Source organism: Phenylobacterium sp. (assembly GCF_036502675.1).
Classification (GTDB): domain Bacteria; phylum Pseudomonadota; class Alphaproteobacteria; order Caulobacterales; family Caulobacteraceae; genus Phenylobacterium.
Genome location: NZ_DASXYF010000098.1, coordinates 1 through 57,267, shown reverse-complemented (window position 1 = coordinate 57,267; position 57,267 = coordinate 1). Strand labels below are relative to the sequence as shown.

The following is a 57,267-nucleotide window of genomic DNA, read 5'->3' as shown; positions in this document are numbered from 1 at the left end:
CCAACACCATCGTCGACCCCAAGGCTTACGCCGACGGCGGTCGCATCGACGAGGCGTTCACCTGGCTGCGCCGGGAGGCGCCCCTGGAGCAGGCGGAGCCCGAGGGATACGACCCGTTCTGGGTGGTGACCCGGCACGCGGACATCATGGAAGTGGAGCGTCAGAACGATCTGTTCAACAGCGGCGGCAGGCCTGTAACGCTGCAGACGCAGGCGGCGCGCGAAACCATGGAGCGGTCGCCGGAAACCGCTTCGATGATCCGCTCGATGGTGCAGATGGACGGCCCGGAGCACCTGGCCTACCGCCGCCTGACCCAGGGCTGGTTCGTGCCTCAGAACCTGCGCGGGCTGGAGCCCCGGATCCGGGAGATCGCGCGAACCTCCATCGACAGCATGTCCGCGTATGGCGGCCGTTGCGACTTCGCCCGCGATGTCGCGCTGCTCTATCCGTTGCGCGTCATCATGGAAATCCTGGGCGTGCCGCCGGTTGACGAGGCGCTCATGCTGAAGCTCACGCAGGAGGTGTTCGGCCCCAGCGATCCCGACATGAACGCCTCCGGCCAGGCCGTCCTCAGCGCCGAGGACGCTGCGAAAAACCTGCGCCAGGCGATGATGCAGTTCATCTCCTACTTCAACACCATGACGGAAGACCGGCGTCGAAAGCCCCTGGAGGACGTGGCTTCGGCCATCGCCAACGGCCAGATCGACGGCAAGCCGATCGGCCACGCCGAAGCCATGGGCTATTACATCATCACCGCGACCGCGGGGCATGACACCACCTCCAACACCACCGCTTCCGCGCTGTGGGCCTTGGCCGAGCGTCCGGAACTGCTGCAAAGGCTGAAGGCGGACCCGTCGCTGATTCCCGGCCATGTGGAGGAGTCGATCCGGTGGGCCACTTCTGTAAAGCACTTCATGCGCGGCGCGACGCGGGACGCCGAACTGGGCGGGCGCAAGATCGCCAAGGGCGAATGGCTGATGCTCTGCTATCCCTCGGCCAACCGGGACGAGGCGGTCTTCGACGACCCGTTCCGCTACGATGTCGAACGGACCCCCAACCGGCATCTTGCGTTCGGCCACGGCGCCCACGTTTGCCTGGGGCAGCATCTGGGCCGGATGGAGATGCGCATCTTCTGGGAAGAACTCCTGAAGCGGTTGGACGAGGTGGAGCTCGATGGATCTCCGACCTTGAGCGTGGCCAACTTCGTCTGCGGTCCCAAGACTGTGCCGATCAAATACAAGATGACGTAGTCCCGGATCCACCATCCGGGCCGCCTTGGCGGGGCCCGGCGGAATGGCGCCCAAGCTCGGCGCCGCCAACGGGTTGATCCCGTATCTGCATGTCAGGTGGTCAGCACCACCTTGACGCAATCGCCGCGGTGCTGGGCCGCGACGGCCTCGTTGATCGCAGCGAGGGGAAAGGTCCTGACCAGCTTTTCCAGGGGCAGGCGGCCCGCACGCCAATGCTCGATCAGCTGCGGCAGAAAGACCGCCGGCTCGCTGTCGCCCTCGATGACGCCCCGCACGGTTTGGCCCATCATCAGCAATGTCCGGAGATCGCCCGGCACGGGCGCGTCCGCGGGCGGCACGCCGACAATGGCGAGCGCACCTTTCGAGCCCAGGGACTGCATGGCGGCGGCCAGGATCTCCGGCCGTCCCGTGGTGTCGAGGGCGTAGTCGACGCCGTGGGGTTCAATCGCGCGGATCGCGGCGGAAAGCTCCACCTCGGCCGCAGGATCGATCGCGTGGGTGGCGCCCAGCTCCAACGCCAGGGCCCGGCGCGCGGCGTGCGGCTCTACGACGATGATCTGGCTGCAGGCCTGGATCGCCGCTCCCATCACCGCGGCGAGGCCGACGGTTCCGCCGCCCAGGATCAGGATCGACGAACCCGCCTTGGCCGCCAGCGCCAGCATCACCCCCCCGGCCCCGGTCTGCACGCCGCACCCGAGAGGCGCGGCGAGGTGGAAGGGCATGTCGTCCGGGAGCTTCAGCACATTGCGCTCGTAGGTGATCGCGTAGGTTGCGAACGACGACTGGCCGAAGAAGTTGGACGAGACGGGCGTTCCGTCCTGGCTCAACGCCTTTGACCCGTCGGGCCGCGCGCCGGCGAAGTTGAGGAGATGCATGGAATGACAATAGGCCGGATCGCCGCCCCGGCATCGATTGCAGTCGCCGCATGAGCGGAAGGTGACGGCCACCCGGTCGCCTGACGCGACGGCGGTGACCGCCGCGCCCACCGCATCGACCACCCCAGCGCCTTCGTGGCCCAGCACCGCCGGAAAGGAGAAGCCTATGCCGCCTTTGCGGGCGACAAGGTCGGTGTGGCAGATGCCGACCGCAGCGATCCGCACCCGGATCTCATCCGGTCTGAGATCCTCGAGGTCGACCGTTTCAAGGGTGAAATCCGCACCGGGCGCGCGGGCGAGAGCGGCGGTGATCTGCATGGGCGGTCCTGTTAGCGGTTGGGGGTGGGATTTCGGCCAGGCGGCGTGCTGTTCTTGAGCTCGTTCCGCAGACGTAAGATGAGCTTTCGCCAAGCGGGTCTGACCTGGCAGGATTAGCATGCGCTGGGCGCGTCGGCGCAACAAACGCGAGAATCTCCTGGTCGCGTCTGCACGAACGTTCCCAGGATGGCGGCCCGCCCGTGGCGACCCCGTCTGACGACTACGGTGGCGTGCGCCGTGGCCGCCTTCGTCAGGCCGTCCTGAAGTATCCCGAAGCAATCGCTTCCGACCGGGAACGGCGACGCCTTTCCGTACCCAGATGGGGATGGAAGACCGGCGGCTCGCCGTCTAAAATTCCTGACAGACAGCGGCCGATGCTGAATCATCAGCATCGGCCGGCCGCCTTTTTGGCGGAGATGTCCAAGATTCCTGGGGTTACCGCTGGTTTATGACTTTCCGGACGGCGTGAAGGCGGTCGAAGTTTCGAAGCGCATCGTCGCGCCTCGCCTCGGCAGCGGCGACAGGGAGCCGCGGCGCGAAGCCGGCGCCTCCGAGTGAGCGCGTTGCGGAGATCCCGTTCATGAAGCCCATGGGCCCGGTCAGCCGGTACACGGAGATCCTGCTGGAGACGGCGCGGGAGAACGGCCTGGATCTCGGTGCGATCTTTGGCGACGAGCCGGTGTTTTCGACACAGGGCCGGAAGCCAAAGTGGAGCGGCCGTCACCTCTTATCGGCGTCAGTCAGACTAAAGCAGGCGCTTGGGGACGAATTCTGGGGCCTGCTTGGCGACTCGCAGGCGCCGGTAGGCACGTTTCGATACATCTGCGACGTCTCGACCCTCTGTAATACGCTCGAAGACGCCCTGCATTTTGCGTACAGACTGTATTCCTTGATTACGCAGGACGTGGAATTTCATCTCGACGTCGAAGGCGACGTGGCCATCATCAGAATGGAATTGCCTGGCTGTCACGTGCGTCGGCGGGAATTCCTCTTTGAATGGTGGCTCTGGCTTTGGCATTTCATCGCGCAGTGGCTGGTCGGCTCGGAAATTGAACTATTACGCGCAGACTTCCCACATGCCGCGATTGCAGATCAAGAATACTATGCATCTTTTGGATCAAACTGTTGCTTCCAAAGCAACTCTGCGAAAATCACTTTCAATAAATCTGTCTTAAAAAGGCTGGTTGTCCGCACTTCTGCCGACGTCGCGGCTATGCATAGACGGAATGTCATCTCGCTCAGCACCCCGGATATTGTCAGAAGCTGTCGAACGCTGGTGACGGCCTCGCTGAAGGACCGCCTTGAAAAGACCGGCGCCCTGCCGACCCTCCAGGAGATCGCGCGTGAACATGGGGTATGCGATCAGACCCTGCGCCGTCGCCTGCAGGCTGAAAACACCAGCTACCGGGCGTTGAAGGCGCAAGTGCGCAGGGACCTGACGCGGCGTTATATGGGCAAGGACGGCGCGCCCCTGAGCGAGGTCGCGGCCAGGGCGGGATTTTCCGACCCGAATGGGCTCAGTCGAGCCATACGAAGCTGGTCTGGAATGGGTGTGAAAGAGTACCGTCGATCGCTCGTGGAAGCGTCGTCGGACTAATTTAGCTCACCGGCAAGGGGGCGCTCGCCGCCTATTTCGACGCCAAGGACACCTTCATCCGCACGCGGGCGGGCTGGAAGTTCCATACCCGCCGCGGGTACGGGCGCTTCCGCGCCTCGGACGTGGGCTCGACCACCCTGCTCAAGGGCGGGGCCGCGGCGGCGGGGAAGATGCGCGAAACCTTGGGCCGCTGGGCGCGGTGTCGCCAGCGCTCCAGGCAAGCCCCGTAGGTGGAGGCGCAAGCGGTCCGCTCGGCGCCGCCGCTCCTCCATGGGTCATAATTGGCAGCAAAAGATGTAACAATTTGGCGTGGACGCGCGCAGGCGCCATCTTATTTTACAGAGAACTTCGACGCATTCGCTGAGTATTTGACCTCGATAATAACGGGTAATACATTGTGACGTCATCACTATTTTATGCTGAGTTGCAAGTATGTGGATCGGAAAGTAAGTTGTCGTCCGACTCTCGACTTCGTGTTAAACGGGCGGGCATGCTGAGTCAAAGCCGAGCCGATAGTGGGGGACGAGCTGTTGGTCCAGAGGCGGGCGGCGTGACATGGGCAATCTGAACCGGACCGCCGTCGCCGGCATTGGCGAGACGGACTACTCCAAGGACTCCGGCCGCAGCGAGCTGCGCCTCGCCGCCGAGGCTAGCCTCGCGGCCATCCGCGACGCGGGCCTCAGCCCCTCGGACATCGACGGCATGGTGACCTTCGCCATGGATTCCAACGATGAGCTGGAGCTGATGCGTTCGCTGGGGGTGACCCACCTGGGCTGGGCGGCGCGGACGCCGTTCGGCGGGGCTGGGGCCAATGCGACGGTGCAGCTGGCTGCGTCGGCGGTGGCGTCCGGGGCGGCCAAAGCCGTGCTGGTCTACCGCGCCTTCAACGAGCGTTCGGGCCGCCGCTTCGGCCAGCCGAACCCGGCCGGCGGCTATGGCGGCAGTCCGGGGCGGGCGGATTTCCACGCCGCCTACGGGCTCGACACCCCGGCGAAGATCTACGCGCTCTGGTATCAGGTCTACATGCAGCGCTACGGGGTCACCAACGAGGACCTCGGCCGCTACGTGGTCCAGGCCCGCCAGTACGCGGCCACCAATCCCCGCGCCTGGTACTACCAGCAGCCGATCACCCTGGACGACCACCAGGCCTCGCGCTGGATCGTCGAGCCGATCCTGCGCAAGCTCGACTGCTGCCAGGAGAGCGACGGCGGCTGCGCCCTGGTGGTGACCTCCCTGGAACGCGCCCGCGACCTGAAGCAGCCCGTGGTCCGTGTCCTGGGCGCGACCCAGTCGCACGCGCGCGGCAGCTTCATCATGCACAACTACTACAAGAGCGATCTGGCCGAGCAGGACGAGATGAAGGCCCAGGGCCAGATGCTCTGGAACACCACCGGCCTCAAGCCTGCCGACATCGACGTGGCGATGATCTACGAGAACTTCTCGCCCGTGGTGCTGATGAGCCTGGAGAGCCACGGCTTCTGCAAGCCGGGCGAGGCCAAGGACTTCATCGCCGACGGCCAGATCGGCCCGGGCGGCGCGCTGCCGGTCAACACCAACGGCGGCTTGCTGGGCGAGGCCTACATCCATGGGGTGAACAACATCCTCGAGGGCGTGCGCCAGGTCCGCGGAACCGCCGCCAACCAGGTGCCCGGCGCCGAGACCGCCTTCGTCTCCGCCCGCCACAGCGCCATCATCTTCGGGCCCGACGGCTGACGCCGCTCACGCCTCAGTCTCCGGAACTCTCCAGAAAGGAAAGGGCCATGGGCGCCCCCCAGACAACCAGCGCCTTCCGCTGGGACGATCCGCTTGACCTGGCCTCCCGGCTCTCGGACGAGGAGCGGATGATCGGCGAGACGGCGCGCGCCTACGCCCGCGAGCGGCTGCTGCCCCGCGTCGTCTCGGCCTATGCGGAGGAGCGGTTCGACCGCGAGATCATGACCGAGATGGGCGCCCTGGGCTTCCTGGGGCCGACCCTGCCCGAGACCTACGGCGGGGCGGGGGTCAATCACGTGGCCTACGGCCTGATCACCCGCGAGATCGAGGCCGTCGACAGCGGTTACCGCTCTGCGATGAGCGTGCAGTCCTCGCTGGTGATGCATCCGATCTACGCCTTCGGCTCGGAGGCGCAGCGCCGCCGCTACCTGCCCGGCATGGCGCGGGGCGAGATCATCGGCTGCTTCGGTCTGACGGAACCCGACGGCGGCTCCGACCCCGGCGGCATGCGGACCACGGCGCGCAAGGCCGCCGGCGGCTATGTGCTCAACGGCGCGAAGATGTGGATCACCAACTCGCCCGTCGCCGACGTCGCCCTGGTCTGGGCCAAGCTGGAGGGCGTCATCCGCGGCTTCCTGGTCGACCGGGGCGTGGAGGGATTTGCGACCGCCAAGATCCCCAACAAGCTCTCCCTGCGGGCCTCTGTCACCGGCGATATCGCGCTGAACGACGTCTTCGTCTCCGAGGACGCCATCCTGCCGGACGTCTCGGGCCTGCGCGGGCCCTTCTCCTGCCTGAACAAGGCGCGCTACGGCATCGCCTGGGGCGCCATGGGCGCGGCCGAGTTCTGCCTCCACGCCAGCCGCGACTACGTGGCCGGCCGCAGCCTGTTCGGCCGGCCGCTGGCCGCCCGGCAGCTGATCCAGAAGAAGCTGGCCGACATGCAGACCGAGATCGCGCTCGGCTTCGAAGGCGCGCTGGCCCTGGGCCGCCAGCTGGACGCCGGCGTCTGGGCGCCGGAGGCCATCAGCCTGATGAAGCGCAACAACTGCGGCAAGGCGCTGGCCATCGCCCGGGAAGCCCGCGACATCCACGGCGGCAACGGCATCTCGGGCGAGTACCATGTGATGCGCCACGCCGCGAACCTGGAGACGGTCAACACCTACGAAGGCGCGCACGACGTGCACGCCTTGATCCTCGGCCGGGCCATCACGGGCGAGAACGCATTCTGAGGAGCTGCAGATGAGCGGGATTGCGAGGCGGCGCCTGGCCGTCACGGTCGCGCCGGTCGCCGGCGACACGGCGCCGCGCGCGGAGATCTCGGTCCTCGTCGTCACGCCGCCGCCCGAGCGGCTGGCGCCGGAGCCGGCGGTGCTGTTCTGTATGCCGGGCGGCGGGCTCGCCAAGGAATACTTCGACCTGGACGCCGAGGGCGACCGGTCGTTCAGCTTCGCGGAGGCCATGGCCGAGCGCGGCCATATCACCGTGGCGCTGGACCATCCCGGCATCGGCGACAGCAGCAAGCCGGAGGACGGCTTCCTGCTGCACCCGCAGGCCGTGGCCGCCGCGGACGCGGAGGCCGTCGCGCGGGTGAAGGACATGCTGCGCCGGGGGCTGGAGGATTTTCCGCCGCTGCCGTCGTTCCGGTCGATCGGCGTCGGGCACTCCATGGGCGGAATGCTGACCGGCTGGGCGCAGGGGCAGTTCGCGCCCTACGAGGCGGTGGCGATCCTGGGGTCGGGGCCGCACGGCCTCGTGCAGCATCTGCCGGAAACGCTGCAGTCGCTGGCGGGAGATCCCGAGGCCGCCAGCCGCGAGCTGGTCCCGCGCCTGCGGGCGCTAGGCGGGCCGCCCTACCGCAAGCTGGTGCGCACGCCGCTCACCGAGACGGTGTTCTTCCAGGGCGACCCGCGCGGCCTGCAGGCCATGCGGCGGGCCACCACGCCGCTGATCGTGGTCTGCGGCTCCTTCTCGATGACGCCCGCGTCCTGGACGCCGCAGGCGGCCAGGATCGGCACGCCGGTCCTGCTGGTCTACGGCGACGCGGACATCTGCACCGAGCCGCGCTCCGTGCCGGCGTCCTTCCCGGCGTCTCCCGAGATCACGGTGAGCGTCATCCCGCAGATGGGGCACTGCCACTTCGTCTATCCGACGAGGGACCAACTGTTCCGCCGCGTCGCGGCCTGGATCGCCGGCCTGCCGTCGGCGTCCGGCGAACCTGATTGAGTCGCCGACATAGCGCCGCCTTTCCGCGCCCGCCTGTCGCTCCGGAGCTTCAGTCCCGCTGGTAGGCGGGCGCCGTGTTGTGGCGGAGCTGGTTGAACGGCATCTCGCGGTCGAAGGTCGCGTCGCGCGGAAGGCCGAGCAGCCGCTCGGCGACGGCGTTGCTCTGCATTTCCGCCGTGCCGCCGCCGATGCTGTGGGTCATGACGCGGAGCAGGCCCGTCCGCGGGCCGCCCGCTGCCGCCGGGGCGGCCACCCCTTGCGGCCCGGCGAGTTCCGACACCAGGGCGGTGCGCCGGGCCGCGATCTTGCCGCCCATCAGCTTCAGCAGGGCCGCGGAGGCGCCGGGAATCGCGCCGCTGCGCAGGCCGGCGCCGATCCGCTTCGTTGTGAGCGTCTGCACCGCGTCCAGCACCCAGGCCTCGCCGACTAGCTGGCGCGCGTGGCTGTCGTTCGCCCGGCCGGCCTCGCGGACAAGCTCCATCAGTCCGGTGGCCAGTTCGAGATGCTGCGCGGTCGCCGCGCGTCCCAGGCCGATGTGCCAGCCGCGGCCGACGCCGGCGCGCTCGTTCACCATCAGCGTGGTGGCCACCAGCCAGCCGCCGTTCACCTCGCCGATCACATCGTCGTCGGAGATGGCGACGTCGTCGAGGAACTCCTGGCAGAAGTCGCCCCCGCCATCGAGGAGCTTCAACGGCGTCACCGTCAAGCCGGGCGCGTGCATGCTGACGGCGAACAAGGTCAGGCCGGCGTGTTTCGGCACGTCCGGGTCGGTGCGCGCCAGGCAGATCGCCATGTCCGCGACGTTGCCGCCGGTCGTCCATACTTTCGAGCCGTTGAGCGCCCACCCGTCGGCGGTCCGGGTCGCCCGCGTCAGAAGGCCCGCGAGATCGGATCCGCCCGAGGGCTCCGACAGCATCTGGCACCACACCTCGTCCCCGCGCAGGACCGCGGGGATGTATCGCCGCTGCACATATTCGCTGCCGTGCGCCAGCAGGGTGGGGACGACGACGTTGAAGGCGACGCCGAAGGCCCACGGCAGCCGATAGGGCTGGGCCTCTTCCAGGAAGATCCGCTCGTAACGGGCGTCGAGGCCCTGTCCGCCGTATTCCTTGGGAATGGTGATGCCCGCCAGGCCGCCGTCGAACAGCGCCCGCTGGATGCGCCGGTCCTTGGCCACCAGCTCCGGGTCGTCCCAGTCGAGAATCGGCTCCTCCGGCAGGCGGGGGGGCAGGCGCTCGGCCATCCACGCCCTCGCCCGCAGCCGGAATTCGTGCTGGTCCTCGCCGTCGAGGTGCTCGCTGTCGCGCTGCGCCATGTCGTTGCTCCTCACAGGCCCGCCAGAACGCACAGGCGTTCCTGATGCGCCGCGGGCGTTCCCCAAAGCGCCTCGTTCGAGACCGCCCGGCGGAGATAAAAGTGGAGGTCGTGGTCGTAGGTCATGCCGATGCCGCCATGGATTTGCAGGCAGTCGCGGATAGTCTCGGTGGCCGAGCGGCCGCCGTGGCTCTTCGCCACGCTGACGGCGATGGCGGCGTCGGCCGCCGCGTCCTGCGCCGCCCGGGCCGCATAGGCCGCCGCCGCCTTGGCGCCCTCCAGCCACGTGGCATGGTCGGCGAAGCGGTGCTTGAGCGCCTGGAACGATCCGATCGGACGGCCGAACGCCACCCGGTCCCTGGCGTAGTCCAGGGTGAACTCCAGCGTCCGGTCGACGACGCCGACCGTCTCCGCGCACTGCAGGGCGAGCGCGATCTGCAGCTGGCGCTCCACCTGCGCGGCCGCGCCGCCAGGCGCGCCGACCAGCGTATCGTCCGCCAGCCGCACGTCGTCGAAGCGCACTTCGGCCAGGCTGCGGCCGAGGTCGAGGGTCTCGAGCGGGATGATCGTCACCCCCGGCGTCGTCGCAGGAATGAGGAACTGGGACACGCCCTCATCCCCCACCGCCGTGACCAGGAGGTGGTCCGCCACCTGCGCGTCCTGCACATAGGACGCCGCGCCCTGGAGAACGAAGCTTCCCCCGGCGGACCGCGTGGCGCGGACCCCGCTGGGCTCGACGCCGGACGAAGCGCCCGGACCGGCGAAACACCAGGCGGCCACCAGCTCGCCGGCGGCCAGCCCGGGCAGGAGCGCCTGGCGCTGCGCCTCGGAGCCTGCCGCGGCGACGGCGGACGCGACCACGTTGACCGGCAGGAACGGGCCCGCGAACACCACCCTTCCCAGTTCTTCCGCGATGATGGCCGCATCGACGACACCCTGTCCCGACTCGGCCATGCCGCCATGATCCTCGGGAACGAACAGCGAGAGCCAGCCGAGTTCGGCGCCCTGGCGCCAAATGGCGCGGTCGAAGCCGGCGGCGTCGTCGACCAGCCGACGCAGCGCGCCGATGGGCGACCGCTTTTCGAGGAAGCGTCGGGTGGTCTCCTGCAGGAGCCTCTGGTCTTCGGTGGCGGCGATGTCCACGATCTTCCTCCCCGTCTGTCGCAGGACCGTAATGGACCGAGGATTTTCCCTCAACCGGCTCGGCGCCTGAAACCGAACATGCCTTGGTTCGATAACGCCGCAACCGACCCTGCACAATCGGTTGGCGCGCTCCAAAGCGGCCGGCGTGACAGAGTCGACCAGGGAGGCGTCGGCGTACATTGGGGTGGCGGGCGGCGATCGTTCGAGGAAGAGCCGGTGCAGGCCTGCCGCCGGGGCGGCCTCAGATGCTCACCTGGGTCCCCATCTCCACGACGCGGCCGGGCGGAATCTGGAAGAAGTCGATGGGGTCGGCCGCGTTCTTCGAAAGCCACATGTAGAGCCGGTCCATGCCGGGCGGCAGGGAGGAGTGGGCGCTGCGCACGAACGTGCGGCGGCCGACGAAGAACGACGTGCTCATGATCTCCATCCGGACGCCGCGCCTGCGCAGCGCCGCCAGGGCGCGGGGCACGTTCGGGGTCTCCATGTAGCCGTAGGTCAGGCGGACGCGGATGAAATCCGGCGACAGCTGTTCGATCTCGGCCCGCTCGTCCTCGGCGATGCGCGGCGTGGGGCCGGCCTCGACGCTGACGATCAGGTTGGACTGGTGCAGCACCTTGTTGTGCTTGAGGTTGTGCAGCAGCGAGCCCGGGGTCCGCGAGGCGTCGGACGTCAGGAACACCGCCGTGCCCGGCGCCCGGAAGACGGATCGGGAGGCGAGCAGGGGCAGCATGTCTTCGATCGGCGGCGTATCTTGCTCGACCTTCCTGCGGATGAGGTCCGAGCCCCGTGTCCAAGTCACCATCAGGAAGACCAGCGCCGCCCCGATCGCCAGCGGCACGAAGCCGCCGGAGAATAGCTTCAACGCATTGGCTCCAAGGAAGACGACGTCGATGGCCAGCAGCGGCGCGATCAGCGCCAGGGCGCCCCACATCGGCCAGCGCCACTGGCGCGTGACCACGATGAACGCCAGCGACGTCGTCACCACCATGGTTCCGGTCACCGCCAGGCCGTAGGCGTGGGCCAGGTTGCTCGACGACTTGAAGATCCCGATCAGCAGCACCACGCTGATGGCGAGCAGCAGCGCGATCTGCGGAATGTAGATCTCGCCGGCCTGGGTCTCGGACGTCCGCAGGATAGTCAGGCGGGGCAGGTATCCCAATTGAATCGCCTGGTTCGTCAGCGAGAATGCGCCGGTGATCACCGCCTGGCTGGCGATCACCGTCGCCATCGTGGCCAGCACCACCATCGGAACGCGCAGCGCGACGGGGATCATCTGAAAGAACCAGTCGGCGTTCTCCACCGCGCCGCCGTGGGCGAGAGCGATCTGCTGCAAGGCGAAGCCGCCTTGGCCCAGGTAGTTGAGGACCAGCATCGGCAGGACGAAAAACAGCCACGACGCCTGGATCGGCCAGCGCCCGAAATGGCCCATGTCCGCGAACAGCGCTTCCGCGCCTGTGACGGTCAGGAACACCGATCCGAGTACGAAGAAGCCGACGGCCTGGTGATGCAGCAGGAACAGGATCCCGTGGTGCGGGCTGATCGCCGTCAGCACCTGCGGCTGCGAGACGATGTGCGGCAGCCCGATCCCGGCGATGGCCACGAACCAGACGAGGCAGATCGGCCCGAACCAGCGGCCGACGCCGCCGGTCCCCCGCGACTGGACCAGGAACAGCCCGATCAGGATCGCGATGCTGGTCCCGATCACCACCCCTTCGGTGACGTGGTTCGCCAGGGCGGGCACGGATCGCAACCCCTCGACCGCCGAGAGCACCGAGATCGCCGGGGTGATCACGGCGTCGCCGTAGAACAGCGCCGCGCCGACCACGCCCAGGCCGAAGATCAGCGGCGTCCGGCGGCCGACCGCCGCCTCCGACAGGGCGGCGAGGGACAGGACGCCCCCCTCGCCGTTGTTGTCGGCGCGCATCAGGAACAGCACGTACTTGACGGTGACGACCAGGATCAGAGCCCAGAGCGCCAGCGACACCACGCCCATCACCGCCTCGGTCCGCACGCCGCCCGCCTGCCCGAGCGCCTCGCGAAAGGCGTAGAGCGGACTGGTGCCGATATCGCCGAAGACGACGCCGACGCTGCCGAGTGCGAGGGTCCAGAAGCGGCCACGCCCTCCACCACGCGTCAGGGCCGTTTCACCTTGAGCCTCAGCCATGGAGATATGCGCCCGACGACATTGCCGCCTTCTAGCTCGCGGCGCGCGGAACATGCATAAGGCGCCGCACCGGGTCCAGTATTTATTGTTTTCTATTTGAATAAATGCAGTTTATTGGCGTCTGTCGCGGTCTTCGTCTTTATATCTCCTTTACATCCGCCAACCATTACGAACGGAGCCTTTGCGCGCCGGCCTGCTAGTCCTCCGGGCCCCACCGGGGGACAAGCCATGCTTGACATCGTCTTCCTGCTGCTGGGCGCCGGGGCCTTGGCTCTGTTCGGCGCCTATGCCTACGCCCTGCTCCGCCCGGAGAAGTTCCGATGACCGCGCAAGGCTGGACGGAAATCGTCCTGACCATCGCCTCACGGTCGCGCTGGCGTGGCCGCAGGGCGTCTATCTCGCGTGCGTCTGGCAGGGCGAGCACCTGGCTCGACCCGGTGCTGCGCCCCGTGGGGCGGCTGATCTACGCCCGTTGCGGCGTCAAGGCCGACGAGGGCCAGAACCGGGTCGCCTACGCCATGAGCATGCTGGCGTTCTCCATCGCCAGCTTCGTCGTGCTCTACCTGATCCTGCGTTTCCAGAACCCGCCGCTGAACCCGCAGGGGGTCGCCGGCCTGTCGCCGCACGTGGCGTTCAACACGGCGGTGGGTTTCGTGACCGAGACCAACCTCGCACTGGACGCCGCCTTCCAACCGGCTCAGCCTTGATGCGATGACCCAGGACGAGCCCCGCAGGCCTGACCCCGACGCCATGCTGGCGGCGTCGCGGCACCGCCTCGGACGGCTGAAGGTCTTCCTGGGAATGTCGCCAGGGGTGGGCAAGACCTACGAAATGCTGCGCGCGGCGCGCCGCCGCAAGGCGGAGGGCGACGACGTCGCCATCGGGGTCGTCGAGACCCACGGCCGCAAGGAGACCCAGGCGCTGCTGCGCGGGCTGAAGGTCCTGCCGCGCAAGCCGATCGATTACCGCGGCCGCACCCTGATGGAGCTCGACCTGGACGGGGCGCTGGCCCGCAAGCCGCAACTGCTGCTGGTGGACGAATACGCCCACTCCAACGCCCCCGGTTCCCGTCATCCGAAGCGCTGGCAGGACATCGAGGAACTGCTCGACGCCGGAATCGACGTCTGGACGACCCTGAACGTCCAGCATCTGGAGAGCCTGCTGGAGGTGGTCTGGAAGATCACCGGCGTCCGGCAACGCGAGACCGTGCCGGACTCGGCCCTGTCCCGCGCCGACGAGATCGAGCTGATCGACATCACGCCCAGCGGGCTGCGCGAGCGGATGGCCGAAGGAAAGGTCTACCTGGGCGAGACCGCCCAGGTCGCGGCGGATCGGTTCTTCAAGGTCGAGAACCTCACCGCCTTGCGCGAGCTGGCCCTGCGGCGGGCGGCCCAGACCGTGGACGTCCAGTTGATCGGCGCCATGCGCCGCGCGGGCGTCGAGGGCCCCTGGGCGGCCGGCGAACGGATACTGGTCCTCGTCGGGCCGGACGCCATGGCGGGCGCCCTGGTGCGGGCCGGCAAGCGCCTGTCGGACATGATGATGGGCGCGCTCTGGACGGTGGCGCACGTGGAGCGCCCGAACGCCGCCCCGCCGACCGCCGCCGGGTCGCAGCGGCTGCGAGACGCGCTCAAGCTCGCAACCCAGCTCGGCGGCGCGGCGGTGACCCTCACCGGGGACGACCTCGTGGGCTGCGTCCTGGCCTATGCGGGCCGCAACAACGTGACCCAGATCGTGGTCGGCAAGACCTTGAGGCGCAGGCGCCTGTTGGGGCGCGACCTGATCCGGGCGCTGCTCGACGAAGCCCACGGCGCGGCGTTGCATGTGATCACCCAGTCGGCGGAGCCCCATGCGCCGGAGCCGAAGCCGCGCCTGATTTGGCGGGACGCGCCCTGGAGCGGCCATCTCGCCGCCCTGGCCGGCGTGGGCGTCGCCGGCGTCGTCGCCGACCTCGTCAACCAGCGGGTCGAGAGCGCCAACCTCGCCATGGTCTTCATGCTGAGCGTTCTGGCCTCGGGACTGATGTTCGGCCTCTGGCCGGCGGTGACGGCCGCGGCGGGCGCCGCCTTTGTGTACAACTTCTTTTTCCTGGCGCCGCGGCTGACCCTCTACATCGGGCACGCGGCCGACGTGTTCACCTTCACGGTGTTCTTCGCGGTGGCGCTGGCCACCGGCTGGCTGACCGGCCGCGTGCGCGACCAGCAGCGCAGCGCCTCGCGGCGCGCCTCGGCGATCGCCGCCGTCCTGTCCGCTACCCGCCGGCTTTCCGCCGCCGCCCAGGCGCAGGAGGCGGCGACCGCGCTCGCCGAACAGCTCGCCGCCGCCACCGGCGGCAAGGCCGTCGTCCTGGGGCCCTCGGGGGGCGATCTGAAGATCATGGCCGCGTCGCCCCCGCTCGAGGCTCTGTCCGCCGGCGACATGGCCGCTGCGCGCTGGTGCTGGGAGAAGGGGGAGGCGGCCGGCGCCCTGCCGACCGCCGCCTGGACCTTTCGGCCGTTGCAGGGCGTGAGGTCGGTCTCCGGCGTCGCCGGCGTCGAATCCCTGGCGGTCGCGACGGACGAGGGCGAGCGGTTCGTCGCCGCCCTGCTCGACCAGGGCGCGGTCGCGCTGGAGCGCGCGGAGCTCGCGGCTGCGGCCGCCGACGCCGAAGCCCTCCGGCGCACCGATCGCCTGCGCGCGGCCCTGCTCAACTCCGTCAGCCATGACCTGCGCACGCCGCTCTCCACCGTGCTGGGCTCGACGACGACTTTGATCGACTACGAGGACTCCCTGCCGAAGGAGGTGCGCAGCGACCTCCTCGTGTCCATCCGCGAGGAGGCCGAAAGGCTCAACCGCTATGTCGGCAACCTGCTGGACATGACCCGCCTGGAAGGCGGCGGGCTGAACATGCGCGCCGACTGGGTGGACGTCCGCGACGTCCTGGTCGCCGCCGCCGACCGCGTCTCGCGCCGGCTCGGGCGGCGGCATGTCGAGCGGGACTTTCCCGCCGAGCTGTCCTTGGCCCACCTCGACCCGCACCTGCTGGAACAGGCCGTGGTCAACATCCTGGAGAACGCCATCGCCTACAGCCCCGACGGCGCCGCCATCGAACTGGCGGCCTACGAGGACCGTTCCAACGTGCTGATCAGCATCGAGGACGAGGGCAAGGGCATCCCGACGGCCGAGCTGGCGCGGGTGTTCGAGAAATTCCACCGGATGGAGGAGCCCAGCGACCGCACCAAGGGCGTGGGCCTGGGGCTCTCCATCTCCAAGGGATTCGTCGAGGCCATGGGGGGGCGCATCGCCGCCGCCAGCCCGATCCACGGCGATCACGGGACGCGGGTGGTGATCAGCCTCCCGAAAGCGCCTCGAACGCCCGGGTTGAATCCATGAGCCGTCATCCCTGCGTGCTGGTCATCGACGACGAGCCGCAGATCCATCGCTTCCTCCGCGCGGCGCTGGTGGCCGCAGGCTTCGAACCCCTGCGGGCGGACAGCGGCGGGGAGGGGCTGCGGGAGATCGCCCGCGCCGCGCCGGCGGCGGTCGTGCTCGACCTCGGCCTGCCCGACATGGACGGCAAGCAGGTGCTGGCCCGGGCGCGGGAGTTCTACCAGGAGCCGGTCATCATCCTGTCGGCCCGCGACCGGGAGACCGAGAAGATCGAAGCCCTGGACCTGGGCGCCAACGACTACGTCGAGAAGCCCTTCGGGCTGGGCGAGCTGCTGGCGCGGCTGCGCGCGGCGCTGCGCGCCCGGTCCCATTCGGCGAAGCCGCCGCCCGTCATCCGCGCCGGCGGGCTGACGATCGATTTTCCCAGGCGTCTCGTGTGTCGCGACGGAGAGCCCGTCCACCTGTCTCCCAAGGAATACGACCTGCTCACCAGGCTGGCCCAGAACGCCGGCAAGGTGATGCGGCACCGGGAGCTGCTGCTCGCCATCTGGGGACCGGCGCACGTGGACGACACCCAGTACCTGCGGGTGTTCATCGGCCAGCTTCGGCAGAAGATCGAAGGCGACGCCTCCACGCCCCGGGCGGTCCTGACCGAACCGGGCGTCGGCTACCGGTTCATTGCGGACGAGCCGGAAGCGCCTTCCGGCTGACGCCGACCGGCGGATGCGACCGCGTGCGCCTATTGACGTTCCGACCCGACCGTTAGAAGATAAGGAAATTCTATTCGATATATGGAATACATAGTGTCGCAGGACGGTCGTATCCACGAGAACGGCGGGTCAACGAAGCCCTTCGGTCCGGCTGTCGGTCGATGATCTGATTCAGGGGCGCCCCGCGCCCCGAGCTATGACGAGCATACCGAGCGGATGCTGGTGGACCTGGACGCCATCAACCCCGCTCAGGAGGTCGTTCCAACAACCGGAGCCTGGAAAGCTCCCGACCCATGGGATGGAACCAATGAATATCCTCACCAAGCCGCCCGTGATGGCCGGCGTCACCGTCATCGACGCCGACACCCACATCGCGGAGGTCTACGATCTTTGGACCTCGCGCGCCCCGGCCGCCTACAAGGCCCGCGTGCCCCAGGTGAAGGAAGTCGACGGCGAACTCATCTGGGTGATCGACGGCGACAAGCGGATGGGCCCCGCCTTCGCGATCAGCACCATCCGCCGCGACGGGTCCAAGGGGCACGGGAACGCCCTCACCAAGTGGAAGTTCGAAGAGGTCTTCGAAGGCGCCTACGACGTCAAGGCGCGCCTGGCCTACATGGACGAATCCGGCATCGCCGCGCAGATCGCCTATCCGAACCTGCTGGGCTTCGGAAACCAGAAGTCGATGGGCGTCGACCCGGATCTGCGGTGGGTGACCACCCAGATCTACAACGACGCCATGATCGAGTACCAGAAGGCGTCGGGCGACCGGATCTTCCCGATGGCGCTGATGCCGTGGTGGGACATCAAGCAGAGCCTCGCCGAGGCGGAGCGTTGCCAGAAGGCGGGGCTGCGCGGCGTCAACACCAACAGCGTGCCGGAGGGCCAGGGCATGCCCGTTCTGGGCGACAAGCACTGGTTCCCGCTCTGGGAGTTGTGCTCGGATCTCGGCCTGCCGGTCAACTTCCACATCGGCTCCGGTTTCGAATCGACGGCCTGGTTCGGCTCCGGCGTCTGGCCGACGCACGAAACCGAGGGCAAGATGGCGTTCGGCGGCTCGATGATGTTCGTCAGCAACTATCAGATCCTGGCCAACATCATTCTCTCCCGATTCCTGGAGAAGTTCCCGAAGCTCAACATCGTCTCGGTGGAAAGCGGCGTCGGCTGGATCCCGTTCATGCTGGAATCTCTCGAGTACCACATGAAGGATTCCGGCATTAAGTGCGAGCTCACCCCGATCGAGCTGTTCCGCCGGCAGATCTATGCCTGCTCCTGGTTCGAGCGGCGGGGGCTGGCGCAGTCGGCGCGGGCGCTGGGCGTCGACAACGTCATGTTCGAGACGGACTTCCCGCACCCGGTCTGCCTCTATCCCGACCCGGTGAACTTCATGGCCGAGACCGCCGCGGAATTCACCCACGAGGAACGCCGCAAGATCTTCGGCGGCAACGCCGCCAGGGTCTACAACATTCCCGTGAGCTGACGCAGGCGATCGGCTCTCGATCCAGGCGGTTCGCCCGGCCACGATCGCCACGTCAGAGGGTGGCCCACAGTTGCTCGCGCAGGGACTGTGGGCCATTTCGCGCAGCGGACATGCCGCTCCGCACGCCGCCCGCGAACCTCTTGCGCCGCACGGGATCTTCGGTGGACGCCGGCGCCGGCCCGGTGGAACGGCGGCGCGACGGAAGCCCGGCGCGGCAGGTCCATGAGGGGGGTTCCGATGCACGACGCCAGTCGCGAAGCGGCGAAGGACGATCCGGTAAGCGGCGTCGCGCCGAAGCTTGATGCGGCCTCCGAGCTGAAGACCGCCTACAAGCTGTTCGTCCTGGCGGTGCTGGTCGCGGCCAATGTGCTGAACTACGCGGACCGCGCCGTCCTCGGGGCGCTCGCCGGACCGATCAAGCACGACCTCGGGATGACCGACGCCCAGCTTGGCTTCATGGCGGGCACCAGCTTCGTCCTGTTCAACGCGATCGTCGGCATCGCGATGGGCGGCGTCGGCGACCGATGGCGCAGGAACCGGTTGCTGATGTTCGGCGTCGGGCTGTGGTCGGGGATGACGATGCTGTCCGGGGCGGCCACAAGCTATGTCCAGCTGGTGCTGGCGCGCATCGGCGTGGGCGTCGGCGAAGCGACGATCGGCTCGGTGGGCTATTCGATGTTGGCCGACGTCTTCACGGCGCGCCGCCGGGGTTTGGTCTTTTCGATCTTCCTCTGCGGCCCGTTCATCGGAATCAGCCTGAGCCTGGCCCTTGGCGGCTGGCTGGTCCAGAACTGGCCCGGCCAGTGCGGCGTCGGCCTGTGCGCTCTCAAGGGGTGGCAGGCTGCGTTCATCGTCTTCGGCCTGCCCGGGCTGGTGGTCGCCGCGCTCGCGCTTCTCGTGGGCGAGCCCGTCCAGGAGAAAATCGCGCTCTCCGCCGGAAAGGCGAAGCCCTTCGCCGAAGGCGTCCATGAGCTTTCGCTCCTGGTCCCGCCGTTCGCGACGTTCCAGATCTGGAGGCTCGGGGGCGCGCGGGCCGGGACGATCAACTTGGCCGCCGGCGCGGCTGTCGCGATGGTCGCCGTGCTGCTGGTGTGGCTTACCGGCAGCGTCGCCCAGTGGCTGGCGGTGGGGGTGGCCGCCTACGGGCTGATCTCCTGGTGCCAGGCGCAGCCCTATCGCGACCCCGCGTTCTGCCGATTGACCGTCGGGTCGCCGATCTTCTGGGCGGTCATCTTCGGCGGGGCGATGGTGGCGGCCCTGCATGGAACCATGTCGTTCTGGTCGATCCCGTTCGCCACGCGCCAGTTCGGCATGAGCTATGCCGAAGCCGGGGGCTCTCTCGGCGCCGCGATCGGCGGCGGTTCCCTGCTCGGAACGCTCATAGGCGGCTTCGCGGCCGACCGGTGGCGGCGTGTCGATCGCGCCGCGCCCCTCTACATTGCCGCCATCTGCGCGGGGGCGGGAGCGATCCTCCTCACGGTCATCCTGACCGCCGGGAACAAGGTCGAGTTCGTCTTGGCCACCGCGGCGCTGATGGTGTTCCTCGGGGCGTGGCCCGCCGGCGTCACCGCTCTGATGCAGGACCTCGTGCTGCCTATGATGCGGGCGCGGGCCGCGGCGCTGTACGTCTGCTGTCTGACGCTGATCGCCGGCTCGACCGGACCCTACGCCGTGGGTCGCATCGCCGATCTTACCGGGTCGATTCGAACAGGGTTGTCCTGTCTCTATATCCTCGTTCCCGGCTCGATTCTGCTTCTGCTGTTTGCGGTGCGCCGGCTTCCCGCCGCCTATCTTGAGCGGGACCTGCTGCAGGCGCGACAGCGGACGACGTGAACCGGTCCTGCCGGCGGGTCCGCCGCGGCGTGTCCAGTTTCCTCAGGCCGAGATGATGCAGCGGCCGTTGTTGAGCGAGGTGACGCCGCGCGCCTCGACGCGGCAGCGGAAGGAGACCACCTCGCCGTCGACCCAGATGTCGGTGGCGATGGTCTCGCCGGGGAACACCGGCGAGGTGAAGCGCACGCCGAAGCTTTTGATCCGCGCCGCATCGTAGTCGCAGACGCTGGCCAGCACGGCCCGGCAGGCGATTCCGTAGCTGCAGAGGCCGTGCAGGATCGGGGCGGGGAAACCCGCCCGCGTGGCGAACTCGGCCTGGGCGTGCAGCGGGTTGCGGTCGCCGTTCAGGCGGTAGAGCAGGGCCTGGTCGGGCCGCGTCTCCGTGACGTGGGTCAGGTCCGGCGCCCGGTCCGGCATGACGTGGGGCGTAAATCTTGACTTGGACGGCCCGCCGAAGCCGCCGTCGCCCCGAAGGAACATCACGGCCTCCGAGGTGTAGAGCGGTTCGCCCGAGGCCAGCCGCACGTCGCTGGCCATGGCGATGATGGCGCCCTTGTCGGCGCCCTTGTCGGTGACCTCGGAGATGCGCGAGCTGCCGATCAGCTGCGCCGAGGGGGGGAGGGGACGGTGCAGGGTGATGCGCTGCTCGCCGTGCAGCAACTTGGTCCGGTCGATGTCGACGCCCGCCAGGATGTTGCCGCCGCCGCCCCCCAGGACGGTCACCGCCGTCGGCACCGCGCGCAGGGCCGGCAGTTCGAAGACGTAGGGCGCCTCCTTGGCGTCGAGCGGATCGCGGCCCATGCCCACGCTGAGGTTGTAGAGCATCACCTGCGTATCGACATAGCTGAACGCTCGTTCCTCGCCCCGGCGCGAGATCAGGTCGTCATAGTCGAGAGGCATGGCTTGTCCTTCAGTCAGGTCCGGGCGCCCGGTGGCGTGGTCTCGACGTCTGCGCTCCGATAACGGTCGTTCATCGCCGGCTTGCAGAGCTTACCGGCGATGCGCGTCTCTAGCGCATGATCGGCGCCCTTGCGATCATCGACTTTCCACGGTCGCCGGGAGGCCGTCAGGGCAAAAGCGCGGAGAGTTCTGACGCCGCAGCGGTCATCGCGGGGGCGATCCGCGACCGGAGTTCCCGCACCGTCGTCGCTGCGGCCAGCGTGTTTATGTTGATCCAGGCGACCACCTTGCCCGCGCGGTTATGCACGGGAACGGAGATGGATCTCAGTCCAAGTTCGATTTCCTGATCGACCAGGGCGTACCCGCGCGCGCGAACCTCCGCCAATGCCGGCAGAAGCCTGTCTCGTGTGGTGATGGTCCGCGCGGTGCGCGGGACCATGCTGGTGCGGGCGAGGTAATCCTCGAGGTCTTCGGCGGCCATATGCGCCAGAAGCACTCGCCCCATCGACGTGGAATACAGCGGGATTCGAGAACTGATCGGGACATTGATGTTGAAGGGGTTGTCGCCGGGGAAATTCGCAAGGAACAGGGGTTCCTGATCCTGAAAGGTCCCGAAGATGACGGTCTGCTTCGTGACGTCGCGCAAGCGCGTCAGGACGGGCTCGTGGCCTGACAGCAGCGGAGACGACGACAGGTAGCTGGAGGCGAGCGCCGCCAGGCGCGGCCCCGGCGCCCCGCCGTCGGTCGCCTTCTGAACGTAGCCGATGGCGTCGAGCGTATAGAGGCACCTTCGGGCGGTCGGCCGGGACAGCCCGGTCAGGTTCGCCAGTTGCGTGACCGAGACCGGGCGGCCGCGCGCTTTCGCGATCACGTCGAGCACAAGCAGCCCCCGCGCCAGGGAGAGCATGAACGACGGGTCCCCTGTCCAACGGTCGAGACCTTCCGCTTCGGACGGCGGGCGGGACGATGCGGCGGCCGTTGCGGGACGCTTCGACTGGAGGTTCTTGGACGACATGCCGGCCTAGGTATTCCGGCCGCGATCGCTAATCAAAACATTCCGTCGCCAGTTGTACGATTATCGTCCGACCAATCGTTAATCGCATGAACCGGTTGCAGCTCCACGGGTTTGGCCATAGCGTCCCGCAAAATGCCGAGGGCGCGCTGGCCGCTTGGCGAACATCCTTTGGGGAGGCGAACTTGGCTCACTCACATCGGCCTTCACGGCGGCTCATCATGCTGGCGACGACGGCGCTTCTGGCCGCCGGCGCGGCCCACGCCCAGGAGACGTCGCCCCCGTCCACGATCGAGGAGGTGGTCGTCACCGCCCAGAAGCGCGCCGAGCGCCTCGAGGACGTGCCGATCTCCATCACCGCGGCGTCCGGCGAGACCCTGGAGCGGGCGGGGATCACCCGGCTGGAGGACATCTCCAAGATCGCTCCCGGGGTCCAGCTCAGCCGTACGGGGGTCTACGTCCAGCCGGCGGTGCGCGGGGTCACCACCCAGCTGGTCGGCGCCGGGCAGGAGAACAACGTCGCCGTCTACGTCGACGGCTTCTACCTGCCGTTCCAGCGCGGCCTGAACCTCGACCTGGCCAACATCAGCCAGGTGTCGGTGCTGAAGGGCCCGCAGGGCACGCTGTTCGGGCGCAACGCCACCGGCGGCGCCCTGCTGATCGAGACGCTGCAGCCCTCGATGACCGAACGGTCCGGGCGGTTCAGCCTGGGCTACGGCCGCTTCGCCGACAAACGCGTACAGGCCTATTTCTCGACGCCGGTCTCCGAGGTCCTGGCCGTCAACGTCGCCGGCTACTACCGCAAGAGCGACGGCTACATCAAAGACATCTCCGGCTTCAACACCGCGCCGCTCAGCAACTATTCGCTGAACGCCAAGGCGCGGTTCCAACCCAACGACGACCTCACCCTCACCCTGACCGGCGAGACCCTCAAGGTCTCCGACGGCCGGGGCCTGGCGGTCACCTACGATGGGCGAGCGCTGGCCCAGGTCCTCTTCCCCGGCAGCTACGTGGAGAAGGGGCGCAACCTGACCTCGCTGAACCACCCGGTGATCAACCGGTCGTTCCAGAATTCAGCGTCGCTGAAGGGCGAGTACCGGCTGGGCTGGGCCACCCTCACCTCCTTCACCCGCATCGAGAAGGAGCGCGATTTCTCGAGCTACGAGATCGACGGCTCGGCCAGGCCCGTCTACGACCAGAACTTCCACGAGTACGGCCGCGCCTTCTCGCAGGAGGTGAACCTCACCTCCACGAAGACGGATCCGCTCAGCTATGTGCTGGGTTTGTTCTATTTCAACTCGCGGTCCCGGGCGGACGACAACTTCGTCCGCGCCGCCCCGTCGACGGTCTTCCTGCCCCAGAACGACAGCGTGATCGATGCGACCGCCTATGCGGCCTATGCCGACGCCACCTGGCACATGGCCGATCGCCTCTACCTGACCGGCGGTCTGCGCTACAGCCACGAGAAGAAGGGCGTCATCATCTGGTCGGGCGCCGGCGCCCTGCTGCTGCAGAAGTCGGCCACCTTCCATAGCGTCACCCCTCGAGCGGTGCTGCGCTATGAGCTGACGCCGGACAGCAACGTCTACGCCTCGTTCAGCAAGGGCTTCAAGAGCGGCCTCATCAGCACGACGGCGCCGTTCAACATCGTCCAACCTGAGAAGCTTACCGCCTACGAGGTCGGCTTCAAGACGGCGCAGGGCGCGTTCCGGTTCGACCTGGCGGGTTATTATTACGATTACAAGAACCTGCAGGTGAGCTCGATTTCCGTCATCAACGGCGTCAACAGCTCCATAATCGCCAATGCTGCGACGGCCAAGATCTATGGGGTCGAGGCCCAGCTCAGCGCGCGCCTGAGCCAACAGTTCAACGCCCGTGCCGCCGTGGCCTACAACCACGCGCGCTACAAGGACTTCCGCAACGCCCCGGTCAACCTGCCCAGCGCCACGACGGGCCTGAACTCGGCCAGCTGCCCCAACACCGCCCCGCCGCCCGCCACCGTGCCGTGCACGCAGGACCAGAGCGGACAGCAGATCGTGCGGGCCCCGGACTGGACCTTCAATGTCGGCGGCGACTACACGGTCCCCATCGGCTTCGGCGACGTGGTGCTGACCGCGAACGTGTCCTATTCCAGCCCCTATTCACCGACCAAGAGCGACCTTGGCCTGAACGGCAGCGGCTACCGCTACCGCCAGGGCGACATAACCCTCGTCAACCTGCAGGCCGCCTGGCGCGCGCCGGGCGACCACTGGACGCTTACCGCCTTCGGCAACAACGTCACGGACGAGCGCTACTATATCGTCCTCACCGGCACCGCCTTCGGCGACTATCACGTGGAGGCCGAGCCGGCGACGTGGGGCGTCCGCGCCGACTATCGCTTCTAGCGTCCCGCGGCCTGGAGCATGATAGCCGGAAGTGGAAGCCGGTTCCGGCGACCGTCACGCTCTATTTCAAAGACTTGCCGAGCATGTTTGGTTCGAGGAGAACCAGACATGTTCTAGCCCCAGACGATCGGCAGGTGGGGGGCGGCGATCAGGCCCGGGACCACCGTGCGGTCGGCTCCGGGTTTCATCCGGAACGGGGGGATGCGCTCGAGGAACTCGCTCAGGGCGATGCGCAGCTCCCGCCGCGCCAGGTGCGAGCCCAGGCAGCGGTGCGGCCCGCCCGCCAGGGTGAAGTGGCGGTTGGAGGGGCGGTCCAGGCGGAACGTGCGCGGTTCCTCGAACTCGGCCGGGTCGAAGTTGCCCGCCGCGTTCAGGCACATGATGTACTCGCCCTTCTTGATCTGGACGCCGGCAAGCTCATGGTCGTGCTTGGCCGACCGTCCGGAATTGACGATCGGCTGCATGCGCAGGAACTCTTCGATGGCTTCCGGGATCTGGTCCGGATTGTCGCGCAGGGTCTGCTGCAGCGCCGGGTCCAGCGCCAGCCGCCGAAACATCAGCGCCGTCGTCGCCGCCACGGTGTCCAGGCCGCCCACCCAGAGGAAGAACACCGTGCCGATGATCTCGTCCTCGGTCAGCCCGCGCCCCTCGACCGTCCCATGCACGATATGGCTAGTGAGGTTGTCGACGGGCGTCCTGCGGACCTCCTCGATATAGCCGCGCAGATAGGCCAGGGCGCTGGAGATGCCCCACTTCATCCGCTCCAGGTTGCCCATGTCGTGCAGGATCGCGTACTCCCAGGAGAGGAAGTCCTCGAACTTCTCCTCGGGAAAGCCCATCAGCCCCATGAACACGCGCACGGGGTAGATCCGGCCATAGTCGTAGGCCAGGTCGCATTCGCCCTTGTCGGCGAAGCTGTCGATCAGCTCGCCGATGGTGGCGCGGATCTTCGGCTCCATAAGAGTGATCGCCCTGGGCGAGAACCAGGGATTCAGCAGGATCCGGTACTTGCCGTGGTCCGGCGGATCGATCGCCAGCGGGATCATCTGGAAGGTCTCACCCACCATCGCCTGGAAATTCGCCGCGCCGGCGTTCGAGTATACGGCGTCATTCTGATAGACTTCGCGGACGTCTTCGTAGCGGGTCACTACCCACGAGCCATGACCCGTCATCGTGGCCTTGCCCAACGAGTAGAAGATAGGCGGAAGCCTGTCGTGGATGCCCTCCGTCTTGCTAAAGGGGTCGTCCAGCGTATTCGGCGCGAGAAGGTCCGAGATGTCCCTGACAAGGCTGGGGGGAATGTGAGGGGGCAGGCTCGGCTGATCGGCCGACCGGACTGCAACGGCGTCGGCGACGCTTGATTCACTCGCCACGAAGGCCTCCCAACTGTTTATCCGACCGGACACGCTTCTATGCCGCCAGCATAGCGCGTGTCCGGACATCGCGCGTTCACATTCGATCGACGGCGGCGGCGAAGCTATTTGGCTGGCTGGCGCAGGGGTCGGAAGAAGCTCCTGACATCCTCGACGAACAGCTCCGGTTGCTCCATCGCCGCGAAATGCCCGCCCTTGGGCATCTTGGTCCAGTGGACGATGTTGTACATCTGCTCGGCCCACGACCGCGGGGTGCGCCGGACTTCCGCGGGATAGCGCGCATGGCCGGTCGGCGTCTCGATCCGCCCCCCATAGCCGGGCGCCCGCCGCCCCGGGCCCATCGACTCGTAATACATCCGCATCGAGGCGTTGATCGTGCCGGTCACCCAGTAGAGCATGATGTTCTCGAGCAGCCGATCCTTACTGTACACTGTTTCGACGTCGCCGCCGCAATCGCTCCAGGCGTGGAATTTCTCGACGATCCAGGCGGCCAGTCCCGCGGGGGAGTCGGTGAGGCCGTAGGCCAGCGACTGCGGCTTGGTGCTCTGAATCGCCTGGTAGCCGGTCTCGTGGGCGTTGTAGTCGGCCTTCGTCGCCAGGTACTCGATCTCCTCGGCGCTCAGGCCCGCGTGGGGATTGCCGGGGTCCGCCGGGCGGCCGCCGATGAAGTTGAGATGCAGCCCGACCAGGCGTTCGGGATGGGCCGCGGCCATCTGCGAGGAGATCGCCGATCCCCAGTCGCCGCCCTGCGCGCCATATCTTGGATAGCCCAGGCGCTCCATCAGCACCGTGTTCACCTCGGCCGCACGCTTGGCGTTGAACCCGGGTTTCTTGGTCGGTCCCGAAAATCCGTATCCGGGAATGGAGGGGGCTATGACGTGGAACGCGTCGCGCGCATCGCCGCCATGCGCCGCCGGATCGCTCAGCGGACCCAGCACGTCCAGGAATTCCGCGACGGAGCCCGGCCAGCCGTGGGTGATGATCAACGGCAGGGCGTCCGCCTCGGGCGAGCGGGCGTGATAGAAATGCAGCCGCTCGCCGTCGATTTCGGTCACGAATTGCGGAAAGGCGTTGAAGCGCGCTTCGGCTGCGCGCCAGTCGAACCGGTCACGCCAGTAATCGCACAGCTCTTTCACATAATGCAGGTCCGCGCCGTAGTCCCAGCCGGCGTCATTCAGCTGGTCGGGAAAGCGGGTGCGGCCGAGGCGTTCCCTCAGGTCGCTCAACACCGCTTCGGGCGTTTCGATTCGGAACGGCGTGATGTCCGCGGCGTCCATTCCTGCTCCTTCCATTGGCCTGGCGCATCCGCGACCGTCCGTGGCGTCGCTGGGTGCGCCCAGGCTAGGACCCGCGCTGTACGGAGGCAATTGCGGAGGCATGGTCGGGGGCGGCCACGAGGTCCACGAAAGCCGTTAAGGTGCGCGACCGGTTCTCCATTTCGAATAACTATTTGAATTGCGGACCGTAGAATCTTAAGACAGAACGAAAGGGAAAATCGCGAAAACTGATGGCCGCGCCGGGCGCGCGGCCTCGGACGGGAGGGGAAATGGAAAGCGGCGGCAGACCGGCGGCCCGTCTCGGCGGGCCCGTCCGATAGATGGAACGGACGGAGCCGCCCCTTACCGAGCGCACCGGCGAATACTGGCGGTCCGGCGCCGACGGCCGGCTGCGCATCGCCCGATGCCAGGCCTGCGGCTGGTATCTGCACCCCCCGTTGCCCCTATGCCCGAAATGCCGCGGGCGCGACGTGCGGTTCGAGCCGGTCTCCGGGCGCGGTCATGTCTATTCCTGGACGATCAACCGCTACAGGTGGAACCCCGGCATGGAGCCGCCCTATGTGCTGGCCCAGGTCGAGCTTGTCGAGCAGCCCGGCCTTATGATCCTGACGAACATTGTCGGCTGCGAACCCGAGGCGGTGACCGTCGGCATGCCGGTGAGCGTCGCCTTCGAACGGGCGGGTGAAGCCTGGATTCCGGTGTTTTCGGCATGATCGAAGAAAAAGCGGTGATCACCGGTGTCGGCAATTCGCAGATCGGGCGCAGGCTGCAGCGCGATCCCTGGACGCTCACCGCGGACGCCGCCCTGGCGGCGATCGCGGACGCCGGATTGTCGGTCGAGGATATCGACGGGGTATCGACCTACCCCGGGGCCACCGGCTCGACGCCGGGGATCACCGGGGCCGGCGTCGACGACGTCCGCGCCCTGCTCGGATTGCGAACCCGCTGGCATACCGGCGGCGGCGAGGTGCCCGGGCAACTCGGGTCGATCATCAACGCCGTCATGGCCGTGGGGGCGGGCCTGGCCGAGCACGTGCTCTGCTTCCGCACGGTGTGGGAATCCAGCGCGCAGCAGCAGCTCGGCGGCCGGTCGGCGACCATGCGCAGCGGCGTGGTGCGCGAGAGGAACCAGTGGAGCGAGCCTTATGGCGCAGGCTATTCCACGTACGGGGCGCTCTGGATGCAGCGCTACATGCACCAGAGCGGCGCGACCCGGGAGCAGCTCGGCCAGATCGCCGTCGTGTCCCGCGCCTACGCCGCGCTCAACCCGCACGCCGCATACCGTGAACCGCTCAGCCTCGACGACTACCTCGCTTCGCGGATGATCTCCGACCCGTTGTGTCTCTACGACTGCGACGTGCCGGTCGACGGCTCCATCGCCGTGGTGGTTTCGCGGGCCGGCGGCGCGGCGGTCGACGGCGGCCGCGCCGTTACGGTCCAGGCGATCGGGTCGGCGCCCGGCTACGACGCCAGCGCCGACATGATGTGGTCGCGCACGGCGCTGAAACCGTCGGACGTCGACGTGGCGCTGCTGTACGACGGGTTCTCGATCCTGGCCGTTCGCTGGCTCGAGGCGCTGCGGCTCTGCCCGCGCAACGAAGCGGGCGCCTTCCTCCAGGGCGGCCATCGCATCTCCCCGGGCGGGGATCTGCCGCTCAACACCCACGGCGGACAGCTGTCGGCGGGGCGGCTTCACGGCTATGGCGGGCTTTACGAGGCCTGTCTGCAGCTGCGGGGCGCGGCGGCCGCCCGCCAGGTCGCCCCCCGGCCGGAGGTGGCGGTGGTCAGCAGCGGCGCCGAGGGCTTCACCTCCTGCCTGCTGCTGGCGCTCTAAGCTCGCGCCCGGCGGGCTTGCGGCCTGGACGTGGCGGGGCGGCGGCCGGCCCACGTCGCGGCTTGCCCTGCCGTACAGTATGACTGACACTGCCTCAGTTCCCTGATAAGCCGCAGGCGCACAAGGCGCGGTCTAGGGAAAAGTGAAGAGAGGAACCACGATGGCACAGGACAATCTCATGGCGGCCGACGGCGCCAGCCGGCTTGCGCCGCACATCCCCGAGCACCTCGTCATCGACGTTTCGCCCTATCGGGCCGCCAACGCGCTGGACGATCCGTTCAGCCCGACGGAGGCGGTCTACAAGGACCTGCCCCCGGTGTTCTTCTCGCCGGGCAGCGGCGCGATGGGCGACCGGGGATCCTGGATCGTGACGCACTACGACGACATCCGCGACGTCTACCAGAACGACGAACTCTACAGCTCGGCGGGCGTGGTCAATTTCCAGGCGCTGATCGGCGAGACGTTCCAGCTGATTCCGATCGCCATCGACCCTCCGGAGCACGGCAAGTACCGGATATTGCTCAACCCGTGGTTCTCCCCCAGGTCGGTCGACAAGCTGGAGGCCAATATCCGCGGCTCCATCGCCCGGCTGATCGACAGCTTTGCCGACAAGGGCGAGTGCGACCTGGCCTACGACTACGGCCGCATCTATCCGGTGCAGGTGTTCATGGGGCTGATGGGCTTCCCGGCCGAGAAGTTCGAGGACTTCCTCTCCTGGGAGTACGCGATCCTCCATGACATGGGCGATCGCGAGCGTATGGCCTGGGGGCTCTCCAGCGCCATCGCCTACCTGCGCAGCTACATCGAGGAAGTGCGGAAAACCCCGGCCGAGAACCTGACCAGCCACGTCGTGCATGGGACCGTCGAGGGTCGTCCGCTGACCGAGGAGGAGATCATCGGCACGGTGTTCTTCCTCTGGCTTGGCGGGCTGGACACGGTGGCGGCCACCACGTCGCTGATGTTCCGGCGGCTGGCGCTGGATCCGGCGCTGCAGCAGAAGCTGCGCGAAAATCTCGACCTGGTGCCCGACGCCATCGAAGAATTCCTACGCATGCAGCCGATCGTCAATTCGTCGCGCGTGGCGAAAAAGGACCACGAGATCCGCGGCGTTCAGGTCAAGGCGGGCGACAGGCTCACCTGCTTCAACCTGACCGGAAACTTCGATCCCGACGAGTTCGACGACCCGCGCACGTTCCGCCTCGACCGCGCCACCAACCGCCACCTCACCCTCGCCGCCGGGCCGCATCGTTGCCTGGGCTCTCACCTGGCGCGCCGCGAACTGCGCATCGCCCTGCACGAGATTCTGGTGCGGCTGCCGACATTCCGGCTGAAGCCCGGCTCCGAGCGGCAGGTGATTCCCGGCCTGATCGCCGCGCCGCGCCTGCCGGTCGTTTGGGACCGGACGGCTTGACAGGTCCGACCGCGGAAGAAGTGACGACCTATCATTTTTTCTGCTTGCATCCCATTGCCGCTCGGGCGGAGAATGGGTGTATAAATTCTGGAAGAAGCGCTGCGCCTCGGTGCGCGCAAACCTTTAGGAGGATGTAGTGGCCGCCGACGACGGGACGAAGGTCAACGCAGACGACGCACAAAACTACTGGATGAGCGAGGGCTATGCCCCCGGCGGGGTGATCCGCGACGTGGATTACGCCCGGTCATCGCAGGGACTGCACCCCAGCCTGCAGGGCATCAAGATCGTCGATTGCGACACCCACTTCACCGAGCCGCCGGATATGTTCACGTCCCGCGCGCCGGAGAAGTTCAAGGGCAGGCTGCCCTATTGCCGCAACGTCGACGGCGCCGACCGTTGGTTCGTCGGCGACCGCAACTTCGGCACCATGGGCGGCAACGTCATCGGCGCCGACAGCAACAAGCTGCTCGGCCGGCTGGCTTTCCCGACCCTCGACCAGGGCCACGCCGGCTCCTACCAGATCAAGCCGCGCCTCAAGGCGATGGATGAGATGGGCATCTACGCCCAGATCTGCTTCCAGAACTCCGGCGTCACCCAGGCGGGTTCGCTGATGGCGCTGGGGGACGACGAAGTCGCTGTGATGATCCTCAAGATCTACAACGACGCTGCGGCCGAGCGGCAGCAGGAGTCCGGGGACCGGCTGTTCACCCTCGGCCACCTGCCGATCTGGAACAAGGCGGCGATGGAAGCCGAGGCGCGCCGCTGCATCGACATGAAGATCAAGGGGTTCGTCCTGCCCGACAAGCCGGAGCGGCTGGGCCTGCCGAGCTTCACCAACGAATATTTCGCGCCGCTGTTCGAGATGTGCGAGGCGACCGGGACCCCGGTCAACTACCACCTGAACGCCGCGATCAATCCCAGTGGCATGACCTGGGAGGAACTGGGCTTCGAGCAGCGCCTGGCGGTCGCCTCGATGATGTACTCGCTCGGCAACGCCGCGACGCTTGGCAACTTCATGGTCTCGGGCCTGCTCGACACCTATCCGAACCTGAAGATCGGCATGATCGAGAGCGGCATGGGCTGGGTGCCCTTCGCCGTCGAGATGATGGAGCACCAGTTCGACGAGATGATGCCGAACGTCGCCCGCAGGCTGCAGAAGCGGCCGTGGGAATACTTCCGGCAGAATTTCTGGGTGACCTTCTGGTACGAGTCGATCGGTCCCAAGCAACTCCTGGAAACGCTGGGCGTCGACAAGGTGCTGTTCGAGACCGACTACCCGCACCCGACCTCGCTCTATCCGGGCGTGCAGGAACACCTGGTCGATACTCTGGGCGGCTACGACTACGAGGTGCGCAAGCAGGTGCTCGAGCGTAACGCGGTCAAGCTCTACAACCTGCCGTTCTGACCCCCGCTCCCGGCGTGACGGCCGGAGCGGAAGCCGGCTCCGCTGTCACGCCCACGGCTGATCCGCTATCCCGAAGGCGACCGCAAAGCAGATTGCGGTCGCCTTCACTTTTTCAGCATCCTCCCACATGAATCGGCGCGGGGGTGGGCGCGGCTTTCCCAGCTTGACGCCCGTCGGCCGCCGGCTTGGTGCGATAACGGCCGGCGCGTGGCGGCCGGAAGGGGGGAAGGCGGCTCCGATGACTGACCCGGGAGTTTCCGCCTGATGCCCCGCCGCAGCGACATCTGGCGCATCGGCTTGGTGGACGCGAAGGTCCAGGCGATCGCCGCCGCCGGGACGCTTGAGGGGCTGCCCGTGCGGTGGCTGCCGGCCGGGCCGCCCTTCACATTCCTCGCCGACCCGTTCGGCCTCTGGCGCGACGGGGCCCTGCACGTTTTCGCGGAAGCCTACGACTACCGCACGCGCCATGGGACGATCGACCTGCTGCACGTCGGGGCGGGCGGCGAATGGTTCGGGCGCACCACCGTGCTGCGCGAGCCGTGGCATCTGTCCTATCCGTGTGTCTTCGAGGCGGACGGGGCGGTGTTCATGGCGCCGGAGGCCCACCGGTCGGGCGGCTTCACCCTCTATCGCGCCGCGGAGTTTCCCCATCGCTGGGAACCGTTCGCGCGGCCGGAACTCGACACGCCGGCGATCGACCCGACGCCGTTCCGGCACGACGGCCTCTGGTGGCTGGCCTATTCGCCGGCCGGGCCCCAGGCGCACAAGCAGGGCCGGCTGCACTTGGCCTTCGCCGAGTCGCTCTCCGGGCCCTGGCGCGCCCATCCCGGCAACCCGGTGCGCATCGACCGCGCCAGCAGCCGCCCGGGAGGAGCGCCCTTCCTGCACCAGGGCGTGCTCACCCTGCCGGTGCAGGACTGCGTGCGCACCTACGGCGCAGCGATCCGGTTGCTGCGGATCCGCGAGCTTACGCCGGACGGCTTCGCCGCGGACGCGGCTGCGCCGATCGCGGCGCCGACCGCCGCCGCGCCTTACCGCGACGGCCTGCACACCCTGTCGGCCTGCGGCGACCTCACGCTCGTGGACGTCAAGCGGACAGACCGTTCGCTGGGCGGGCTGGCGATTGACGCGGGCCGCGTGCTGGGGCGTTGGCGATCATGAGCGGAAGGCGCGCGACCACCTCCGCGCCGGCGCGCTCGAACGCCGCCGCGCCGAACCGCTCCAGGACGCGCGCCCGGGCCGCGGCTCCCATCCCGGCCAGCCGCTCCGGGTGCGACAACAGCCAGATCAGCGCCTGGGTGAGGGCGTCGGCGTCGCCGGGAGGGATGACCAGGCCCGTCTCCCCGTCCCGCACGCTGTAGGGCATCTCGCCCGCCCGCGAGACGATGGTCGGCAAGCCGGCCTGCATCGCCTCGTGCGCGGCGATGCACAGGCCCTCCGACCGCGACGGTTGTACGTAGAGGTGCAGTTCGGCCAGGAAGTCGCGCGGGTGGTCACAGAAACCCGTCAGGCGCACGTTGTCGAGGCGGGCCGCGGCGACCGCCCTCTCCAGCGCCGCCCTTTGCCGCCCCTCTCCGGCGATACGCACCTCGAACGGGCCCAGCGGGTAAAGGCTCTGGCCCCGCGCCCGCGCCAGGGCCTCGATCAGCACGTCGTGGCCCTTTACCGGGTGCAGGCGGCCCAGCGCGCCGATCCGCACCGGCTCGCCCGCCCGCCAGGGCCGCGCCTGGGGCGCCGCGGCGTCGGCGGCGAACAGCGGCCATACCGCCAGCCGTCCGGCCGGCACGCCCAGCCGCTCGGCCGTCAGCGCCGCCACGCTGTGGGAATCGCCGATCCACAGCGCCGAGTGCGCCTGGCGGGCCCGCAGCAGGAGGAGGTTGGCGCGCTTCAGGAAGGCGGCGTGCTGCCAGCTCACCACCGGCGTGCCCCGGCGCCGGCCGACCACCTGCCCCAGCAGGGTGGCGCGGGACAGCGAGGTCCAGATCACGTCGGGCCGCCACTCGGCGAGCGTCCGGTCGAGCCAGGCGAGCGCGGCCAGGTGGTCCTTCTCCCCGCCGTCCCGCACCCGCACGGTCAGGCCCGCGTCTTCCATGGCCGGCAATGCGCGCCCGTCCCGCCGGGTGAGCGCAAACACCTGCACCGTCGCGCCATGCGCCCGCAGCAACCGCGCCACAGCCGGGACGGGCAGGGCGGCGCCGCCGCCCTCCACCGAGTTGATGACGTAGGCGATCCGCATCAGGCCGCCGCCCAGGCCCCGGGCACGGCCGACGACGACGAGGCCAGGCCCGCGAACTGCATCAGCGCGCGGGCGGCGCGTTCCGACGACGGCTCCTCGGTCAGGTCGAAGGTGTAGGCGAACAGCGCCTCCTGGACCGGGCGGTGGATCGAGGCGTGCTCGTCGCGCGCCCGCGACAGGGCCGCGCCCAGGTCGGCCACGTCCTCGATGACCGGGCCGCACGTCCAGTGGGTGTAGTTGGGATCCTCCCGCCACGGCGTGCGGTGGACGTCGAGGAACACGCAGGGCCGCGGCGTCAGCAGGAACTCGTAGACCTGGCTGCTCACGTCGCCCAGGTAGATGTCGGCCCGCTGGGTGTAGGCCATGTTGGTGGAGGCCCGGCTGCCGAGGTCGATGTGGATGTTGGGCGCCCGCAGGTAGCGCTCATCGATGCGGCCCGGCCGGTCGATGCGCAGGCGGTCGATGGTCAGCACGTAGCGCCGTTCGAACAGCATGACGTGCGGCGCGAAGATCAGGTGCAGGTCGTCGTGCTCCAGGAACCAGTCGAGCACGCGGCCGCCCGCGGCGTACCAGGACGACAGGTGCGGCGAGACGTGCGGATTGTAGAGCACCACCGGGCGGCCGTCGTCCTGTAGCGGGTGGGTCGCGCCGCGCGGCGGCGACAGGTCGAACTTGGGATAGCCCACGACGGAAATCTTCGCCGGGTCGACGGCGGCGTCGGCGATCAGCCGGTCGCGGATCTTCGGGCCGGACACCAGCACGTGGTCGAAGGCCGCGCTGGCGGCGTCGAAGCCGATCGCCCGGTCGCCGGCGCCGTGGCGGGTGTGGACGATGCGCAGGCGGTCGAGGCCGTAGCGGGTCTTGAGGATCAGCGAGGTCTTCTCCGCGACCACCAGCACGTCGAGGCTGCGGAAGAAATCCAGGTTGTCCCGGTAGATCAATAGCTTGGTCGCCGGCAGCAGCCCTTCGAGCGCGCCGGCCAGCATCCGGCCGGGCCCTGGGGCGAGGCGAAGCTCGACCAGCTGGACCCCATGGCCGATCAGGGCGCCGCCCAGGCGGGCGACCTCGGCGGTGAGGCGCGGGTTGGTGGTGGCGACGACGATCTCGGCCCCGGCCCCGCCGCGCGCCAGGGCGAGCGCGATGGGCAGGCTGTGGGCGACCTGATGCACCTGGTCGTGGTTGAAGAGGAATCCGATCCGCATGTTTCAAAGACGCCACAAACCGCGGACTTCCTCAAGTCACGGCCAAGTTCGTTTTGGAGTCGGCGCCGGCCTGTGACGAAGGCTCAGGCCCCGCCCGCCCCGGCGAAAGCCAGGCTGACGTTCAGGCCGCCGAAGGCGAAGGCGTTCTGCAGGAGGACGCGCGAGGCGATCCGCCGCGCCGCGCCCACCACCAGGTCGAGGTCGCAGGCGGGATCGGCCCGTGTCACGTTCAGCACCGCCGGAGCCCGGCCTTCCGCCAGCGCCTTCAGGCCGAGGACCGCCTGCAGGGCCGCGGAGCCGCCGATCACATGGCCATGGGCGCTCTTGGTGGCGATCACCGGCAGCCGCCGCCCACGCTCGCCGAACACCTCCAGCAGGGTCTCGCTCTCGGCCGCGTCGTTCAGCGGCGTGCCGGTGCCGTGGGCGGAGATCAGGATGTCGTCCCGCTCCAGGATGTCGGCCTGCCGGGCGGCCTGGCGCACCGCGCGGGCCTGCCCGGCGGCGCTGGGCTGGGTGATGTTGAAGGCGTCGGAAGACATCCCCGCCCCGATCAGCTCCCCCAGCACCGGCGCGCCGCGGGCCCGGGCGTGGTCCATATCCTCCAGGATCATCGCCGCGCCGCCCTCGCCGAGCACCATGCCGTCGCGGTCCTCGGCGAAGGGCCGGCAGCCGGTTTTCGACATCGCCCGGATGGCTTCCCAGGAGAACAGGCTTCCCGGAGTGGCGACCGCCTCGCTGCCGCCGACGATGGCGACCTTGGCCTGGCCGGTGGCGATCATGCCCGCGCCCTGCGCGATGGCGTGGGCCGAGGAAGCGCAGGCGCTGGAGACGGCGAACACCGCGCCGCGCACGCCGAAGGTCATGGCGATGGCGCTGACCGCAGCGCTCAGCATCACCCGGGGCACGGTGGCGGGGTGCACGCGCGACGAGCGCTCGCCGAACACCCGCTGGTAGCCGGCCTCCATGGTCTCGAGCCCGCCGAAGCCGTGGCCGAAGATGACCGCCGTGTCCTCCGCCAGCACCGGATCGTCGCGCAGGCCGGCCTGGTCGAGGGCTTCCAGCGCCGGGGCCAGCGCCATGCGCGCGAACGGGTCGAGGGTCCGCCGGATCGGTCGGCCCAGCCGTTCGTCGATCGTGGCGTCGTAGTCTTCGCAGACCCTGGCCAGCAGGAAGTCCTGCGCCGGCGGGCCGAACAGCGAGGCGTCGATGCTGTGGCGGGCGATGCCGCCCTTGCCGCCCATGGCCGCCTGCCAGGCCGCCTCCACCGACCCGCCCAGCGCCGAGACGGCGCCCAGGCCGGTCACCGCGATACGCTTGCCGCCGAAGGCCATGGCGTCACGCCGCCGCGACGACGCGCGACTTCAGGAGGTCCACGAAGGCGCCCAGGGTTCCGCACTGGGCGAAGTCGCTCTCCTCGACGTGGACGCCGTACCGGTCTTCCACCTCGAACAGGATGCTGATCAGGTCGAGGGAGGCGATGCCCACGTCCTTCAGGGGCAGTTCGCGCGTCAGGTTCCCGCGATCCAGGAGCGCCTCCGTGGCGATCAGGTCGAGGACCTCATCATCGGATATCTGCTGCGCCATGCGCCGAACGCTCCGTGTCACAACGGCGTCCGCCTGCGGGCGCCCATAGTCCTGGGACGCCGCCGAAGCCCGGACGCCTCAGCCCAGAAAAGTCCCGTCCTCCATCCGCACCACGCGGCTGGCGTAGGCCTCCATGCGCGGGTCGTGGCTGACGCAGATCACCGCGGCGCGGTCGTCCACCGCCGCGGTCTGCAGCAGGCGGGCGACCTGGCGTCCGTTCTCCCGGTCGAGGGCCGAGGTGGGCTCGTCGGCGAAGATCACCTGCGGCCGCTTGGCCAGCGCCCGGGCGATGGCCACCCGCTGGCGCTCGCCGCCGGACAGCGCCGCCGGCCGCTGCAGGGTCCGCTCGCCCAGGCCCACCGCCGCCAGCGCCGCCTCGGCCCGGGCCAGGGCGAGGCCCGGCTTCAGGCCCTGGCGCTCCAGAACGATGGACACCTGCTCCCGTGCCGACAGCGCCGGCAGCAGGTGGAAGCCCTGGAAGATGAAACCGAAGTGCTCCAGCCGGAACCGGTCGAAGCGGTCGCGGTCCAGGGCGCCGATGTCCTGGCCCAGCACTTCCACGCGCCCGGCGCTGGGAGACAGCAGGCCCGAGACGATGGCCAGCAGGGTGGACTTGCCCGAGCCCGAAGGGCCGGAGACGATGACGAACTCGCCGCGTTCGACGGCGAAGTCCACCGGCCGCAGGGCCTCGATCCGCGCCCGGCCCTCGCCATAGCTCTTGCAGACCCCTTCGGCCGCCACCACCCGCTCGATCATGCGCCGCCCCTCGCCAGCGCCAGGTCGACCTCGGCGAGGCGGGCGGCCCCGCGCGCAGCCTCCAGCCCAGCCGCGGCGCGTTCGAGCCGGTCCTGCAGGGCGACGATCTCCAGCCCGTCGGCGGCTCCGGCCGCATGGCGGGTCTCGCCCCGGGTCAGGGCGGCCTGGGCGGCGTCGGCCGCCGCCTGCGCCTGGGCCAGCGCGTCGTCGGCGGCGCGTCGGGCGTTCAGCGCCGCGACCATCTGCGACCAGCCCTGCAGCACGGCCTTGCGGTAGGCCGCCTCCGCGCCGTCGGCGTCCGCCTGGGCGGCGTGGACGCGGGCCCGGTTCGCGCCGCCGTCGAGCAGGCTCTGGCTCACCGCGCCGGCCACCGCCCAGGCGAGCGCCCGGCTGTCGAGCAGCAGGGCGACCGCGGCGTCCGGTGCGCCCAGGGCGGCGGTCAGGCTGAAGTGCGGCCGGCCGGCGGCGACCGCCTCGGCCCGGTGCTCGTCCGCCGCCGCCAGCCGGGCCAGCGCGGCGCGCACGTCGGGACGGAGGTCCACGGCGTCCGCGTCGAAGGCGGCCGGCGCGGCCGCCAGCGGCGCGGCGGGCCCGGCGGGCGGCAGCCGCGGGGGCTCGGCGGCGCCCAGGGACGCCGCGAGCTCGGCTTCCCGCGTCTCCACCGCCCGGTCGGCTGTGCGCTGGGCGGCTTCCGCCTCGGCCAGGTTGGCGCGGCGTTCCGCCAGCAGGTCGGCGGCGGCCGCGCCTTCGCGGGCGCGCGTCCGGACCAGGTCGAGGGCGCGGGCGGCCAGCGCGCGGCGCCTGGCCGACGAGCCCTGCGCCGCCTCCGCCGCCCGCAGCGCCAGGTAGCTCCGCACAGTCTCGGCGCCGGCCGCCAGGCGCCCGGCCTCCAGGTCGGCGCGGGCCGCGTCGCGCTCGCGGACCGCCGCCCGGGCCGCGTGGGACAGGCGGCCGAAGATGTCCGGCTCGTAGGTGACGGACAGTTCGGGCGTCGCGCCGCTGTGGCCGCCGGAAAGCCGCCGCCCGCCCGCGGCGGCGGCGGCGCCGACCTCCGCCTGCAGCCGCCGCGGGGCGCGGGCGGCTTCCAGGTCGGCCTCGGCCCGGTCGAGCCGCGCGCGGGCCGCCCTGACGTCCGGCGCATGGGCGTCGGCCTGGCGCAGCAGGCCCGCCAGCACCGGGTCGCCCAGGTCTTCGCGCCAGGACGGGGGGTCGCGCGGCGCCGGGGCGGCGGCCGGCGCGGCGGCCAGGGCCGGATCGCCGGCGAGGCCGGTCCCGGCGACCGCCAGGGCGAGCGCCGCCAGCGCCGCAGCCCGCCGCCGGGCGGCGCTCAAGGTCCGATCCGGACCAGCACGCGCTGGCCGAGCTTCATCGTCTCGCCGCCCTCCACGCTCAGCACCACGCTGAACACCCGGGTGTCGGCCCGCGCGGTGGGGTCCTCCGACAGGGCGGCGGTGGTGAAGGCGTCGGCGACCCGCAACACCCGCGCCCGGTAGGCGCGGCCTTGCTGGTATTCGCGGGTCACCTGGGCGGCCATGCCGGGGCGGACCTGGTCGGCGAAGGCCTCGTCCAGCTCGGCCCGCACCACGCGGCGGCCGTCGGGCTCCAGCACGAACAGCGGGCTGGCCGCGGCGGCCCACGCGCCCTGGCCGGCGAACCGGCGCAGGATGCGGCCCGCGGCCGGCGCCCGGACGGTCAGCGCGTCGGCGGTGAGCGCCGCCAGCCGGCGGCGGCTCTCGGCGGCGGCGAGGGCGGCCTGGGCTTGGGAAACTTCGCCCTGCGCCGCCCGGGCGGCGGCGGCCGCCTGCTCGGCGTCCTGGCGCGTGCCGGCGTCGGCCTGGGCGAGGCGCGCCAGCCGCGCCGCTTCGCGGTCGGCGGCGGCGGCCTTGGTCCCGGCGACCAGCAGGTCGGCGCGGCGCCCGGCCGTCTCGGCCTCCGCCGCCGCGACGACGAGGCGCGCCTGCCGGGCGTCCTGCTCGGCCAGCGGCTGGCCCGGGGCGACGCGGTCGCCTTCCTCCGCCAGGATGCGGCGCAGGATCCCGTCGGTCTGCGCCGGGATGCGGACCAGCGCCGGCTCGGCCTCCACCACGCCGCGCGCCATGGCCACGGCCGGGTGGGCCGCGGTCGCGGCGCGCGCCTTTTCCGGCGCCCGGCAGCCGCCCAGGGCGAGGGCCAGGAGCGTTGCGGCGGCGAGGGCGCCGGCGCGGCTCATAGCAGCAACGTCGCCGGATCGGCGGTGGCCACCCGCCGCAGGGCGAAGGCGCCCGAGACCAGGGCCACCACGACCACCAGCGCGCCGGTCGCGCTCATCATTCCGCCCGACAGCACCACCGGCACGCCTTGCGAACGCGCCGCGGCCACCAGGGCGACGGTGAGGACGCCGGCCAGCGCCACGCCCGCCACGCCCACCCAGGCCGCCTGCGCCACGACGATTCCGCGCAGCGCGCCCATGGAGAAGCCCAGGGCGCGCAGGGCGGCGAACTCCTTGAGGGAGGCGGCCACCGCGGCGGCCAGCGTCTGGCTGGTGATCACCAGGGCCACCAGCACCGCCGTGATGCTGCCGAACACGAAGGCCGCGCCCGCGCCGGACTCCACCAGCCAGTAGCGTGTGGTGCGGGCGGCGAAGCGGTCGTCGGTCATGGCCTCGAACCCGCGGGCGCGGCCGGTGCGGTTGAGGTCCGCGGCCACGGCCGGCGCAGCCTTCGGATCGTCGGTCCGGGCGATGAAATAGGCCACGTCGCCGCCCGGCCCCGCCATCGGGTCGAGCTCACGCGTGGTGGCCAGGGAGGCGATCACGTTCACGCCGCCCAGGGCGCGCAGGCCGCGGGTCGCGCCGACCACCCGCACCCGCTGGCCGTTGATCTCGGCCGTGTCGCCCACCTGCAAGCCCAGCTTGCCGATATCGCCCGCGTCCACCAGCACCGCGCCCGGCGCCCGCAGCCGCGCGCGCAAGCCCGGCGTCAGCACGTCGTCCAGCGCCATGGCGTCGTCGGCGGCGTCGACGCCGACGATGTAGACGTTGACCATCCCCCGCCGCTCCGTCCGCCACTGGCCCGAGCCCCAGAGGAACGGCTCCACGCGCTTCACGTGCGGGTTCATCCAGATGAACATCTCCGCCTGGGCGGCGATCGGGCGGCCCAGGTCGATGCTCTGCACCCCGGGGAATCCCACCCACAGGTCCGCCGACGAGCGGGTCACATAGAGGCTGGAGAGCGAGAAGATCCCCAGGATCACCGCCCCCTGCAGCAGCACCAGCAGCCCGGAGAAGGCCACCGCCACCACCGCCGGCGCATAGCGCCGCCAGTCGTGCAGCAGGGTCTTGAGCGCCAGCGTCTTCACGGCTGTTCCCCAGGCCGGCCGATCAGCCAGACCCCCGCCAGGATCGCAGCTCCGCCGGCGACCTGGAAGAGGTCGGCGCGCTCGTGGAACAGCAGCCAGCTCGCCAGGATCACCAGCACGTAGCCGACCGCGGAAAGCGCGAAGGCCGCCGATAGCTTCATCTGCGACAGCACCAGCATCCAGACGGCGAAGCTGACGGCCTCCAGGACCAGCAGCGCCCAGGTGGAGGGCAGCGTCATCAGGCGCGCCAGCCAGGCCGGGCCGAACGCCTGGCCGCCCAGGCTCCGGGCGCTGGTCTCGGCCGCCACCTGGTAACCCGAGGTCAGGAACGGCATCGCCCCGCCCAGCGCGCCCAGGGCCAGGCGCCGCCGGCCCCTGATCCCCTCGCTGATGCTCCAGATCGTCATGCGGCCCGCCTCTGGGTCGGGTCGGCCCCGAACAGCGGCGCGGCCAGCCGCAGGGCGCCGTTCACCACCGGATGCCGATGCCGGAAGTAGAGCGAGGTGCGGGTCAGCCGGCTGCCGAGCTTGAGCTTGGTCTCATAGGCCGCCTGGCCGCTGCGGTAGCGCGTGAGCCCGCGCTCCAGGCAAAGGCGCACGTTGGTGAACCAGCTCAGGAAGTAGAGGTTGAGCGGACGCCCCCGCGCCGCCTCCATGCAGAAGAACTTGTCCAGGAGCACGCCGTGGTCCTGCAGCAGCAGGTTCACCGCCAGCAGGTCCTCGCCCTGGAAGTAGAGGACGGCGAAGGCCCGGCCCGGCATCCGCCGCAGCACCTCGCTGAAATAGGCGGGCGTCAGCTCCTCGAACTGCATCTCGGCCCGGGCGCGGGTCTCGGCGTAGAGGGCGCTCACCCGGTCCAGCAGGCCGTCGAGGGTCTCGCGCACCTCGATGCGGACCGCGCCCAGCGACCGCAGCTTGCGGCGCATGTCCCGCCGGACGCCGGGGGAGAGCCGGGCCAGGTAGGCGTCGAGGTCCGCGAAGTCGATGTCGAGGTCCGCCACCGGCTGGCCGGGCAGGGGGCGGAAGCCGAGGGGGCGGGCCGCCGCGTCCCAGAGGCCCTGGTCGGGCGCGGCCACGTCCTTCAGGCCCAGCAGCGTGCAACGCGCCCGCTGCGCCTCGGCGGCGAGGCCTTCCAGCAGGCGCTGCGCCAGCCGCGGCCGCTCGCCGGCCGGAACCTGCGGATGGAAGCCCGCCGAGGCGGTCTCGACGCAGGGCGAGCCCAGGCAGGCGAGCCTGAGGGTCAGGAGGTCCGGGGCCATGCGCCGGGCGGCCGCCAGCAGTCGCCGGGGCGCGCCCTCCAGCGTCGTCTCCAAAGGATAGTCGGTCAGGAACGCCGGCGCCGCGGCGACCAGCCGGCCCGTCTCCCGGACGCCCAGGTAGCGCCAGCGGAACCCCGGCAGGCCGGACGCCTCGATCGCCGAGAGGTAGTCGTAGGCCTCCACCTCGCCGGGGAACACCGCGTCCCAGGCCTCCCGCCCGAACTGGGCGATGGCGGCGGCGACCTCGACCTCAGGCATCGATGGTCTCGTCGCGGCCGATCTGCGCGTGGTCGGAGAAGAAGCGGGCGGTCATGTCGGCCACCACGTCGCGTTCCTTGTCCACGTGGATCATGTGGAAGCTGTCCTCCAGCAGCCGCATCTCGACGGAGCCGCCCAGCGCCGCCTGCAGCCGCGCCGCGTTGCGCGGATGGCTCATGTCGTCCTCCCGGGCGTGCAGGATCAGCGTCGGCGTGAAGATGCCGGCGCCCTGCCGCTCCACCTGCCGGCCCAGGCGGTAGAGCTGGTAGAGCGAGCCCAGCGGCATGCGTGGCAGCGCGCCCTCGATCAGCGATTCCGGCGCGACGGCCGCCAGCTCGCGCAGCCGCTCGTCCTTCAGCCCGAACGGCCAGGGCTCGGCGAAGCTCAGGTTGCGCACGCCGGGCAGGTTGGCCATCAGCTGGATCGCCGGCGCCGCCGCCGCCCAGCGGGGCATGTTCCAGCCGTCGTATTCGAAGGTCATCGAATAGACCGCCGCGGCCCGCACCGCCGGCCGCTCGCGGGCCAGCAGCAGGCCCAGCGCTCCACCGGCGCAGACGCCTGCGACGCTCACTTCCTTCACCTCGGCGGCGAAGGCGTCGTAGGCGCGGACCACGCTGTCCAGCCAGTCGCGCCAGCCGGTGGCGAGCAGCGTCGCCTGGTCGGCGCCGTGGCCGGCGAGCTGCGGGCAGGCGACGGAAAAGCCCCGCCGGATCAGCCGCTTGGCCAGCGGCTTCATCTCGCCGGGTGCGCCGGTCATGCCGTGGATCAGGAGGACGCCCCGCTCGGTGGAGGGCAGGACCTTGAAACTGCGGTCGATCAAGCGGCGGCCTCCCAGAGGGGTATGCGTTTGCGGCGGTTGGTCCGGGCCAGGAAGCCCAGGCCGTGCGGCGGGCCGATCACATGCACGCCCCTGGCGGCCTGCTCGGCGGTCAGCGGGCGGCGCAGGGCCGGCAGCCGGGTCCAGTGGACCGCGGGGCGGAAGTGGTGCTCGGCGTGGTGGCCGTTGTTGAACCAGGTGAGGTTGTAGAGCGGCGCGTAGCTGGAGACCCCCCAGGCCATCGGCTCGTCCGGGTCGCCGTTCAGGTGCTCGTAGTAGCCGTTGAGCTGCGACAGGCACTCGCCGAGGGAGTGGAAGGGGAGCAGGAACAGCACCGCCTTCCAGCTCACCAGCGCTATGCCCAGGGTGAAGAGCGCGACGGCGGCCACTTCGATGCGGCCCCACAGGGTCTGCAGCGGCCGGCGGGCCTTCAGCGCCGCATGGACCGAACCGCCGCGCAGAGCGCCCACGAAGACGTAGCTCAGCAGGCCTTCCGGCCGCCCGTCCGTCCCGTGGCGGTAGATGGACAGCCAGTCGCGGGTGGTCCCGTCCGGCCCCGGCCGGTCGCTGTCGCCCTCGTGGTGGCGCAGGTGCACCCAGGTGTAGAAGGTCTGCGAAAAGCCGATGGCCACCGACTCCAGCAGGGAGAAGGCGTAGTTCAGGCGCAGCGAGCGGAAGTAGGGGGTGTGCAGGAAGTTGTGCGACACCCCGTTGATGTTCCAGCTCATGGCCAGCGCATAGAGGCCGCCGCAGATCAGGTTTCCCCACCAGGGCCGCGCCTCGAACCCGGCCACCGCCCAGACCACGAAGGCCAGGTGCGCGAAGGCCGCGGCCACGGGGACGGCGTCCCACGGCGTCCAGGCGAAGAGGCCATGCTTGCGCTTGGGCAGCCGGTGGTCGGGGACGGTCATGGGCGGCGTCTTCATCGAAGCCCCGAGAGCGAGACGCAGAGCACGCCGGCGGCGACCAGGGCCGCGCCCGCGACCTGGCTGCGGCTCAGCCGCTCGCGCAGCACCAGCGCGCCGGCGATGGGAACGGCGGCGAAGTTGAGCGTCATGATCGGATAGGCCAGCGCCAGGGGCGTCCGCTCCAGCACCAGGATCCAGGCGACCAGCTCCACCGCCCACAGGCAGAGTCCCGCCCACAGCAGCGGCCTGGCGAACAGCGCCGCGACGAAGCCCTCGCCCCCCGCGCCGTCGGCGACGGTCTTGAAGCTCAGCTGCACCCCGATCTCGGCCAGGATGCAGAAGCCCAGCAGGGCGAGCGAGGTGGTGGTGAGGTCGCCGCTCATGGGGCCAGCCTCTCGATCAGGTCGATCAGCCGCAGGTTCGTCGCCTGGTTGCCGGCGATGGCCTGGGGCCCGGGACGGGCGCGGGGCTGGTCCATCCAGGCCTCGCCGCGCTTGAGCATCGCCGCCGGGCCGCCGCCATAGGCCGGCCGCGACCAGTCGCCCACCACGTCGGCGCCCGCGAGCCTTCGCCCGTCGCAGGCGGCGCGGACCAGGGTCTCCAGCGCCTCGAGCGGCAGCCGGCCCTGGTCCCAGTTGGTGGCGGCGTCCTGCGGCCGCAGGACGTCCTTGTCGATGGTGACGTAGACGGCGGCGGTCTTGATGCGCCCGGGCAGCAGGGCGGCGAACGCCGCCTCGCCCACGGCGGCGATGGCCGGCCAGCGGTCGGCGAAGGTCGGCTGCGCCCCCGCCGGCGGTTCCGGATAGGCGTAGACCTCCAGCCGGCCGCCGGCGATCAGCTCAGGATCCGCGCGCCGGGCCTGCGGCGCGCGGATGTCGCGGCTGCAGACGCCCACGGTGACCACCTTGGCCACTCCGGGCGTCCGCGCGGCGCGCGCCACCCAGGAGCCGCAGTGCAGGCCGCGTCCGAACCGCACCCAGTCGGGATGGTTGTCGAAGTGCACGACGGTCACGTCGTCGCTCGCCTGCTCGCAGGCGCGGGCCAGCAGCAGGGCGGTCACGTGATGGAAGTCGCCCGAGCCCGAGACCGCCAGCAGCGGGCCGTCGGGAAGGCCTGCGTCCAGCCGCGACGCCAGCCGGTCCAGCGCGTCCGGCCGCGCCCAGAGGCGCAGGGCCGGTCCCAGGTCGCGCAGGTCGAGCGCGCAGCCGCCCGTGGCCGCGACCCGGGCGCAGAGGGTCTCCTGGCCGCCCAGCGCGTCGTCCAGATGCAGCAGCGCCGTGCGCATCGCCCGCGCCTCAGCCGCTCACGCACCGGCGCAGGAGGGCGTCGATGAGCTCCAGGGCCAGGTCGATCTCCTCGAAACTGATCTCGAGGGAGGGGGCCAGGGTGATGACGTTCTTGTGGTAGCCGCCCACGTCGAGCACCAGGCCCAGGCGGCGGCCGCCCGCCTCAAGGTCGCCCTTCATCCCCTCCTCGCACATCCGGTCGAGCAGGGCCTTGGCGGGGGTGAAGCCGTCGGCCTCGCAGATCTCGGCGCGCAGGGCCAGGCCCAGGCCGTCCACGTCGCCGATCTGCGGCCAGCGGGCCTGCAGCTCGCGCAGCCCCTGCAGGAAGTAGGCGCCCTTGGCGGCGACCTGGGTCGCGTAGTCGCCCTCGGCCATCATCTTCATGGCCTCCAGCGCCACCGCCGTGCCCATGGGGTTGGCGTTGAAGGTCGAGTGAGTGGAGCCCGGCGGGAACACCGTCGGGTTGATCAGCGCCTCCTTGGCCCACAGCCCCGACAGCGGATTGAGCCCGTTGGTCAGCGCCTTGCCGAACACCAGGATGTCGGGCTGCACGCCGAAGTGCTCGATCGACCACAGCTTGCCGGTGCGGAAGAAGCCCATCTGCACCTCGTCCACCACCAGCAATATGCCGTAGCGGTCGAGGACGGCCTTCAGCTCGACGAAGAAATTGGGCGGCGGCACCACATAGCCGCCGGTCCCCTGGATCGGCTCCACGTAGAAGGCGGCGAACTCCGCCTGGCCGGTCTTGGTGTCGAGGACGCCGTTGTATTCCGTCTCGAACAGCCGGGCGAACTTCTGCACGCAGAGGTGGCCGTACTCCTCCTTGCTCATGCCCTTGGGGCCGCGGAAGTGGTACGGGAACTCGATGAACTGCGCCCGCTCGCCGAAGTGGCCGAAGCGCCGGCGGTAGCGGTAGGACGAGGTGATCGCCGAGGCGCCCAGGGTGCGGCCGTGGTAGCCGCCCTCGAAGGCGAACATCAGGCTTTTCCCACCGCAGGCGTTGCGCACCAGCTTCAGCGAATCCTCGATCGCCTGGGCCCCGCCGACGTTGAAGTGCACCCGGCCCTTGGCGCCGAACTTGGCCTCGGCGTCGCGGGCGATCATCGCGGCCAGCTCCACCTTCTCGCGGTGCAGGTATTGCGAGGCCACCTGCGGCAGCCGGTCGAGCTGCCGATGGGCGGCGGCGTTCAGGCGCGGATTGCGGTAGCCGAAGTTGACCGCCGAGTACCACATCTGCAGGTCCAGGAAGCTGCGGCCCTCGGCGTCGTGGAGGAACGAGCCTTCGCAGCTCTCGAAGAACTTCGGCTCGGGCATGTAATGCACCGTGTCGCCCCAGGAGCAGTACTCCGCCTCCAGGCGGCGGAGTTCGGCTTCGTCGAGCGGATGGTCGAGGGCGGCGTCGTACATGGGGGGTCCTGTCTGGAGGTCAGAGGGCGGCGGCGCGGGCCGGCCCGGCGGCCAGCAGGGCTTCCAGCGTCGCGGTCACGTCGTGGAAGGTCTCGAAAGGGTGGAAGGGCCGGTCGCGGCCGGCCGCGTAGACGGCGAGCTCGCCCTTGGCGAACAGGATGTCGGCCCGTCCGGAGAGGCAGAAATCCGAGCGGCCGTCGCCCACGAACACCAGCGGCCGGTCGTCCGTGGCGGCGGCGGCGCACTTGCAGACGCCGGACCCCGCCGCGCAGCCCTCCCGCCGCCAGGGCTGGCGAAGCCTGCGCTGCGGTGCGCGCCCGGCGAGCACATTGGAGACCACCGGCAGCCGCTCCAGCCCGTGGCGCGCCAGGATCCGGCGGATGAAGTGGTCGACCCCGTCGCTGACGACGGAGACCGGCAGGTCGCGCGCCTCGCACCAGGCGACGAACGCCGCGAACCCGGGGTCGAGGACCTGGGCGTCCAGCACTGCGTCCACCGCTGCGTCGTCGGCGCGCAGCAGGGCGATCTGCCGGCGCATGCAGCGCGCCGCGCTGATCCGCCCGGCCCGCCAGTCGGCCTCCACCGCCTCCCAGGCCGGGTCGGCCAGCGCTTCCAGCACGGCGTCGGTGGTGTCGCTGAGGGTGATCGTTCCGTCGAAGTCGCAGACTATCCGCATTCACCGCACCGTTCGGCGCCGAAGCCCGACGCCCTCGCCCCCGTTGCAGCTGAGACGCCGCGGGCCGCATGGCGCCTCAGGGCGGTGCTTGCGGCTGCGCGAGGTTGGCGATGGCTGTGCGCGAGACCCTGCGCTATGGCTCCTCCGCAGCCGACCTCGCGCCGGCGTCGAGGGAACGCAGCGAACGTGCAGGACAAGGGCCAGGCGACGCCGCTCCTGGCGGCCTACTTCGAGCGTCGGGACGAGCTGCGCCGCTTCTTCCTCGCCCGCACCGGCTCGGCCTCCGAGGCCGACGACCTGCTGCAGGACCTATACCTGAAGACGGCGGACGCCACGCCGCCGGCGGAGCTGCGCAGCCCCGGGGCCTACCTCTACCGCCTGGCCGCCAACGTCATGCTCGACCGCCTGCGCCAGCAGCGCCGGGCCGCCGCCCGCGACGGCGCCTGGCGCGAGGCCAACACCACCGTCGCCGCCAGCGAGGCGGTGAACGAGGAGCCCGACGCCGAGGCGGCGCTCGCCGCCCGGCAGCGGCTGGAGCGGGTGCTGGCGACGGTGGAGACCCTGCCGCCGCAGACCCAGCGGGTCTTCCGCATGCACAAGCTGGAGGGGTTGAGCCATGCGGAGACCGCCGCCCGGCTGGGCGTCTCCAAGAGCGCCGTCGAGAAGCACATGATCACGGCGCTCAAGCGTCTGCTGGAGCGGAGGCAGGCGTGACTGTAACAATTACGCCACTGTCGCGCAGGTTCTGTGGAGGTTGCAACATTACGGCGCCGTCATCTCATCGGACGCCGCGGCTTTCCCCTGCGGCGCCGAGGTCGAACGCATGAGCCCGCCGTCTTCCACCGCCGCCATCCGGGACCAGGCCGTCGCCTGGTTCGTGCGGCTGCAGGGCGGCGACGTGGCCGAGGACGACTGGATCGCCTTCCGCGCCTGGCTGGAGGCGGGCCCTGCGAACCGCGTCGCCTACGACGAGGTCGAGGGCCTCTGGGTCGACCTGGACGACGCGGCGGACTCGACCGTGGTCCCGTTCCAGCCCCGGTCCGTGGCCCCGCCGCCGCTCCACCGGCGGACATTCCTGCGCTGGGGCGCGCCGATCGCGGCCTGCCTGGCGGTGGGGATCGGCGTCAGGCAGCTTCGGCCCCAGGCGCCCGACCCTCCGCCGGCGGATGTCTACGAGACGGCGCCCGGCGAGATCCGCGCCATTCCGCTGGCCGACGGCTCGCGCATCGACCTCGACGCCGCCTCGCGGGTGGAGGTGCGCCTGGCGCCCGGGACCCGCGCCGTGGCCCTGGTCCGCGGCGAGGCGGCCTTCGACGTCGCCCACGACCCGGCCCGTCCGTTCCTGGTGGCGGTGGGCGACCGCACCGTCCGCGTGGTGGGCACCGAGTTCAACGTCCTGCGCCAGTCGGGCCAGGTGCGGGTGACCGTCCGCCGCGGCGTGGTCGCCGTGGCCGGCGACGGCGGGGCCGAGCACCGGCTCACCCCCGGTCAGCAGTTCGAACATCGGGAGGGTTCGTCCCAATCCGCCGTCACCCAGGTCAGCGCCGACGACGCCTTCGCCTGGAAGCGCGGCGCGCTGGTGTACCGCGACCGGCCGCTGGCCGAGGTCGCCGCCGATCTCTCGCGTCATTCCAGGTTGCCGGTCCGCGTCGAGCCCGCCGCCCAACGCCTGCGCTTCACGGGAACGCTCAGCGTCGATACGCTGGACGCGATGTTGGCCAGGCTGGAGACCTTCATGCCGATCTCGGTCGAGCGGAGCGCGACGGAAATCCGGCTCAGGGCGCGTGCCCACTAGCGGAGCAACCGGGCGGCGGCGCTGGGGACATGCGGCGGCGCTGGCCGCTGCGGCCGCCGCCCTCCCGCATGCCGCCCTGGCCGCCGAGCCGGGCGCACGCGCGGTGCGCTTCAACATCGCCGCCCAGCCCACCGCCTCGGCGCTCCTCGAGCTGGCCCTGCAGGCCGACGTCTCCCTGGGCGGCGCGCTCACCACCTGCCAGGGCGAGGCCCGCCGCCTCCACGGCCGCATGCGCCTCACCGCGGCGCTCGACGCCCTCGTGGCGGGATCGGGCTGCCGCTACGTCCTGCCGGATCGCAGCACGGTGCTGATCGAGCCGGCGCCCCCCCGGTCCTCATCGCCGCCCGCGCCGGCGCCCGAGCCGCCGTCCGAGCCCCCGCCGGTGGTCTCCGAGCTTGTCGTCACCTCGGGCCGCAGGGCGGAGCTCGCCGGGCGCGCGCCCTACGCCGTCACCGCCGCCACCGGCGACGACCTGCAGACCACCAGCACGGAGGACCTGCGCGAGCTCGCATCGCGGGTGGCGGGCATGACCGTCACCAACCTAGGGCCTGGCCGCGACAAGGTGCTGCTGCGCGGGATATCGGACGGGGTCTTCACTGGCCTCACCCAGTCCACCGTCGGCCTCTACCTGGACGACGTGCCGGTGACCTACAACGCCCCCAACCCGGACCTGCGCCTGATCGACGTCGCCCGCGTGGAGGTGATGCGCGGACCGCAGGGCACCCTCTACGGCTCCGGCTCCATCGGCGGCATCGTCCGCATCGTCACCAACAAGCCGGATCCGGACGACCTGGCGGGCTCGGTGATGCTCGGAGTGTCGGGCACCCGCTCCGGCGGGCTGAACGACGAGGTCGAGATCGTCGGCAACGTCCCGGTCGTCGCCGGCCGCGTGGCGCTGCGCGGCGTCGTCTATCGGGAGCGCGGCAGCGGCTACCTGACCGACGTGACGCTGGGCCTGCGCCATGTGAACCGGGTCACGCGCGACGGCGCCCGGCTGGCGCTCGGCGTCGAGGTCAGCCCGGAATGGACGGTCACCCTGGCCGGCGTGCATCAGTCCATCAACGACAGCGACACCCAGTATGTCACCCGCGGCCTTGGGCGTTTTCAACGCGCGAGCCGGGTCCAGGAGCCGCACGACAACGACTTCGACGAGGTCTCGGCCACCGTCGAAGGCCGTGGACGCTGGGGCCACGTCACCTGGTCGGCGGCGGGGCTGCGCCACGTGCTGGACAGCCGCTACGACGCCACCGCCGTCATGCCGATGCTGGCCGGCGCGCCCGGCGTCGGGGTGCTCGACGACCGCCGGCACATCGAGATCCTGGTCTCCGAGCTCGCCTACGCCTCGCCCAAGGCCGGCCGGCTGCGCTGGCTGGGCGGCGCCTTCGCCTCGGTGGGGGAGGTCGCCAGCACGATGGACCTTACCCGCAGGCCGACGCCCACGGAGGTCTACGGCGAGCACCGCACGGACTCCATCGGCGAGCTGGCGGTCTATGGCGAGGTTACCTACGACCTCATGCCGCGTCTCGACGTCACGGCGGGCGTGCGCTGGTTCCGCTTCACCTTCGACACGGACTCCGACGTCGTCCTGGGCCCGGCGACGCGGCTCTTCAACGGCTCGAGCAGCGCCAAGGGCCTCTCGCCCAAGCTCGCCGTACGATATCAGTGGCGTGACACGGCCACCCTCTACGCCCAGGTCACCGAAGGCTATCGGCCGGGCGGCTTCAACACCGCGGGACCCACAGGCCAGGCCTTCGACGGCGCGCTGGGCGACCCGGCGCGGGAGTTCGACTTCGACGAACTGTGGAACTACGAGGCCGGGGCGAAGCTGCGCCTGCTGGACGGCCGGCTCGCCGTGCGCCTGGCCGCCTTCTTCGCGCGCTGGCGTCATATTCAGAGCGACCAGTTCCTGAGCTCCGGTCTGCCGTACGCCGTCAATGTGGGGGACGGTTCGGACCCGGGCCTCGAGGCCGAGATCGCCTGGCGCCTCTCGCACCGCCTGACGCTGACGGCGGCTGGCCTGATCGCTGAGCCGGAACTGGTCTCCCGCAACCCCGCCTTCGATTCTCGACGCGACACCGGCCTGCCGGGCGTGCCGGGCGGCTCGGCCAGCATGGGCCTGCGCTACACGCACCCGCTCTGGTCGGGGCTCGAGCTTACGCTCGACGGCAATGTCTCCTACGTGGGCTCGTCCTTCCTGAGCTTTTCGGCCCAGCTGCCCCAGCGCATGGGCGACTACGCCACCGGCAAGGTCTCGGCCACGATCGCCTCCGCGCGCTACGAGGCGACCCTGTTCGTCGACAATCCTTTCGACACCCGCGCCGACACCTTCGCCTTCGGCAACCCGTTCCGCCTGGGCCGCGACGCGGTCTCGACCCCGCTCAGGCCCGTGACCGTCGGGGTCCAGCTCCGGGGGCGGTTCTGAAGGCCGCGCGCCCGGTGCGGGACGAAGCTATCTTGCGGCGTGCGCGGGGCACTTCATGAACTTGCCCTTGGCGTCCTTGCAGACCTTCTTGGCGGCGGGCGCGGCGGCGCAGGCGACGAACTTGCCCTTGGCGTCGTGGCAGGTCTTGGCCGCCGCCGCGCCGGCCCCTCCGGCGGCGAGCAGCGTGGCGATGGCGAAGGTGGCGATGAGCTTGGACATTGGGAGTTCTCCTTGCACGTCCAGGGACGCCACGGCGCAAAGGCCGCCTCACCAGCGCCACGGCCGCCGCCTGCTATGAAGCCGCAACCAGCCCTGCGCGTTCCAGCTCCGCGCCCGTGACCTCAGGAGGACGGTTTGGCCCTGCAGATCGACGCCGGCTTCGAATGCGGCAACATCCTCGTCCGGTCGGCGGGCGAGGCCGCCGCGGACCTGGCGATCCGCCAGGACGCCAACGGCTCCTGGTTCCAGTGGTTCTACTTCCGGGTCCGCGGCGCGGCCGGCCGGCACCTTGCGCTGCGCCTCGTCAACGCCGGCGCCTCGGCCTATCCCGACGGCTGGCCGGGCTACCGCGCCTGCGTCAGCGAGGACGGCGAGGCCTGGACGCGAACCGAAACCCGCTATGAAGCCGGCGTGCTGGAGATCCGCCACGCGGCGCGGGCCGACACCGTCTGGTTCGCCTATTTCGCGCCCTACGGCCTGGCGCGCCACGAGCGGCTGCTGGCCCGCGCCGCGTCCGACGGCGGCCGTCGGGACGTGCTCGGCCGCTCCGTCGACGGCCGGCCCATCGACCGCGTCACCCTGGGCTCCGGCCCCCGCCAGGTCTGGATCGTCGGCCGCCAGCATTCCGGCGAGACCATGGCCAGCTGGTGGATGGAGGGCGCGCTCGACCGCCTGCTGGATCCCGCCGACACCGTCGCCGCGTCGCTGCTCGCCGCCGCCCAGGTGCACCTGGCGCCGCTGGTCAACATCGACGGCGCGGCGCGCGGCCACCTGCGCGGCAACGCCGCCGGCGTCGACCTGAACCGCCAGTGGCATGATCCCGACCCGGCCCGCGCGCCGGAGGTGGCGGCCGTGCTCGCGGCCATGGACCGGTTCGGCGTCGACGTCAGCCTCGACGTCCATGGCGACGAGACCCTGCCGCACGTCTTCGTCGACGGCTCCGACGTGGACCCGCAGACGACGCCGGCCCAGGCGGCGGGCGTCGCCCGCTTCAAGTCCGCCCTGCTGCAGGCCAGCCCGGCCTTCCAGACCACGGTCGGCTATCCGCCCACCTACGGCGGCGAGGAGGCGCCTGGCATGTGCACCCGCGCCGTCGCCCGCCGGTTCGGCGCCGTGGGCCTGACGCTGGAGATGCCGTTCAAGGACAGCCTCGAGGCGCCCGATCCTGTCGCCGGCTGGTCGGCCCAGGCTTCCCACCAGCTCGGCCGCGACACGCTTCCGGCGCTGCTGGCCGCGCTAGGCTAGAGCGTGATGGCCGGAAGTGGGGGGCCGGTTCCGGCGACCATCACGCTCTATTTCAAAGACTTGCTAGGCTATAGCCGCAGAGTGCGCAGGCGCAGGGCGTTGCCGATCACGCTGACCGACGAGACGCTCATCGCCGCGGCGGCCACCACCGGCGAGAGTAGCAGGCCGAACATCGGATAAAATACGCCGGCCGCCAGCGGTATGCCGGCGGCGTTGTAGACAAAGGCGAAGATCAGGTTCTGGCGGATGTTGCGCATCACCGCCCGCGACAGCCGCCGGGCCTTCAGAACCCCCGTGAGGTCGCCGGTCAGCAGGGTGACGCCGGCGCTCTCGATGGCGACGTCGGTCCCTGCGCCCATGGCCACGCCTACGTCGGCGGCGGCGAGGGCCGGGGCGTCGTTGACACCGTCGCCGACCATGGCGACTACGCGCCCCTGGCGCTTCAGCCGCTCCACCACGGCGGCCTTCTCCTGTGGCGCCGCCTCGGCCTCGACCTGGTCTATGCCCAGGCTGCGCGCGATGGCCTCGGCGGTAGTGCGGTTGTCGCCGGTCAGCATCACGATGCGCAGGCCTTCGCCCCGCAGTGCGGCCAGCACCGCCGCGGCCTCCGGCTTCACCGGGTCCGCAATGGCGATGGCGCCGGCGGGCCGGCCCGCCACCGCGACGTAGACCACCGTGGCCCCGTCGCGGCGTGCGGCGTCCGCGTCCTCCGCCAGGGCCCCGATCTCGACGCCCAGCTCCGACAGGAAGCGTTTGTCGCCGATGGCGATGCGGCGGCCTTCGACAGTCCCGTGCGCGCCCTTTCCGGGCGCGGCGTCGAAATCGTCCACCGTCGCGAGGGCGAGCGCCCGCGCCTCGGCCGCGCGGATGATCGCGGCGGCGAGGGGATGCTCGCTGGCGCGCTCGACGCTGGCCGCCAGGCGCAGGAGTTCGTCCTCCGCGATCCCCGTCACGATCACCCGCGTCGCCTCGGGCCGTCCCAGGGTGAGCGTGCCGGTCTTGTCGAACACCAGGGTGTCGATCCGCCCGAAACGCTCCAGCGCCTCGGCGTCGCGGATCAGTACGCCGGCCTCCGCGCCGCGGCTTACGCCCACCATGATCGACATCGGCGTGGCCAGGCCGAGGGCGCAGGGGCAGGCGATGATCACTACCGAGACCGCGGCCAGCAGGGCGTAGCTCAGCCGCGGCTCCGGGCCGAAGGCGAGCCATGCGGCGAAGGCGGCGGCGCCCGCCGCCAGCACGGCCGGCACGAACCAGCCGGCCACCCGGTCGGCCAGCCGCTGCACCGGCGCGCGTGAGCGCTGGGCCTGCGCCACAAGCTGGACGATCTGGGCCAGCAGGGTGTCGCGCCCCACCTTCTCGGCCCGGATGATCAGCGCCCCCGTCTGGTTCACCGAGCCGCCGACCACCTTGTCGCCCGCGGCCTTGGCGACCGGCAGGGACTCCCCGGTGACCATCGATTCATCCACCGCCGAGCGGCCCTCGACCACCTCCCCGTCGACGGGAACCCTGTCGCCGGGCCGGACGCGCAGGCGGTCGCCGACCTGCACACGCTCCAGCGGGATCGTCTCGTCGCTCCCGTCGCTGCGCCGCCGCAGCGCCTGCTTCGGCGCAAGGTCGAGCAGGGCTCGGATCGCGCCGCCGGTGCTTTCCCGCGCCCGCAACTCCAGCACCTGGCCCAGCAGCACCAGGACGGTGATGACCGCGGCGGCTTCGAAATAGGCGGGAACCGCGCCGTCGTGGCTGTGCAGGACGGCCGGAAAGGCGCCCGGCGCTACGGTCGCGGCCACGCTGTAGGTCCAGGCGACCCCCGTCCCCAGGGCGATGAGCGTGAACATGTTGAGGTTGCGGCTGGTCACCGAGCGCCAGCCTCGCACGAAGAACGGCGCCCCCGCCCAGAGCACCACAGGTGTGGCGAGCGCCAGCTGGATCCAGTTGGAGACCTGCTGTCCGCCGATCCGATGGGTGAGCCCGGCCAGGTGTCCGCCCATTTCCAGGACGAACACCGGCGCCGTCATGGCCAGACCGGTCCAGAACCGGCGCGTCATGTCGATCAGTTCCGGGTTCGGGCCGGTGTCGACCCCGATCTCCACCGGCTCCAGCGCCATGCCGCAGATCGGGCAGGCGCCGGGACCCGCCTGCCGCACCTCCGGGTGCATGGGGCAGGTGTGGATCGTCCCTTCCGGCAGGACCGCCGGCGGCCTGTCCGTCTCGGCTTCTGCAGCTTTCGGAGCACAACGCCCGTGGCCGTCGTGCAGGTGGTCGTGGTTGTGCGTTCCCATCGGAATCTCCGCCGATATACCTCTCTGGGGCATGATAGAGGCTGGCGGCATATACCCGTCTAGGGCATATTGCAATTACCCCCGCGAGGTATATCGGGGCGGTCGTGAAGGAGTCTTGCCAGTGGAACGCGAGAACAAGCCGAAACTGCTCAACCGGCTGAACCGGATCGAGGGCCAGGTGCGCGGCGTTGCTCGGATGATCGGGGACGACCGCTACTGCATCGACGTCCTCACCCAGCTTCAGGCCGTGCGCGCCGCGCTCGCCAAGGTGGAGAGCGAGATGCTGAAGGAACACCTTGGCCACTGCATCGAGGGCGCCATCGTCAGCGGCGACAAGGACGAGCAGCGCAGGAAGGCCGCCGAACTGATCGAACTCCTGGGGCGCACCCGATGACCCGCCTCCTCTCTGCGGCCTCGGCCCTGGCGCTGGTCGCCGCGCCGGCCGCCGCGCAACAGGCGCTGTCGACGCCCGGGCACGAACATCGCGCGCCGGCGGCGCAAACGCCCCCCGCCGCGCCTGCCCCGCCCGCCTCTGAGCACGACATGTCGGAGATGGACCACGGCGACATGCCCGGCATGGATATGGATCACGTCGCCCCCGAAATGACCGGCGCGCTGGGCGCCTATCCGATGACCCGCGAAGCCTCGGGTACCGCCTGGCGGCCCGACGCCTCCGTCCATGCCGGCGTCCACGTCATGCGCGGCGGGTGGATGTTGATGGGCCACGCCCTGCTGAACGGGGTCTATGACCGGCAGGGCGGCCGGCGCGGCGACGAGATGGCCTTCGTTTCCGGCATGGTGATGGGCATGGCCCGGCGCGAGCTTGCCGGCGGCGACACCCTGCAGCTCCGCGCCATGCTCAGTCCCGACCCGCTGATGGGCAAGCGCGGCTACCCGCTGCTGCTGGCTTCGGGCGAGACCGCCGACGGCGTCCGTCCGCTCGTCGATCGCCAGCATCCCCACGACCTGTTCATGGAGCTGTCGGCGAGCTACAGCCATCGTCTCGGCGGCCGCGACAGCCTGTTCCTCTACGCGGGCCTGCCGGGGGAGCCCGCCTTCGGGCCGCCGGCCTTCATGCACCGGATGTCGATCCTCGACAGCCCGGAGGCGCCGATCAGCCACCACTGGCTGGACTCCACCCACATCACCTTCGGCGTCGTGACGGCGGGCTACGTGCACGACGACTGGAAGGTCGAGGCGTCGCGCTTCAAGGGCCGCGAGCCCGATCAGCACCGCTTCGACATCGAGACGCCCAGGCTCGACTCCACCGCCGTGCGCCTCTCCTGGAACCCCACGGCCAACTGGTCGCTGCAGGCCTCCTGGGCCGACGTAAAGAGCCCCGAGCAGCTCGAGCCCGACGTCGATCAGCGCAGGTGGTCGGCGAGCGCCGTCTACACCGCGCCGCTGGGCGTCGACGGCTGGTGGTCGATGACCGCCGCCTGGGGCCGCCGCAGCGCGGGCCATGCGGCGCTGGACGCCTGGATCCTGGAAGCCGCGGCCAAGCCCGTCGCCGCCTGGACCCTGTTCGGCCGCGGCGAGCGCACGCAGAACGACGAGCTGGCCGGCGCGGGCGGTCATCATGGCCCGGCCTACACGGTCTCGAAGCTTTCGGCCGGCGCGATCCGCGACTGGCCCGTCGCGCGCCATCTCACGGTGGGGCTTGGCGGGCTCTACGCCTGGAACCTCGTGCCCGACGCCCTGGAGGGGGCTTACGGCGGCGACCGGAGCGGCGCCATGGCCTTCGTCCGGCTGAAGGTCGAATGAGGCGTGCTGGCGCCTTCCTCAGATCTCCACGCCCCAGCTCCGCAGCCGCGCCGCCCCGCCTTCGCCCAGGCCCGGCGCCGGGCCCGCGATCGCCGCCGGCGTGCGGGCGAACCTGGGCGCCGGCGCGGGCTGGGGCGCGCCGGCCACGTCCACATACAGTCCCCGCTCGGCGACCTGCCGGTGGGCGGGCGCTTCGTCGATGGTCAGCACCGGGCTCACGCAGGCGTC

49 protein-coding genes (1 of these 49 only partly in view) are annotated in these 57,267 nt (G+C 70.2%); 22 read left to right on the top strand and 27 right to left on the bottom strand.

The features are described from left to right. Nucleotides 1-1,250 carry the 3' portion of a cytochrome P450 gene (locus VGL30_RS12710; protein WP_331540365.1) on the top strand. 22 nt of this gene lie to the left of the window's left edge, so only the last 1,250 of its 1,272 coding nucleotides appear in the window; its start codon lies beyond the left edge, outside the window; the stop codon is at nt 1,248-1,250. A 92-nt stretch (nt 1,251-1,342) separates the two neighbouring features. Here VGL30_RS12710 and VGL30_RS12705 read toward each other — a convergent pair whose 3' ends face one another. Then, a complete protein-coding gene (locus VGL30_RS12705; RefSeq protein ID WP_331540364.1) occupies nt 1,343-2,443 on the bottom strand; it encodes an NAD(P)-dependent alcohol dehydrogenase in 1,101 nt (366 codons plus the stop codon). Between the two features lie 580 nt (nt 2,444-3,023). On the opposite strand from VGL30_RS12705, the gene VGL30_RS12700 reads away from it, so the two are divergent. The 4 genes from VGL30_RS12700 (at nt 3,024) to VGL30_RS12685 (ending at nt 7,979) form a co-directional block, all read left to right on the top strand. After that, on the top strand, nt 3,024-4,040 hold the full coding sequence (locus tag VGL30_RS12700) for an AraC family transcriptional regulator (RefSeq protein ID WP_331540363.1): 1,017 nt from the start codon (nt 3,024-3,026) through the stop codon (nt 4,038-4,040). A gap of 555 nt (nt 4,041-4,595) precedes the next feature. Beyond that, complete coding sequence (locus VGL30_RS12695; RefSeq protein WP_331540362.1) at nt 4,596-5,753, top strand: thiolase C-terminal domain-containing protein; 1,158 nt, start codon at nt 4,596-4,598, stop codon at nt 5,751-5,753. 47 nt (nt 5,754-5,800) lie between these two features. Beyond that, on the top strand, nt 5,801-6,985 hold the full coding sequence (locus tag VGL30_RS12690) for an acyl-CoA dehydrogenase (protein ID WP_331540361.1): 1,185 nt from the start codon (nt 5,801-5,803) through the stop codon (nt 6,983-6,985). 10 nt (nt 6,986-6,995) lie between these two features. Further along, the gene (locus VGL30_RS12685; protein WP_331540360.1) at nt 6,996-7,979 is read left to right on the top strand and encodes an alpha/beta hydrolase; all 984 of its coding nucleotides are present in this window, start codon (nt 6,996-6,998) and stop codon (nt 7,977-7,979) included. Between the two features lie 49 nt (nt 7,980-8,028). On the opposite strand, the gene VGL30_RS12680 is transcribed toward VGL30_RS12685, so the two are convergent. The 3 genes from VGL30_RS12680 to VGL30_RS12670 form a co-directional block, all read right to left on the bottom strand. Next, nucleotides 8,029-9,294 (bottom strand): acyl-CoA dehydrogenase family protein, encoded by a 1,266-nt coding sequence (locus tag VGL30_RS12680; RefSeq protein WP_331540359.1) that lies wholly within the window; start codon nt 9,292-9,294, stop codon nt 8,029-8,031. A gap of 11 nt (nt 9,295-9,305) precedes the next feature. Then, entirely contained in the window at nt 9,306-10,436 is a 1,131-nt protein-coding gene (locus tag VGL30_RS12675; protein ID WP_331540358.1) for an acyl-CoA dehydrogenase family protein, read from the bottom strand. Nucleotides 10,437-10,677: 241 nt separating this feature from the next. Beyond that, nucleotides 10,678-12,600, bottom strand: a complete 1,923-nt coding sequence (locus VGL30_RS12670) for a potassium transporter Kup (protein ID WP_331540357.1) — start codon at nt 12,598-12,600, stop codon at nt 10,678-10,680. A 320-nt stretch (nt 12,601-12,920) separates the two neighbouring features. On the opposite strand from VGL30_RS12670, the gene VGL30_RS12665 reads away from it, so the two are divergent. The 5 genes from VGL30_RS12665 to VGL30_RS12645 all read left to right on the top strand — a co-directional run bounded on the left by VGL30_RS12665 (nt 12,921) and on the right by VGL30_RS12645 (nt 19,992). Then, nucleotides 12,921-13,307, top strand: coding sequence for a potassium-transporting ATPase subunit KdpA (locus VGL30_RS12665; RefSeq protein ID WP_331540356.1), 387 nt, complete (start codon nt 12,921-12,923; stop codon nt 13,305-13,307). Between the two features lie 4 nt (nt 13,308-13,311). Continuing rightward, nucleotides 13,312-15,972 (top strand): sensor histidine kinase KdpD, encoded by a 2,661-nt coding sequence (locus VGL30_RS12660; RefSeq protein WP_331540355.1) that lies wholly within the window; start codon nt 13,312-13,314, stop codon nt 15,970-15,972. Continuing rightward, nucleotides 15,969-16,679, top strand: a complete 711-nt coding sequence (locus VGL30_RS12655; RefSeq protein WP_331540354.1) for a response regulator — start codon at nt 15,969-15,971, stop codon at nt 16,677-16,679. The genes VGL30_RS12660 and VGL30_RS12655 overlap by 4 nt, the downstream gene beginning before the upstream one ends. Nucleotides 16,680-16,986: 307 nt before the next feature. Further along, the gene (locus VGL30_RS12650) at nt 16,987-18,159 is read left to right on the top strand and encodes an amidohydrolase family protein (protein WP_331540353.1); all 1,173 of its coding nucleotides are present in this window, start codon (nt 16,987-16,989) and stop codon (nt 18,157-18,159) included. A 237-nt stretch (nt 18,160-18,396) separates the two neighbouring features. Beyond that, a complete protein-coding gene (locus tag VGL30_RS12645) occupies nt 18,397-19,992 on the top strand; it encodes an MFS transporter (RefSeq protein WP_331540352.1) in 1,596 nt (531 codons plus the stop codon). 42 nt (nt 19,993-20,034) lie between these two features. Here the strand turns inward: VGL30_RS12645 and VGL30_RS12640 are convergent, their stop codons facing one another. Together VGL30_RS12640 and VGL30_RS12635 are read right to left on the bottom strand one after the other, a co-directional pair. Then, complete coding sequence (locus VGL30_RS12640; protein ID WP_331540351.1) at nt 20,035-20,892, bottom strand: MaoC/PaaZ C-terminal domain-containing protein; 858 nt, start codon at nt 20,890-20,892, stop codon at nt 20,035-20,037. A 166-nt stretch (nt 20,893-21,058) separates the two neighbouring features. Next, nucleotides 21,059-21,907, bottom strand: coding sequence for an IclR family transcriptional regulator domain-containing protein (locus VGL30_RS12635; RefSeq protein ID WP_331540350.1), 849 nt, complete (start codon nt 21,905-21,907; stop codon nt 21,059-21,061). Between the two features lie 218 nt (nt 21,908-22,125). On the opposite strand from VGL30_RS12635, the gene VGL30_RS12630 reads away from it, so the two are divergent. Beyond that, nucleotides 22,126-24,288, top strand: coding sequence for a TonB-dependent receptor (locus VGL30_RS12630; RefSeq protein WP_331540349.1), 2,163 nt, complete (start codon nt 22,126-22,128; stop codon nt 24,286-24,288). A 113-nt stretch (nt 24,289-24,401) separates the two neighbouring features. Here VGL30_RS12630 and VGL30_RS12625 read toward each other — a convergent pair whose 3' ends face one another. Together VGL30_RS12625 and VGL30_RS12620 are read right to left on the bottom strand one after the other, a co-directional pair. Further along, nucleotides 24,402-25,436: a cytochrome P450 gene (locus VGL30_RS12625; protein ID WP_331540348.1), complete on the bottom strand. Its 1,035-nt coding sequence runs from the start codon at nt 25,434-25,436 to the stop codon at nt 24,402-24,404. A 329-nt stretch (nt 25,437-25,765) separates the two neighbouring features. Beyond that, nucleotides 25,766-26,938, bottom strand: coding sequence for an epoxide hydrolase family protein (locus tag VGL30_RS12620; RefSeq protein WP_331540347.1), 1,173 nt, complete (start codon nt 26,936-26,938; stop codon nt 25,766-25,768). 320 nt (nt 26,939-27,258) lie between these two features. On the opposite strand from VGL30_RS12620, the gene VGL30_RS12615 reads away from it, so the two are divergent. From VGL30_RS12615 to VGL30_RS12595, 5 genes are all read left to right on the top strand, one after another. Further along, the gene (locus VGL30_RS12615) at nt 27,259-27,651 is read left to right on the top strand and encodes a Zn-ribbon domain-containing OB-fold protein (protein WP_331540346.1); all 393 of its coding nucleotides are present in this window, start codon (nt 27,259-27,261) and stop codon (nt 27,649-27,651) included. After that, nucleotides 27,648-28,772, top strand: coding sequence for a thiolase family protein (locus VGL30_RS12610; protein WP_331540345.1), 1,125 nt, complete (start codon nt 27,648-27,650; stop codon nt 28,770-28,772). Before VGL30_RS12615 ends, VGL30_RS12610 begins: the two co-directional genes overlap by 4 nt. Nucleotides 28,773-28,950: 178 nt before the next feature. Next, nucleotides 28,951-30,183 (top strand): cytochrome P450, encoded by a 1,233-nt coding sequence (locus VGL30_RS12605; RefSeq protein WP_331540344.1) that lies wholly within the window; start codon nt 28,951-28,953, stop codon nt 30,181-30,183. 136 nt (nt 30,184-30,319) lie between these two features. After that, nucleotides 30,320-31,588, top strand: a complete 1,269-nt coding sequence (locus VGL30_RS12600; protein ID WP_331540343.1) for an amidohydrolase family protein — start codon at nt 30,320-30,322, stop codon at nt 31,586-31,588. 264 nt (nt 31,589-31,852) lie between these two features. Next, entirely contained in the window at nt 31,853-32,749 is an 897-nt protein-coding gene (locus VGL30_RS12595) for a glucosamine inositolphosphorylceramide transferase family protein (RefSeq protein WP_331540342.1), read from the top strand. Here the strand turns inward: VGL30_RS12595 and VGL30_RS12590 are convergent. From VGL30_RS12590 to VGL30_RS12515, 16 genes are all read right to left on the bottom strand, one after another. Continuing rightward, nucleotides 32,676-33,824, bottom strand: coding sequence for a glycosyltransferase family 4 protein (locus VGL30_RS12590; protein WP_331540341.1), 1,149 nt, complete (start codon nt 33,822-33,824; stop codon nt 32,676-32,678). The genes VGL30_RS12595 and VGL30_RS12590 overlap by 74 nt on opposite strands. Further along, nucleotides 33,824-35,026, bottom strand: coding sequence for a hypothetical protein (locus tag VGL30_RS12585; RefSeq protein ID WP_331540340.1), 1,203 nt, complete (start codon nt 35,024-35,026; stop codon nt 33,824-33,826). The genes VGL30_RS12590 and VGL30_RS12585 overlap by 1 nt, the downstream gene beginning before the upstream one ends. Nucleotides 35,027-35,109: 83 nt before the next feature. Further along, entirely contained in the window at nt 35,110-36,357 is a 1,248-nt protein-coding gene (locus VGL30_RS12580; RefSeq protein WP_331540339.1) for a beta-ketoacyl-[acyl-carrier-protein] synthase family protein, read from the bottom strand. A 4-nt stretch (nt 36,358-36,361) separates the two neighbouring features. Further along, nucleotides 36,362-36,610 (bottom strand): acyl carrier protein, encoded by a 249-nt coding sequence (locus tag VGL30_RS12575; protein WP_331540338.1) that lies wholly within the window; start codon nt 36,608-36,610, stop codon nt 36,362-36,364. A 78-nt stretch (nt 36,611-36,688) separates the two neighbouring features. Then, nucleotides 36,689-37,366 carry an ABC transporter ATP-binding protein gene (locus tag VGL30_RS12570; protein WP_331540337.1) on the bottom strand — a complete coding sequence of 226 codons (678 nt, stop codon included), beginning with the start codon at nt 37,364-37,366 and terminating at the stop codon, nt 36,689-36,691. Then, nucleotides 37,363-38,697 carry a TolC family protein gene (locus VGL30_RS12565; RefSeq protein ID WP_331540336.1) on the bottom strand — a complete coding sequence of 445 codons (1,335 nt, stop codon included), beginning with the start codon at nt 38,695-38,697 and terminating at the stop codon, nt 37,363-37,365. Before VGL30_RS12565 ends, VGL30_RS12570 begins: the two co-directional genes overlap by 4 nt. Beyond that, nucleotides 38,694-39,575 carry an HlyD family efflux transporter periplasmic adaptor subunit gene (locus VGL30_RS12560; protein ID WP_331540335.1) on the bottom strand — a complete coding sequence of 294 codons (882 nt, stop codon included), beginning with the start codon at nt 39,573-39,575 and terminating at the stop codon, nt 38,694-38,696. Before VGL30_RS12560 ends, VGL30_RS12565 begins: the two co-directional genes overlap by 4 nt. Beyond that, a complete protein-coding gene (locus tag VGL30_RS12555) occupies nt 39,572-40,702 on the bottom strand; it encodes an ABC transporter permease (RefSeq protein ID WP_331540334.1) in 1,131 nt (376 codons plus the stop codon). The genes VGL30_RS12560 and VGL30_RS12555 overlap by 4 nt, the downstream gene beginning before the upstream one ends. Then, complete coding sequence (locus tag VGL30_RS12550) at nt 40,699-41,109, bottom strand: SMR family transporter (RefSeq protein WP_331540333.1); 411 nt, start codon at nt 41,107-41,109, stop codon at nt 40,699-40,701. Before VGL30_RS12550 ends, VGL30_RS12555 begins: the two co-directional genes overlap by 4 nt. Beyond that, nucleotides 41,106-42,218 carry a GNAT family N-acetyltransferase gene (locus VGL30_RS12545; RefSeq protein WP_331540332.1) on the bottom strand — a complete coding sequence of 371 codons (1,113 nt, stop codon included), beginning with the start codon at nt 42,216-42,218 and terminating at the stop codon, nt 41,106-41,108. The genes VGL30_RS12550 and VGL30_RS12545 overlap by 4 nt, the downstream gene beginning before the upstream one ends. Next, complete coding sequence (locus tag VGL30_RS12540) at nt 42,211-43,038, bottom strand: alpha/beta hydrolase (RefSeq protein ID WP_331540331.1); 828 nt, start codon at nt 43,036-43,038, stop codon at nt 42,211-42,213. The genes VGL30_RS12545 and VGL30_RS12540 overlap by 8 nt, the downstream gene beginning before the upstream one ends. After that, entirely contained in the window at nt 43,035-43,946 is a 912-nt protein-coding gene (locus tag VGL30_RS12535; RefSeq protein WP_331540330.1) for a fatty acid desaturase, read from the bottom strand. The genes VGL30_RS12540 and VGL30_RS12535 overlap by 4 nt, the downstream gene beginning before the upstream one ends. Nucleotides 43,947-43,957: 11 nt before the next feature. Further along, entirely contained in the window at nt 43,958-44,326 is a 369-nt protein-coding gene (locus VGL30_RS12530; protein ID WP_331540329.1) for an EamA family transporter, read from the bottom strand. Continuing rightward, nucleotides 44,323-45,228, bottom strand: a complete 906-nt coding sequence (locus VGL30_RS12525; protein WP_331540328.1) for an arginase family protein — start codon at nt 45,226-45,228, stop codon at nt 44,323-44,325. The genes VGL30_RS12530 and VGL30_RS12525 overlap by 4 nt, the downstream gene beginning before the upstream one ends. A gap of 10 nt (nt 45,229-45,238) precedes the next feature. After that, a complete protein-coding gene (locus VGL30_RS12520; RefSeq protein WP_331540327.1) occupies nt 45,239-46,636 on the bottom strand; it encodes an aspartate aminotransferase family protein in 1,398 nt (465 codons plus the stop codon). 19 nt (nt 46,637-46,655) lie between these two features. Then, on the bottom strand, nt 46,656-47,312 hold the full coding sequence (locus VGL30_RS12515) for an MtnX-like HAD-IB family phosphatase (protein WP_331540326.1): 657 nt from the start codon (nt 47,310-47,312) through the stop codon (nt 46,656-46,658). A 186-nt stretch (nt 47,313-47,498) separates the two neighbouring features. Between VGL30_RS12515 and VGL30_RS12510 the strand changes: the two genes are divergently transcribed. From VGL30_RS12510 to VGL30_RS12500, 3 genes are all read left to right on the top strand, one after another. Next, nucleotides 47,499-48,026 carry an RNA polymerase sigma factor gene (locus VGL30_RS12510; RefSeq protein WP_331540325.1) on the top strand — a complete coding sequence of 176 codons (528 nt, stop codon included), beginning with the start codon at nt 47,499-47,501 and terminating at the stop codon, nt 48,024-48,026. A 109-nt stretch (nt 48,027-48,135) separates the two neighbouring features. Then, nucleotides 48,136-49,107: a FecR family protein gene (locus VGL30_RS12505; protein ID WP_331540324.1), complete on the top strand. Its 972-nt coding sequence runs from the start codon at nt 48,136-48,138 to the stop codon at nt 49,105-49,107. Further along, nucleotides 49,097-51,529: a TonB-dependent receptor gene (locus VGL30_RS12500; protein WP_331540323.1), complete on the top strand. Its 2,433-nt coding sequence runs from the start codon at nt 49,097-49,099 to the stop codon at nt 51,527-51,529. The genes VGL30_RS12505 and VGL30_RS12500 overlap by 11 nt, the downstream gene beginning before the upstream one ends. Before the next feature lie 27 nt (nt 51,530-51,556). On the opposite strand, the gene VGL30_RS12495 is transcribed toward VGL30_RS12500, so the two are convergent. After that, nucleotides 51,557-51,748, bottom strand: a complete 192-nt coding sequence (locus VGL30_RS12495) for a hypothetical protein (RefSeq protein WP_331540322.1) — start codon at nt 51,746-51,748, stop codon at nt 51,557-51,559. Between the two features lie 135 nt (nt 51,749-51,883). On the opposite strand from VGL30_RS12495, the gene VGL30_RS12490 reads away from it, so the two are divergent. Next, complete coding sequence (locus VGL30_RS12490; RefSeq protein WP_331540321.1) at nt 51,884-52,993, top strand: M14 family metallopeptidase; 1,110 nt, start codon at nt 51,884-51,886, stop codon at nt 52,991-52,993. Between the two features lie 68 nt (nt 52,994-53,061). On the opposite strand, the gene VGL30_RS12485 is transcribed toward VGL30_RS12490, so the two are convergent. After that, nucleotides 53,062-55,275: a copper-transporting P-type ATPase gene (locus VGL30_RS12485; RefSeq protein ID WP_414694993.1), complete on the bottom strand. Its 2,214-nt coding sequence runs from the start codon at nt 55,273-55,275 to the stop codon at nt 53,062-53,064. 121 nt (nt 55,276-55,396) lie between these two features. Between VGL30_RS12485 and VGL30_RS12480 the strand changes: the two genes are divergently transcribed. Both VGL30_RS12480 and VGL30_RS12475 read left to right on the top strand, forming a co-directional pair. Further along, nucleotides 55,397-55,669, top strand: coding sequence for a metal-sensitive transcriptional regulator (locus tag VGL30_RS12480; RefSeq protein WP_331540320.1), 273 nt, complete (start codon nt 55,397-55,399; stop codon nt 55,667-55,669). Next, nucleotides 55,666-57,039, top strand: coding sequence for a hypothetical protein (locus tag VGL30_RS12475; protein ID WP_331540319.1), 1,374 nt, complete (start codon nt 55,666-55,668; stop codon nt 57,037-57,039). The genes VGL30_RS12480 and VGL30_RS12475 overlap by 4 nt, the downstream gene beginning before the upstream one ends. 18 nt (nt 57,040-57,057) lie before the next feature. Here VGL30_RS12475 and VGL30_RS12470 read toward each other — a convergent pair. Further along, nucleotides 57,058-57,267: CoA transferase (locus VGL30_RS12470; RefSeq protein ID WP_331540318.1), on the bottom strand; the 210-nt coding region annotated here is incomplete at its 5' end.

Coding starts and splice junctions, on each gene's coding strand:
- VGL30_RS12705 (WP_331540364.1), bottom strand. CDS start 2,443: ATGCAGATCACCGCCGCTCTCGCCCGCGCGCCCGGTGCGGATTTCACC.
- VGL30_RS12700 (WP_331540363.1), top strand. CDS start 3,024: ATGAAGCCCATGGGCCCGGTCAGCCGGTACACGGAGATCCTGCTGGAG.
- VGL30_RS12695 (WP_331540362.1), top strand. CDS start 4,596: ATGGGCAATCTGAACCGGACCGCCGTCGCCGGCATTGGCGAGACGGAC.
- VGL30_RS12690 (WP_331540361.1), top strand. CDS start 5,801: ATGGGCGCCCCCCAGACAACCAGCGCCTTCCGCTGGGACGATCCGCTT.
- VGL30_RS12685 (WP_331540360.1), top strand. CDS start 6,996: ATGAGCGGGATTGCGAGGCGGCGCCTGGCCGTCACGGTCGCGCCGGTC.
- VGL30_RS12680 (WP_331540359.1), bottom strand. CDS start 9,294: ATGGCGCAGCGCGACAGCGAGCACCTCGACGGCGAGGACCAGCACGAA.
- VGL30_RS12670 (WP_331540357.1), bottom strand. CDS start 12,600: ATGGCTGAGGCTCAAGGTGAAACGGCCCTGACGCGTGGTGGAGGGCGT.
- VGL30_RS12665 (WP_331540356.1), top strand. CDS start 12,921: ATGACCGCGCAAGGCTGGACGGAAATCGTCCTGACCATCGCCTCACGG.
- VGL30_RS12660 (WP_331540355.1), top strand. CDS start 13,312: ATGACCCAGGACGAGCCCCGCAGGCCTGACCCCGACGCCATGCTGGCG.
- VGL30_RS12655 (WP_331540354.1), top strand. CDS start 15,969: ATGAGCCGTCATCCCTGCGTGCTGGTCATCGACGACGAGCCGCAGATC.
- VGL30_RS12650 (WP_331540353.1), top strand. CDS start 16,987: ATGAATATCCTCACCAAGCCGCCCGTGATGGCCGGCGTCACCGTCATC.
- VGL30_RS12645 (WP_331540352.1), top strand. CDS start 18,397: ATGCACGACGCCAGTCGCGAAGCGGCGAAGGACGATCCGGTAAGCGGC.
- VGL30_RS12640 (WP_331540351.1), bottom strand. CDS start 20,892: ATGCCTCTCGACTATGACGACCTGATCTCGCGCCGGGGCGAGGAACGA.
- VGL30_RS12635 (WP_331540350.1), bottom strand. CDS start 21,907: ATGTCGTCCAAGAACCTCCAGTCGAAGCGTCCCGCAACGGCCGCCGCA.
- VGL30_RS12630 (WP_331540349.1), top strand. CDS start 22,126: ATGCTGGCGACGACGGCGCTTCTGGCCGCCGGCGCGGCCCACGCCCAG.
- VGL30_RS12620 (WP_331540347.1), bottom strand. CDS start 26,938: ATGGACGCCGCGGACATCACGCCGTTCCGAATCGAAACGCCCGAAGCG.
- VGL30_RS12615 (WP_331540346.1), top strand. CDS start 27,259: ATGGAACGGACGGAGCCGCCCCTTACCGAGCGCACCGGCGAATACTGG.
- VGL30_RS12610 (WP_331540345.1), top strand. CDS start 27,648: ATGATCGAAGAAAAAGCGGTGATCACCGGTGTCGGCAATTCGCAGATC.
- VGL30_RS12605 (WP_331540344.1), top strand. CDS start 28,951: ATGGCGGCCGACGGCGCCAGCCGGCTTGCGCCGCACATCCCCGAGCAC.
- VGL30_RS12595 (WP_331540342.1), top strand. CDS start 31,853: ATGCCCCGCCGCAGCGACATCTGGCGCATCGGCTTGGTGGACGCGAAG.
- VGL30_RS12590 (WP_331540341.1), bottom strand. CDS start 33,824: ATGCGGATCGCCTACGTCATCAACTCGGTGGAGGGCGGCGGCGCCGCC.
- VGL30_RS12585 (WP_331540340.1), bottom strand. CDS start 35,026: ATGCGGATCGGATTCCTCTTCAACCACGACCAGGTGCATCAGGTCGCC.
- VGL30_RS12580 (WP_331540339.1), bottom strand. CDS start 36,357: ATGGCCTTCGGCGGCAAGCGTATCGCGGTGACCGGCCTGGGCGCCGTC.
- VGL30_RS12575 (WP_331540338.1), bottom strand. CDS start 36,610: ATGGCGCAGCAGATATCCGATGATGAGGTCCTCGACCTGATCGCCACG.
- VGL30_RS12570 (WP_331540337.1), bottom strand. CDS start 37,366: ATGATCGAGCGGGTGGTGGCGGCCGAAGGGGTCTGCAAGAGCTATGGC.
- VGL30_RS12560 (WP_331540335.1), bottom strand. CDS start 39,575: ATGAGCCGCGCCGGCGCCCTCGCCGCCGCAACGCTCCTGGCCCTCGCC.
- VGL30_RS12550 (WP_331540333.1), bottom strand. CDS start 41,109: ATGACGATCTGGAGCATCAGCGAGGGGATCAGGGGCCGGCGGCGCCTG.
- VGL30_RS12545 (WP_331540332.1), bottom strand. CDS start 42,218: ATGCCTGAGGTCGAGGTCGCCGCCGCCATCGCCCAGTTCGGGCGGGAG.
- VGL30_RS12535 (WP_331540330.1), bottom strand. CDS start 43,946: ATGACCGTCCCCGACCACCGGCTGCCCAAGCGCAAGCATGGCCTCTTC.
- VGL30_RS12530 (WP_331540329.1), bottom strand. CDS start 44,326: ATGAGCGGCGACCTCACCACCACCTCGCTCGCCCTGCTGGGCTTCTGC.
- VGL30_RS12525 (WP_331540328.1), bottom strand. CDS start 45,228: ATGCGCACGGCGCTGCTGCATCTGGACGACGCGCTGGGCGGCCAGGAG.
- VGL30_RS12520 (WP_331540327.1), bottom strand. CDS start 46,636: ATGTACGACGCCGCCCTCGACCATCCGCTCGACGAAGCCGAACTCCGC.
- VGL30_RS12515 (WP_331540326.1), bottom strand. CDS start 47,312: ATGCGGATAGTCTGCGACTTCGACGGAACGATCACCCTCAGCGACACC.
- VGL30_RS12505 (WP_331540324.1), top strand. CDS start 48,136: ATGAGCCCGCCGTCTTCCACCGCCGCCATCCGGGACCAGGCCGTCGCC.
- VGL30_RS12495 (WP_331540322.1), bottom strand. CDS start 51,748: ATGTCCAAGCTCATCGCCACCTTCGCCATCGCCACGCTGCTCGCCGCC.
- VGL30_RS12485 (WP_414694993.1), bottom strand. CDS start 55,275: ATGGGAACGCACAACCACGACCACCTGCACGACGGCCACGGGCGTTGT.
- VGL30_RS12475 (WP_331540319.1), top strand. CDS start 55,666: ATGACCCGCCTCCTCTCTGCGGCCTCGGCCCTGGCGCTGGTCGCCGCG.